The following is a 44,745-nucleotide window of genomic DNA, read 5'->3' as shown; positions in this document are numbered from 1 at the left end:
CGGCGACCGGCTCGAACAATCTGGCGTCGCGTTCCGGATCTGCCATCGCCACATACAGTTCCGGGCAGCGGGCCTGCGACTCGCGTCGGCGCAGGCCTCGTCGCACTCCCTCCGCGCGGGCCGTCGCCGAACATGCGATCACCCGATTACCCGAGGTGACCGCGACAGGATGCGTGGCAGGAAGATCGGCAAGCGCTGCCGCTGCCACCGCCGGCCAGTCCGGGCACCACAACGCCAGAACTCTGCTCACAGTGACACCACCCGCGACGACACCACCCGCGACGACACCACCCGCTCCGACACCACCTGTTCCGACACGGCCTCGACCGGCCGGGAAGGTACCCACTCGACCCGCCCGGCTGCACTACAGATGTCCAGACGCGTGGTCCGGGGCTGGAACGAGCGCCCCCGAGCACGAACCGCGAGGCTCAGGGAACTGAGCCGACCACGCCCCAACTCACGGCCCTGACCGAACCCACCGTAACCATGAACCCGAGCGTCCAACCGAACTTCGGCCCCGTCCCAGTGACCTTCGGTGACAACAAGAGTCGAGCCCTTGCTCCGGGCGCGCGCCACCACCGCTCGCGCACGCGACGGGGATACCGACGCACCCGCCAATCCCAGAATCACCAGATCCATACCGTCGAGCAGCACAGCAGCGATCTCGACCGGATCCGGCCCAGGCGCCGGAATGAGCGCCAGACGTTCCAGTTGCGCACCCATCTCGTACGCCGCCAGCAATCCCAGTCGAGGTTGCCCGATGACTGCCACATGCCCCCCGGACGCCGTCACGGACGCGACCAATCCCAAAAGCAAGGAAGCAGCGCCCTCGACGGACACCACGGTTCCGCGCACCAAACCGCCCTGCGGTAGCAATGCCCCGATACCTTCCGGCACTGGGAGAACACCAGCCTTGTGCGCGCGGTCCACGACCGGTATTTCCCGGTCGGCAACACTCTCGAAGGCTGCTGCACTTGTCCCGGAAACACCAGCCACGGAAACACTCGGTCCCGAAAACGACGTATCGCCGCGAGAGGGAATGGACGCGATCTGTCGGCGGAGCTGTGCCAGCCGATCCTGACGGGACAACCCCGCCGCATCTGCCGACAGCTCCACCAACTCGGTCACCTCGGTCATCCCCATCCTCCGGAACACCGGAAAAACTCACTCGGCAGCAATCCATAACCAGCCGGCAAACCGCGGGGAAGTCGGGTCTGACATGCATCCAACGAACAGCAATTTCGAACATATTTTCGAACTGTTTTCAGTAAACCGTGTCACCCCCGACACGTCAAGCAGAGCAAAAAACCCAGTTCACAGGAGCCTCGAGCGTCACAGTGGCATCAATCCATTAACCTTGAGATGTGACAGCTCAGGAGCAGACCGGGAGGGGCATCGGGCCCGAATACCTGCTGGCGGGGCGGTACCGACTCCGCTCCAAGATCGGCGACGGAGGCATGGGCGCCGTCTGGCTGGCCCGCGACACCCTCCTCAGCCGTGACGTCGCGGTGAAACAGGTCACAAGCACGGAAGGCCTCGACAGCGAAACGGCCGAAGAGGTCCGTGAACGTACATTGCGCGAAGGCAGGAACGCCGCAAAGCTCACCCACCCCCACTCCATCGCCATGTACGACGTCGCGATCGAGTCCGGTGAACCGTGGTTGGTCATGGAGTACTTCCCCGCCCGCAGCCTCGCCCAGGCGATGAACCTGGCCGACACGTTGCCACCGCTGGAGGTCGCGCAGATCGGCGCGCAGATCGCTGCGGCACTCACCGAGGCGCACGCCGCCGGCATCGTCCACCGCGACATCAAGCCCGGCAACATCCTGATCGCCGACCGAGGCAAGTCTCTCGGCACCGTCAAGATCAGTGACTTCGGCATCGCCCGCGCAAAGAGCGACGTATCCGACACCCAGGACGAGGTCATCACCGGCACTCCCGCGTACTTTGCACCCGAAGTTGCCCGCGGCGACGATCCCACCGAGGCCAGTGACGTCTTCTCACTCGGGTCGACGCTCTACACGGTGATCGAGGGTCAACCGCCCTTCGGCATCGACTCGGACGCCATCGCTCTACTGCATCGTGTCGCCAAGGCCGAGATCTACCGACCCACCAAGTCCGGACCGCTCACCGACGTTCTCCTTCAGCTCCTCGAGCCGGACCCCACCCGTCGGCCGACGATGGCTCAGGCACGCGACGCGCTCGCTGCAGCCGCGACGGGCGGTGGCACGATCGAGCAGTTGATCGACGCTCCCGTCTACTCGTCCGAAGGCGCCGTGCCGGCGTGGGCTCACCGCACCACACAACTAGCCGACCCACACCGCCGCAATCGCCTGACCGGCTCCACGATCACCGGACTGCCTGCAGTGCAACAGAACACACCACTGCGGAACGTCCCCAGCCCCATGGACATGTTCTCCTGGCCGCCGCGGATACCGACCGGCCCCGCCGATGCCAGCACCCGCGACAAGGTAGTGGCTTGGGCTCCCCTCGCCATGACAGGCATGGTTGCCGTCATCATCTTGGCCGCACTGATCGTCGTCATCCTGGTATTCACGGCCTGACCGGACGCTCTACGCGGGCAGAATGTTTGCGTTGAGGTGAAACACGTTGTCCGGGTCGTACTTCGCTTTGACGGCGGACAATCGCGCGTACTTCGCCGCACCGTAGGACGCTCGCACTCGGTCCTCGTCGACATCGGTCATGAAGTTGACGTACCCGCCTTGATTGGACGAGAACGGACGCAAGGCTTCCCAGGTCTCACGCACCCACGATCGATCCAATTCCAGTGTCCCGGCATCGGTGGCCGTAGCCGTCATGTTGCACACGTAATGTGGTGTGCGAGAACCACCGAACGCAGTGTCGTCCTCGCCGACGGAGGTGAAAGCTCCCTGCAGCGGAAAGATCGGCATGAAGGACATCGGCGACGATTTCTTGCCCGCTTGCTCGGTCAGAACATCGATCACGTCGTCGGAGAAATCCACCAGGTCCAAGGCCTTCTCATAGGCGTATGCACCCCATGGTTCCGATTCGTCGAGCATCGACTGTAAACCGATGTACGGGAGCGGGGTGACGAACTCGAACAGCGTCGGCACGCCCTCTCGAATCGGCGCAATCGCGTTCGAGTGTTCCTCTTCCGATCCGAAACCGGCTACCAGCAACGCGTATCCGGGCAGCAGGTGAAACTGATCCGGAACAAACGGTGCCGGAGGCGCGGACAAACCGACGGCAACCATCGCTCCGGCATTTCTCGGCAGGGCAGGCACCACTTCGCGGCACAGACGAAGCGCTGCGGGTCCGTCCTCCATCCCCCAGAAGAACAGTCCCAGATGCACTTCCGGACCGATCTCGCTCAGACGGTACTCGAACTCGGTGACCACTCCGAAGTTTCCGCCGCCGCCGCGCAGCGCCCAGAACAAGTCGCTGTGATCGTTCTCGGAGGCCCGCACGATCGAACCGTCGGCGAGCACCACCTCTGCCGACACCAGATTGTCGATCGCCAGGCCGAGCGTGCGCGTCAACCACCCCATGCCGCCGCCGAGGGTCAGGCCACCGACGCCGGTATCACTGATCACTCCACCGGTCACTGCCAATCCGTGTTCCTGCGTCGCGGCGTCGAGGTCGGCAATCGTCGCACCACCACCGACCCTGGCTCGCTTCGCGGACGGGGCGACACTGACTACGTTGATCGCACTGAGATCGATCATCACACCGCCTTCACACACCGAGGTACCTCGGTAGGAATGCCCACCACCTCTGACCGAAACCTCCAACGAATGGGCTCTGGCAAATGCAAGTGCCACAGATACATCCGACGCCGACCGGCACCTGGCGATCACCGCCGGACGATGATCGATCTGCCCGTTCCAGATCGACCTGGCGTCGTCGTACTCCGGATCTCGGGGGCTGAACACAGAACCCGTGATCGCCGATTTCAGTGGCGCGAACTCGACCGTCGTCATCATGCACCGCCCTCGTCGGGTGTCGCGGTGAGAAGCAGGTATTCCCACTCCATCACGAACGGCTCGCTTCCGCTGCCGTACTTCTTTGCCAACTCGAGCAGATCGCGATCGAGCGCCTGTGTGCGGTCAGGATCGCCGGCGATGTTCCGGTACACCGCGATGGTCGGGCCGTAATTCTTCTTGAAGAAATCGCGGAAATCTTCCGGCCCGCTGAATGTGTCCACACGAAGTACGTCTTTCCTTGCGGCAACATCGCCGAGCAGATCACGAACATGGTTCTCGTCGCCCCACAAAGGCGCCGGCTGCGAACCAGGAGGCGGGGGCGGTGCATACGGCTTCATCGTTTTGAACATCTCGCCGATGAACCCCGTCGGAGTCCAACTCAGCACTCCGATCTTTCCGCCGGGTCGGCATACTCGCAAAAGTTCGTCCGCGGCGCGCCGATGATGCGGGGCAAACATCACACCGACGCACGAGAGCACTACGTCGAACTCGTTGTCGCCGAACGGAAGAGCCTCGGCGTCGGCCTCCTGCCAATCGAGTTCGACACCCGCGAGTGCCGCGGCCTCCCGTCCTGCCACGAACAGTTCGGGAGCCAGGTCGGTGGCGATCACCTGCGCACCCAGCGCAGCCGCCGGAATGGCGGCGTTGCCGGACCCCGCCGCGACGTCGAGCACCCGATCTCCTTTCTGCACGCCGCATTCACGCACCAATACAGGTCCGAGTTCCGCGATGACCTGCGTCGCCACCGCCGGATAGTTACCGAGCCCCCACATTGCCCGGTGCTTGGCCTTCAGCTCCCGGTCCAACCCGAGAGTCCCCGTTGATTCACTCATTACCGTTCTCCTTCAATAATTTTCGTACTCGGAGCCCGACAGCGTTCATGCCGTTACTCCGACGCTACGACGACGGTTCACTCCTCTCCAGTACGAAATCTGTACCGGAGCACCCCGGAGGCCTACGATCGAGAGATGGGGTCCTCGTACCACCAGTTCTGCCCCGTCGCCAAGGCGATGGAGCTACTCGACGAGCGGTGGACACTGCTTCTCCTCCGCGAACTGATCATGGGAAGCGAACATTTCAACGATCTCCGCCGCGGGCTCCCGCGAATGTCACCGACTCTGCTCTCGACCCGGCTTCACCAACTCGCGGTCGCCGGCATCGTGGAGCGAGAAGAAACCGACTGTGTCGTCAGCTATCGTCTGACCGACGCCGGCCGTGAACTGCGCCCTGTGGTCGAAGCTCTCGGCATCTGGGGTACCAGGTGGATCGGTGAACTGGGCGACGAAGATCTGGATCCGAAACTGCTGCTGTGGGACATGCATCGCCGCGTGGATCATTCCGTGGTGCCTGAAGGCAAGACCGTGGTGCACTTCGCATTCTCCGGAGTACGTGGACATTCGCGGAACTGGTGGCTCGTCATCAATTCCGGTGAGGTGGACATGTGCGATATCGATCCGGGTTTCGACGTTGCAGTGTCGGTCTCTGCGGGCTTGCGACAGATGACCGAGATCTGGCGAGGTAACCTGACCTGGTCGGACGCCATACGGTCCGGTGACGTCACCATTTCTGGGCCTACTGCGTTGCGTCGTAGCCTGCCTTCGTGGTTCGAGCTGTCGACTTTCGCGTCGATCCCGCGCCCCGCGTAGCGCGCGCTCACCAGCCCCGTTCCGTCCTGTTACAGAGCTGTTGCAGACCGTGACACCGTCGACGAACGGTGACCACCTGCCGGTGACACTGACCGAGAAGTCTCTGTTGTATGCCCAGCCACCGCGGAATCATCCGCTTCGTCGCACTCGGTGCAGTCGTGCTCGGTGCGGTCGCGCTCAGCTCCTGCTCGTACACAGAAGAAGCACAACCGAAGAGCGGTAACTACCTTGCCACTCAGCCTGATTCAGGACCTTCAGGCGGCGAGATCGAGGACGGCATCAGCTTGCAGGACACTCATGTGCCAGCGCTTGCCCGTCTCGATTCCGCACTGCTCGCGGCGCTCCAGTCGGCAGCGGCCGACGCACAGGCATCCGGCGTGGACATGCACGTCACGTCGGGTTGGCGGTCCGCGGCATACCAACAGCGACTGTTCGACGAAGCCGTCGTCAAGTACGGCAGCGTGGACGAAGCGTCCAAGTGGGTGCACTCGCCGAGCCTGTCCAAGCATGTCAGTGGACAGGCCGTCGACATCGGACCGACCGACGCCGACGACTGGCTCATTCAGCACGGCAGCGATTACGGCCTCTGCCAGACCTACGCCAACGAGATGTGGCATTTCGAATTGGCAACCACTCCAGGCGGGGAATGCCCGCCACAACTGAGCAACCCCTCGGACGAGAGAGCGGAAGGCTGATCATGACACGAGTCAAACCAGCGAGACTGATTGCCGCACTGGCACTCTTGATCCTCGGAGTCGTCGAATTCGAATTGGCGGTCAACACCACCGGTGGTCAGATCGTCGACCAACAACTCATGGTGGGCGCGGCCACCTCCGAACGCCTCAGCGTGTTCTCCGCCGAGTTCATCGGCCTCGTCACCCCGATACTGATAGTGGGAGGAGTGCTCGTGGCGCTCATGATCACATTGCGCAACAACCCGATTGCGCTAGCTTTACGCGTCGTCGTCGTGACCCTCGGTCCCATCACGACAGCCTGGGTTCTTAAACAATCGCTGGATCGACCGGACCTGAACGGTCTGGTGATGCACAATTCCTTCCCCAGCGGCACTTTGACGGCCATAGCTGCTCTGGTCTGCGCGATCGTGATCGTCACGCCCTCGAGGTGGCGGGCGGTCGTCGCGGTCAACGGTGCGCTGATCACCATCGGAACCGCGATCTCGGTAGTCGTGCTGCAATGGCACCGCCCGAGCGACGTGATCGGTGCACTACTGCTCGTCGGCTGCTACACCCTCGCTGTGTCGGCATTTCCGTTGAACACCAGCGTCGCCCGGCATGCGGTGCCGGCAGACTCAGGCAACGAGCGACTCTCGCGAGTGTGACCCCTGTACCCTTGGCTGACCGAGATTTCTCCGACCGCAGAAGGCCCCTGATCATGGCGAGTCCAAGGTGAGCTCATGGTGAGCATTCTTTTCATAGAAGACGATCCAGCCGTGGCCGAGGCAATCACGTTGGGACTGAACCGACTCGGGCACGACGTCAGCCATCGCCCCGACGGTAACGGTGATTTCGACGACGCCCTGGGTGCCACGGACCTCGTCCTACTCGACCTCGGGCTGCCGGGTGCCGACGGTTACGAGATCTGCCGACGTATCCGCACCCGAAGTTCGATCCCGATCATCATTCTGACCGCCCGATCCGACGACATCGACACCGTCGCCGGCCTGGAAGCCGGTGCCGACGACTACGTCGTCAAACCGGCCAGTCCGCGCGTCCTCGACGCTCGTATCAAAGCCGTCGTGCGGCGCTCGGCACCGGCAACGACGCGCCCGGATGCGACGCCGGGTGCAGAGACGTTCGGCGACCTGGAATTGGATCGGTCGTCGCTGCAGGTCCGCAAGGCCGGGATGCTGCTGACCCTCACCCCGACCGAACTCCGACTGATCCTGGCGCTGACCGAGAACCCCGGACAGGTCCTGAGCCGCCGACAGTTGTTGTCCGCAGCCTGGGACCAGGAGTATCTGGGTGATTCCAGAATCGTCGATGCAGCAGTGCAGCGGCTGCGCGGAAAGATCGAGGACGACCCGGCCGCACCGACCGTCATCGAAACGGTGCGCGGGTTCGGGTATCGCTTCAACACCAGCCCAGCCCGATGAAACCGACCTGGCTTCAGGTCGACGGTCTGCGAACCAGGCTCGTGCTCGTGTTCATCGCAATCGTCGTGATCATCGCCGGGGCAACCGCGGGTGTCGTCTCGTTCATGGCACGGTCGTGGATCTATTCCAACGCTCAGGATGTCGCGACCGCACAATTTCGCGACGAACTGCAATACGTCAACGGAACACCGGTAGACGAGTTGACGCCTGCCAACCTCCAACAGATCTTCCAGTCCGACATGACGCTGATCGTCGACGGCGAAGTCATCCGTCAAGGATCCGTGGATGCGGCGACCATTCCGCCCAGCTTCGACGAAGGTTTGGACAGTCCGAAGCTGATCCGTTTCGAGAGGCTCGACTCCCAGCGCATCATGTTGGGAATGTCCGTCAATGTCGTGGACATGAGCACGGACGACAGCTACGACAACGAGACATTGGTCAAAGCCGTCACCATCCGGCCGCTGGTAGGAGTGCAGGACAAGTTCGACGACCTGCTTCGAGCTGTCGGCCTCACCCTCGCCGCCGGTGTGTTGGTGAGCGGACTACTCGGGCTGTGGATCGCGTCGACGCTTGTCCGTCCGCTCAAACGCCTGGACAATGCGGCCGCCCGCGCTGCCGACGGCGACCTCAGCGTCCGACTCCCCGAAGACGGAGTAGCCGAACTCGCCCAGGTCACAACAACGTTCAACAACATGGTCGCTCGCAACGAAGCGGTCATCCGAGGTCTGGAAGAATCGGAAGAGCAGTCGAGAAGGTTTGTCGCAGACGTCTCCCACGAGCTCCGGACGCCGCTCGCAGCACTGGTGCCGGTCAGTGAGATCCTCCGTGAAGAGATCCCCAATCTTCCGCCCGACGCCGCCGCTGCCGCGCGCATCGTGAGCAGTGAGATCGGCAAGCTCACTCGACTTGTCGAAGACCTCATCGAAATGTCTCGCCACGACTCTCAGCAAGCGCACCTCGTCCTCGACGACGTCGACCTCGTCGAATTGACCGAGCGCACACTCGAGAGCCGCGGATGGACAGATACCGTCGAACTGCGCGCACCCGAAAGTGTCAGCGCCAGAGTCGATTCGCGTCGGATCGACATTGTCGTCGCCAACCTCGTCGGCAATGCACTGCGCCACGGAGCGCCCCCGGTTCGCGTCGAGTTGAGCGTCGAATCCGGTTTCTCCGTCATCACCGTCGTCGACCACGGCCCCGGCATCTCACCCGAAGACCGGCAGGCGATCTTTCGGCGGTTCTACAAGGTCGACACCGCGCGCGGACGCAGCGAGGGCAGCGGACTCGGACTCTCGCTCGCCGTCGAGAACGTGCACTTGCACGGCGGCACCATCGGCGTGGACCAGGTGGATGGTCGCACGGTCTTCACGGTTCGCCTGCCCCGTCGCTGACCCCTTCCCGAGCGAACGTACCTTTCGGCGCACCCAAGGCGATCGTCGTACCGTTCGCTCGAAAAGGGGTGGGCACTTCGCACCCTGAACCGTCCGCGTACTGAACCGTCCGCGCATGACCAAATAGTGGGATTCTGGTTTCAACATGTGAAACCACGCGAGTAGCGTCGGCATCGTCGAACAGCGTAGAGATCGGAGGGCACCATGACGCAGGCGTCGCGGCTGGAAAAGACGGCCGTCTCCCCGAAGGCGTGGACGATGCTCGGAATCGGCGTCGCAGCCCAGGCCGCAGGCACCGTCTTCGTCAGCACCCCCGCCTTTTTGATCCCGCTGCTGCATTCCGAACACGGCCTCTCGTTGACGCAGGCCGGAACTCTGGCCGCTGCACCCACTTTCGGCATGGTTCTCACGCTGGTGGCGTGGGGAGCGATGGCTGACAGATTCGGCGAGAAATGGGTCATCTCCATCGGGCTCGGCCTGACGGCGATCGCCGCGCTGGCCGCGACCACCACCGACAACTACACCCTCCTCGGGATCGCATTTCTGCTGGGCGGAATGGCTGCGGCGAGCACCAACGCTGCCAGTGGACGTGTTGTGGTCGGCTGGTTTCCCAAGGATCGGCGCGGCCTCGCGATGGGAATCCGGCAGATGTCACAGCCCCTGGGCGTGACCATCGCGTCGCTGACCATCCCGACTCTCGCTGCGAACGTAGGAATCGGTTCGGCCGTCGGACTGTCGGTAGCTCTCAACGGCGTTCTCACCCTGATCTGCGCCGTCGCATTGATCAATCCCCCGCGGCCGGCAGCCCAGCCCACAGATAGCCCGGTCGAGACGATCAACCCTTATCGCTCGAACTGGTTCCTGTGGCGCATTCACGTCGTCTCGGCACTGCTGGTGTTTCCGCAGTTCACCCTCTCGACATTCGGTATGGTCTGGCTGATCAGCGAGCAAGGATGGGACGCTGCGCCCGCTGGGCTCCTGATCGGGATCTCCCAGTTCGTGGGTGCACTCGGACGCATCGTTGTCGGCATCTGGAGTGATCGCGCCGGAAGCAGAGTAGGCCCGCTGCGGTTGGTTGCCGTCTCCGCGTCTGCGGTCATGTTGGCAATGGCGGCAGCCGGCGCAGCGCCTTGGGGCGTTCCCGCCTTGATCCTGCTGCTGGCAACCACTATCAGCGTCGCCGACAACGGTTTGGCATTCACTTCCGTGGCCGAAGCTGCCGGGCCGAAATGGCAAGGAAAAGCATTGGGCGCACAGAACACCGGGCAGTTCATTGCCGCGTCAGCAGTGGGCCCGGTGGTCGGTGCGCTGATCGGCGCGGTCGGCTACCCGCTCGCCTTCGCGATAGTCGCGGCATTTCCCGCCGCAGCAATTCCCTTGGTGCCCAGCCGCGATCGCGACATCAGCGTCTAGTCCCTCATCGGATTCGGTTGCACTGCAGGTCCCGTCAGATCACAATGCGGCTTGCAGGCAACCGAATCCGCTTCCTGAACAGGCTCTACTGTCGGAGTTCGGATCAGCGTCGCGGCGATCGCTGCACCGACCAACAGCAGTGCCACACAGATGTACATCGCGTACCGGAACCCGTCGGAGAAACTCGTCGGATCGACCAGACTTTCGGCGTCGATACCCACGAGGGCAGGCAAGGCCGCGACGGCAAGAAGTTGGCTCGTGCGAGCAACGGCATTGTTCACACCGGATGCGATTCCGGACTGCTCCACCGGTACCGAACCAAGCACCGCGGCGGTCAACGGCGCGACCATCACCGCCAGGCCGAGCCCGAACACCAGAACTCCCGGCAGCACGACGGTCAGGTACGACGCATCCGAGCCGATCCGCGTCATCAACACCAACCCCACCGCGGCAACGGCGGGCCCGACCGTCATCGGCAACCGCGGTCCGTGCGTCTGCGCGTAACTGCCCGCGCGCGAAGACAACAGCAGCAATGCCAAGGTGATCGGTACCGTTGCGACGCCGGCAGCCACCGGCGAGTACCCGGCAACCAATTGCAGTTGCAGCACGAGCAGGAAGAACACACCGCCCAGCGCCGCATAGACCGCAAGGGTCACCAGATTGGCCGCGACGAACATCCGCGAGCGGAACAGGGACGGCGGCACAAGGGCACTCGGTGAGCGTCGTTCCACCACAACGAACAGGCAGAGCGCAATCACTCCGATCAGCCCGACTATCGGGTTGACCTCGATCAGCCCGTACGTCAGTGCGCCGAGACCGACTACTGCGCAGGCAGATCCGACCACGTCCAGGTGCTCGGGCGGATGCGGGTCGCGGCTCTCCGGTACATGGCGCACCGCTGCCCACACCACGACGATCGCCAGCGGGATATTGAGCAGGAATACCGATCGCCATCCCGCCACTTCCACCAGCCAACCACCGAAAAGCGGTCCGATGGCGCCGGCAACACCACCTAAACCCGACCACAATCCGATGGCCGCGCCGCGGTCCTCCTCACGAAGTGACGCGGAGATGATGGCAAGGCTGCCAGGTGTCAAGAGCGCAGCTCCCACTCCCTGCAGGATTCGTGCAATCACCAGAAACGTGATGTCCGGTGCAATTCCGCAGAGCAACGACGCGACCGCGAACCAGACCGTCCCCCACACGAATACCCGTCGCCGACCCCAACGATCACCGAGGGCTCCCCCGAGCAGAATCAGCGACGCCAAGGCCAAGGTGTAACCGCTGAGCGTCCACTGCAGTCCGGCGACACCGGAACCCAGTTCTTCACCGATGTGAGGAAGAGCAATGTTGACGACGGTGCCGTCGAGGAGAGCCATGCTCGAGCCGAGAACGGTGGCGGCGACAACCCAACGCCCACGCTTCGACACGAGCGCCAGTGGTTCCGTCATCGGTCCATGGTGCGCCTTCGCACGCAATCGCGAAAGAGCGCGCGGGAATTCAGTCGATCTGGCGGCGATGTGCCCAACGCGTCAACGCATTGCGATTGGACTGCTGAGTCTTTCGCAGGACGTTCGATGCGTGAGTCTCGACCGTCTTCACGGAAATCACCAGGTCCTCGGCGATTTCACGGTAGGTGTACCCACGTGCCAGCAATCTGAGCACTTCGAGTTCTCGCGGAGTCAGCGAGTCGAGTTCCGGATCGAGTTGCGGCTCGGGTGCGTTGGAACGCCCGGTGAAGGAGTCCAGTACGAAGCCTGCCAGGCGAGGCCCGAACACTGCGTCACCACCGGCAACGCGTCGTACACCCTCGGCCAGCTCGGATCCCGAGATCGTCTTGGTTACGTACCCGCGCGCACCGCCGCGGATCACCGCGATCACGTCCTCGGCCGCATCGGAAACGCTGAGCGCCAAGCACACCGGGCCGGAATCGATTCCGCGCAGAACTGCCACTCCACCACCGTCAGGCATGTGGACATCGAGCAGAACGACATGCGGTTTCGTCGAGTTGATACCCGCGATCGCCTCAGCGACGCCACCGGCTTCACCGACTACGTCCATGTCTGCCTCGCGCGAGAGTTCCGCCCTCACCCCGGAGCGGAACACTGCATGATCGTCGACAAGAAATACGCGGTACGGGGGCGGCGCAAGCGAAGTCACTGGGGCTGTTCCTCGGGGTTGTCGACACGGTCAGCAGTCTGGTCCCACTTTAGAGCAGAGTCACCGAGCGGCATGTGCACGCGGATCTCGGTGCCCTTTCCGATGTCGGATCGAACCACGACGCGGCCACCCCGTCGCTCGATGCGACCACGAATCGACTTGGCCAAACCCTGACGGTCCTCCGGCACCGCATTGACGTCGAATCCAACTCCGCGATCACGAACGAACACACTGACCTGGTCGCCCTCGACCTCGGCGAAAAGATTGATTTCCTTCTCCCCCGAGTGCTTTGCCGAGTTCACGAGAGCTTCACGCGTCGCACCGAGGAGCGCGGTGAACGCTTCCTTGGGCAGACCGTTCTCGACGCCTTCGCCTTCGAGTTGTACGTCGCCGACCGTGACGGGGCGGACCGTGACGCCATGCTGGTCCTCCACTTCACCGGCGATGATCTTCAGACCTTCGGTCAGGCTCGTGTGGTCGATATCCCCGCCGCTGAACAACCACTTGCGCAGCTCGCGTTCCTGACCACGGGCCAGGCGCGCCACCTCTTGCGGATTGTCGGACTGCTTCTGAATCAGCGCCAACGTCTGAAGTACGGAGTCGTGCAGATGCGAGGCGATCTCTTCACGTTCGTCGTTGCGAATTCGGGCCGCACGCTCGGCGCCGAGAGCCCGCCACATCCGCAGCCACAGCGGCACCGTCAACAAACCGACACCGATCAGCGTCACCACCACGGCCAGCAGGGACGAGCGCAGTGCTTCGAGGTCGACCTGAGCGAGGACGACGACGCCGAGACCCAAGATGATCAAGGTCGCTCCCCCGACCACCCGCGCCCACGTGAGAACGGTAGGCCGCTGCGGCAAGCCGATGACGGTCCGGGGACCGTCGGAGTCGAACTCGCGCCACACCAAAGCGGCACCGATCGCGACGACGAAGAACGGTGCGAGCACCGAACCCGCCGTGCCGCTGAACAGCCAGGACAACGCGGCTGCGCCGCCCAATCCGAGTGCGATCAAGCCGTACGCCCGCTGCCGCTCGGCCGCGGACGGCTTCTGGGTGTCCGTGCCGGCTGAGGTGAAGATCCAGAGGGCGCCGTAAATCACGATGCCGGATCCGGCCATCGCCGCCAGAATCGCGAAGGCGACTCGAACCTTCAGGACGTCGATCCCGAGATGATCGGCGATACCGCCTGCAACACCGGCGACGATGCGACCGCCGGAGCGCCGCTCCAGCTTTCGCAATGGAACACCGCCCGGGATGGGCACACCCTTCTTCATGGGTACGGCATGCACCGGTACCCCGTTGACGGGCGGGCCTCCCGTGAACCCGGGAGCGGGACCGCTCACGAACGGCGGATCTGACAGATATTGCACATAGTCGATACTGGCACGAACCACTCGCACTCACATCAGGGTCCAACCCTGAATCAGGGCGGCGCCCCTGGCCCCGATCGTCACAAAGATCAGGGTTGGCCCTGATGCGCGGAGGCCGCCCCGGAAGCCAGGATTGATTCATGAACAATCCGACTTTCCAAGAACAGATCCAGGATCTGTGGCGGACCCGCCCCGTGCGTCTGCCGGCACAAGGTCACGTGGCCGGGGTATGCGCCGGAATCGGATACCGGTACGGCATCGACCCCATTCTGGTACGTGTCGCGTTTGTGGCCTCCACTATTTTCGGCGGCTCAGGCATCCTTCTCTACCTCGCCGGGTGGTTGGTGCTCGCCCGCGCCGGTGACGGATCGTCCCCCGCACAGTCGTTGATGGGCCGCGGACACAGCTCCGATTCCAGTACCAAGACCATCGTCTTGTTGGTGGCTCTCGCCATCGCGGCTACGACCGTCGGGCCTGTCGGCGTCGGCCTGGGTGGTTCCGGTCTGATCGGGCTGATTCTGATGGTCGGAGGCCTGTGGCTGCTCTACCAACGAGCGCCGGTCCCGCCTGCACTGCCACAGAGCACGTCACCGTACGTCGGCGCGGGTACCGCGTATCCAGGCACGGGATTCACGCCCGGGCCGTTCACTCCCGGATACTTCGCACCCAATCAGCCGCCCGTGTACACGCCGTACACAAAACTCCCCGACAGCTACGTGCCCGAGGAACGGCCGGCCGAACAGTCACCGCAATCTCAGGCCGATCATCCGACGATCAACCTGTCGAAGGACCCGAGCGCTTCAGCCGCCGCCAATCCGACCGAGGTGATCGGCGAGGCCGCCATCACACCGCCCTCCTGGGATCCGCTCGGTGTCGCTCCGTTCGCCTGGGATCTCCCGGACCCGGCAGTCAAAGCCACGCCGCTGCTGCCTTTGCCACCACGTAAGCGTCGCTCGCGATGGACGCTGACAGTGCTCGGACTCGCGATCATCGTCGCCGCCGTCACCGGGGCAGCGGGCGCGGCAACCGGCAACGAGTGGTTCACTCCCGGCCGAGTCGGTGCTGTCGGACTCGCCGTCATCGCGCTCGGCCTGATCCTCGGGGCATTCTTCCGCAAGGGGTACGGCCTGCTGGTCGTCACCGGACCGCTCGTGGGTTTCGTGCTTCTCGCCTCGTTGGTCTACCCGATCGATTTCGACGCCTCGGGTGAGCAAAGATGGACTCCGGCAACCGCTTCCGAGTTGGAGCCGTCGTACTCGGGAGCCTTCGGAAGCTTCACTCTCGACCTCAACGGGGTCAAGTTCACCGAGGACAAGACCATCGACGTCGCGGCGTCGTTCGGTGAGTTCGTCGTCATGGTGCCACCAACCGTCAACGTCAAGAACAGCTGCACCGTCGTCATGGGTGACGGATCCGGTTGCCTCGACGGCGGAATACACCCGGGCCGTGATGTGACACCGGATTCGCCCACACTGACCATCAACGCCAAAGCAACGTTCGGCAGTCTGAAGGTGACGCAATCATGAGCGACTACGACGAGACCACAGAGCACGACGAGACCCGAGAATCCAAGCGCCCCTCGGCACTTCTGCTGATCGCCGGACTGGCCGCACTACTGGTCAGCGTGTGGGCGTTGGTCGGGCCGTTCTCCCTGGCGCCGGCAGCGAACATTCAATTCCGTTGGCTGTTCGTCGGTGCCGCCGTCGTGGCAGGACTACTGCTGGTGATTCTGCCGAATCGGCGCAACCGCAAGTAACTGCTGTGCGCCTTTATTAACCGCGGGGGGTTAATAAAGGCGCACAGTTGTTTTTACTCCCACTCGATAGTTCCCGGTGGCTTGCTCGTCACGTCGAGGACTACGCGGTTCACGTCCGCAACCTCGTTGGTGATTCGAGTCGAGATGCGCTCGAGGGTCTCGTACGGCAGACGCGTCCAGTCCGCGGTCATCGCGTCTTCACTCGAGACCGGACGCAGCACGATCGGATGACCGTACGTCCGGCCGTCACCCTGCACGCCCACGCTTCGGACGTCGGCGAGGAGAACGACCGGGCACTGCCAAATGGTTCCGTCCAAGCCTGCAGACGTAAGCTCTTCGCGCGCAATGGAATCTGCCTGACGCAGGATCTCGAGGCGATCGCGGGTGACCTCACCGATGATGCGGATACCGAGTCCGGGACCGGGGAACGGCTGGCGTCCGACGATCTCTTCGGGCAGGCCGAGTTCGCGGCCCACTGCACGGACCTCGTCCTTGAACAGCAGACGCAACGGTTCGACCAACTTGAACTGCAGGTCTTCCGGCAGCCCGCCGACATTGTGGTGGCTCTTGATGTTTGCAGTTCCCGTGCCGCCGCCCGACTCCACGACGTCCGGGTAGAGCGTGCCCTGGACGAGGAAGTCGACGGTCGCACCATGAGATGCGTTCTCGCCCAGAACATCACTGACTGCGCCTTCGAAGCTGCGGATGAACTCGCGGCCGATGATCTTGCGCTTGGTCTCGGGATCGGTGACGCCTGCCAGCTCACCGATGAAGGTGTCCGCGGCATCCACGGTGATCAGACGAGCGCCGGTTGCCGCGACAAAATCCTGCTCGACCTGCGTGCGCTCACCGGCTCGCATCAAACCGTGATCGACGAAGACGCATGTCAACCGGTCGCCGATTGCGCGCTGAACCAAAGCCGCAGCAACAGCGGAGTCGACGCCACCGGACAGACCGCAGATGGCGTGTCCGTCTCCGACCTGCTCGCGAACCTGCTCGATAAGCGCATCGGCGATGTTCGACGCCGTCCACGCTGCCGGAATACCGGCAATCTCGTGCAGGAAGCGGCTCAGGACCTGCTGACCGTGCGGGGAATGCAGAACCTCAGGGTGGTACTGCACACCGGCGAGCTTGCGGGCGCGGTCCTCGAACGCCGCGACGGGAGCACCGTCGCTGGTCGCGGTCACCTCGAAGCCGGAAGGCGCTTCGGTGACGGCGTCACCGTGGCTCATCCATACCGGCTGCGTCGAGGGAAGACCGTCGTGGAGCAATCCGCCGGATACCGCGATGTCGGTTCGGCCGTATTCGCGGGTACCGGTCTCGGCGACGGTGCCGCCCAGGGCGCCTGCCATTGCCTGGAATCCGTAGCAGATTCCGAAAACCGGAATGTCGTGATCGAACAGTGCGGGATCAAGCTTGGGAGCACCGTCTGCGTAGACACTCGAGGGCCCACCCGAGAGCACAACAGCCAAGGGGTTCTTGGCCACGATCTCCTCGACGGTCGTGGTGTGCGGAATCACCTCCGAGTAGACCTTGGCTTCGCGAACTCGCCGTGCGATCAACTGCGCGTACTGCGCCCCGAAGTCGACGACAAGAACTGGTCTCTGCTGCTCGATATCTGCCACAGGTGCAGTCTAATCGCCGCAGCCAGCGCTTCTGCGCATGCATGGACTCAGCCCGCTACTCGACCGAGCGAGCGCGAGGTACGTCACTACAAAGGCCGCCCCTCAGAACTGCGCAGCGACCTCGCGCGGATCTAGACCACCGTCCAGGTCAACGGCGCCCCGATCACCCGCACCTTAGCTTCGGCAATCAATTCGGCAGCATCATCGCAGGCCAGAGCCCGAAATGGACGAAGGGTGAATTTTCTGGACGTTTGACCGATTCGCCTGAACCAAACGTCCAGTAAAGGTAATCTCGCCCGTCAAGTGATCAGGATCACGATCGCAAACGGCCGGCGCCGCCGAACGGCGCTCACCTCGAGGAGGACCTGTGCGTCGATTCATACGACGACTCGCCATACCTGTCGCGGCTGTGACGGCTGCCGCCGGACTTCTAGTCCTCGGCACGCCGGCCACTGCTGACGAAGCCCCGCCGACCACTTTCACCGGCACGACCGACAACCTGATCTTCACGAAGAGTGTCATCGGGAACGCGGCAGTTCACCCAGGCGACACCGTCACGTACAAGACCGAGATCAAGCACAACGAAAGCGGCATCGAACGGTCGATCGCAAAGATCCGTGACATCCCGCCCGCAGGATTCGTCCTCGTGCCGGGCAGCGCCAAGGCCACCTACCTGGGTGTGACCAACCGGGCCACGATCAGCAACGAATCAGATGGCGGAGTCTCCGCGAAGTGCTCGAGCGGCTGCACCTTCCTGGTCGGTGGATTCGTCGTCAAGAAGAACCAACCCGTCACGCTGGAAGCGACCTACACGGTCCCCGTCGGCACAGCATTCGGGACGTACGACAGCGGCATGCTCTTCGACGTCAACGCCTTCAGCACACAGCAGGGCCTCAACCCCATCAACGTCAACGTCCAGGTAGTCGACCCGTCTGTCGCCACCGGAACCACACTGGTTGCACCGGCAACGGCGAAGGTCGGCACGCCGGTCGACCTGACCGCGACAGTTGCGCCGTCCGACGCGAGCGGCACCGTCCAGTTCAAGGACGGCGGCAACGACATCGGCTCACCGGTCCCGGTCTCGGGCGGTAGCGCCACCCTCTCCCACACCTTCGACAGCGTCGGCGCCCACGACATCACCGCCGCGTACAACGCCGGTCCGGGATTCCACAGCTCGACCTCCGGAGTCCAGACCGTCGACGTCTCCGCGGACACCACCACCACGATCTCGGCCCCGAACGCCGCGCTGGTAGGTGACAGCATCACCGTGAGCGCTGTCGTCACACCGGCAAACGCCGTGGGCACGGTGCAGTTCAAAGACGGCGAGACCAACCTCGGCGCACCGGTGGCTGTAGTCAACGGAACGGCTTCCCTGACCCGCAGCTACGACGCTTCGGGTACCCACAGCTTCACCGCAGTGTTCACCGGCGAGGCCGGTTACGGCGATTCCGTCTCCACCGCAACCCAACTCGACGTCAGCGATCCCGACTGGGGAACCACGACCACCGTTGTCGAACCACTCACCGCTGTTGTCGGTGAACCGACCAACCTCTCGGCCACCGTCTCCCCCATCCCGAGCAGCGGAACCGTGACGTTCAAGGTCGACGGCGCCGAGGTCGGTACCGCACCGGTCGGCACGGGTGACGGCGTCGCGATCCTCCCGCACACCTTCGCATCAGCGGGCGCTGCAGCCGTGACGGCAGAGTTCTCCGGCGGAACCGGATTCATCGGCTCCACGTCCACGTCGTTCACTGTGAACGTCACCGATCCCGAACCCGCCCGCGCCGACACCACGACGTCTCTGACCGTCAGCGGCTCGGCTCAGGTCGGAAAGGCATTGCAGCTCAAGGCCACCGTCGCACCCGGAACAGCAAACGGAATGATCCAGTTCAAGTCCGGCACGACGCCCATCGGCGCACCCGTTGCCGTCGTCAACGGCGTCGCGACACTCACGCACACCTTCGACGACGAGGGAACGTTCGGCCTCACTGCCAACTTCGTCGGCGACGCCGGTTGGAAGAACTCCGTCTCCGGCCCGACGGTCGTGCAGGTCGGCACCGCACCGACCGACGGCGGCGGCACCGGAAGCGTGGACACCGGTTCGCTCAGCGGCCTCATCCCGCTCTTCGGAAGCTAGTCCCCCACATCAGCTTTGGACACCACTCCCGTACCCAGCTCAGGAGAATCCATGTTCGTGTACTCCAGACGTCGCATCGCGGCGCCGATCGCCGCCACGGCACTCGCCAGTGGCGTCATCCTCGCGGGAATCCCCGCATCAGCGGCCCCCGTGACAACAACCTTCGGCACGAGTTGCCTGGCAACCCCGTCCGCTGTCGCCGGTCCGACCACGCAGTCACAGTCCGGCTCGGTCATCGTCGACGCACCGGAATCCATCGGCGCCGGTGAAACCTTCGAGGTCACCATCCAACCCGGCCCCATCGCCTTTCCCGGCTCCGCTTCGGGGGCGACCGTCCAGAACGTCTCCCGCATCAAGGTCGACGTCGACGTTCCTGCGAACGCCACCCTGGTGGAAGCCACCATCGTCCCCGGCACTTCGGCGGGGCTCAGCGGTGTAGCGCCGAACATCCTGCGCGTCAACGAGAACGGCAACGTCGATCCCAACGGAACGATTCTGCGCCTCTCCGGAAACAACCAGGTCATCGGAAACAGCCCCAGCTCGAGCATCAACTCCGAGGGCGGCATCGTCGTCAAGGCGACCGGCAAGAACGTCGATGGTTCCAACAATGCCGACGGCTACACGCAGTTCCAGCTCCCCCAGGTCAAGGCAGTTCTCAAGGCCGGCGATTCAGGGGACGTCGCGATGAAGGTACGCACCGGCGGCAGCGCGGGAGCGTGGAACAACGATCGCAACTTCCTCACGTTCCTCCCCAAGGCCACCCTGGTCATCACCGCCTGGGCACCCACGCGATGCACCCCGCGTGACGCCGAGAACGGTCCGCTCAACAGCGGCGCAGGCCCCCTCGCCACGACGCGGATCATCGAGGCGGACAAGGCAACCACCACCACAGTCGTCGGACCGGCCAACGCCAAGAACGGAACTCCCGTCACCCTGTCAGCCAACGTGAGCGGCGGCGCAAACGGTGGAACCGTCCAGTTCTTCGACGGCGACAACCCACTCGAGGACGCCGTGCCGGTAACCGGAGGGTCGGCCAGCATCTCCCCGACCTTCACCGAGGACGGACCGCACTCCATCACCGCGAGCTACAGCGGAGCCCCTGGGTTCCTGGCGTCGACGTCGGCGTCGGCCAAGATCGTGACCGTCACGACCGATGCACCGCCGGACGCCGTGACCACTACCGCCACGGTGTCGCCGTCGACCGCGAAGGTCGGACAGGACGTCAACCTGACTGCCAAGGTCGATCCGCAGGGTACCGGCGGCACCGTCGATTTCATCGTCGACGGCACCGAAACGGTCAGTGCTCCGGTCGGAACCGACGGAGTTGCCGTCGCTCCGTACACCTTCACCTCGACCGGAACGCACAAGGTTGTCGCGAAGTTCACGGGCTCACCAGGATTCGCCCCGTCCGCTGCCCCGGCATTCCCGGTCAGTGTGACGACGCCGGCTCCGGCTGACGTCGAGACGACCACGGTTCTCGACGCTGTCGGAACTGTTCAGAAGAACACCCCGGTGACGCTCAAGGCAACGGTCGATCCGTCCGGCGCCACGGGCAAGGTCCAGTTCAAGGTCGGTGACACCCTCATCGGTGGACCGGTCGACGTGGTCAACGGTGTCGCAACGGTACCGGCGACGTTCTACAACTCCGGGACCTACAGTGTCACCGCCGAATTCGTGGGCGCTTCGGGCTACACGGCCTCCGCATCCGCGCCGCAGACCCTGACCGTCCCCGGCGATACGGACGGCGGGCCCGGAGGCGGGACCGGCAGCCTCGACCTCGGCACTCTGTTCGGGTCGCTAGGAGGCTCCAGCGCGGCCGGAGCCGACGCCGGCACCACAGGCGACTTGGGTGCAATCGGAGCCAAACGCTCGTAGCCGCTGCCCTGGGCGGGACGCAGGTCGGTCTCCCCCTTGTTCGGCCACAGCGAGGCCGAACGCTCGGCCTGAGCGGCAATGGTCAGCGACGGATTCACGCCGAGGTTGGCCGAGACCGCTGCGCCGTCGACGACGCTGAGCGTCGGGTAGCCGTACACGCGGTGGTACGGATCGATGACGCCGTGATCGGAATCCGACGCGATAGCGCAACCGCCGAGGAAGTGCGCCGTCAGTGGAACGTTGAAGATCTCGCCCCACGTGCCGCCCGCGACACCGTCGATCTTCTCGGCAACTCGACGCGTCGCCTCGTTGCCCTCCGGGATCCACGTCGGGTTCGGCTGACCGTGGCCCTGCTTACTGGTGACCTTGCGTCGACCGAACAGGCCCTTCTTCGTGTACGTGGTGATGGAGTTGTCGAGGTTCTGCATGACCAACGCGATGATCGTGCGCTCACTCCAGTCCTTGACCGTCAACATGCGCAACATCTGGTACGGATTCTTCGCAACCACACCGAGGAACTTGATCCATCGGGGCGTCTTGCCGCCGCCGTCCGTCATCAAGGTCTGCAACAGGCCCATCGCGTTCGATCCCTTGCCGTAGCGGACCGGCTCGATGTGGGTGTCGCTGCTCGGGTGGAACGACGAGGTGATCGCCACTCCGCGGGTCAGGTCGAGTGCGGGATCGACCTTGTACTTGCCTGCGCCGACAATGGATTCGGAGTTCGTTCGAGTCAGCTCGCCGAGCTTGTCGGAGAGCTTGGGCAGCGCTCCGGTGTCCTTCATGTCGAAGAGCAGATGCTGAGTGCCCCACGTTCCGGCCGCGAGAATGACGTTCGCAGCCGTGTAGGTGCGGCGGTTCTTTCGTCCGAATGCACCGGTTCGCTCGGTGAACACGTCCCACGAACCGTCGCGAGCCTCACGAAGCCCGGACACGGTGGTCATCGGAATGATCTCGGCGCCGGCTGTCTCGGCAAGGCCCAGATAGTTCTTGAGGAGCGTGTTCTTCGCTCCGTGACGGCAGCCCGTCATGCACTCGCCACACTCGATGCAACCTGTGCGCTCGGGTCCGACGCCGCCGAAGTACGGGTCCTTCGCCTTCTTGCCAGGTTCACCGAAGTAGACGCCGACGGGCGTCTGGATGAACGTGTCGCCGACACCCATGTCGTCGGCGACCGACTTCATGATCTCGTCGGCGGGCGTCATGTGCGGATTCTGGACGACGCCGAGCATCTTCTGAGCCTGCTCGTAGTACGGCGTGAGCTCGCTGCGCCAGTCGGTGATATGCGCCCACTGCTTGTCCTGGAAGAACGGCTCCGGCGGCTGGTACAGCGTGTTGGCGTAGTTCAACGACCCGCCGCCGACGCCTGCGCCCGCGAGAATGAGGCAGTCGCGCAACAGGTGCACGCGCTGAATGCCGAAGCACCCCAGCTTCGGAGCCCAGAGGAACTTCTTGAGATCCCAACTGGTCTTCGCGAAATCTTCGTCGGCATACCGTCGGCCGGCTTCGATGACGCCGACCTTGTAGCCCTTCTCCACGAGACGAAGCGCGCTCACGCTTCCGCCGAACCCGGATCCGACGATCAGTACGTCGTAGTCCGTTGCCCGTTGCTTGCCCATCAGGACACCTCCACCGTGAACCGTAGTTACCCGCCAGTATGCACCTATCCCTTGTGACTACCACCACAAGGGGCCCCATAAGCGTAACCGCAAGTATCAGGAACGGAAGAAAGTCCTGCACAACGAACTGTGGCCCCGGTTCACGAAGAACCGGGGCCACAGAAAGGTACAAACTACGCGCGGACTGTCAGCCCGACCTTCTGGAACTCCTTGAGATCGGAGTATCCGGCCTTCGCCATCGACCGACGGAGACCACCGACGAAGTTCAGCGAACCGTACGGATCGTCCGAAGGGCCGCTCAGAACCTGGTCCAGACTCGGACGCTCACCATAGGAAACCGGAAGAAGTGCTCCACGCGGAACCGAAGGATGAGCCGCAGCGGACGGCCAGTACCAGCCACCACCCGGCGCCTCGGCGGACACGGCCAGCGGCGTGCCCAGAACGGCAGCGTCGGCACCGCAGGCGATGGCCTTCGCCAAATCACCCGAAGTTGCGATGTCACCGTCGGCGATGACGTGGACGTAGCGTCCACCCGTCTCGTCGAGGTAGTCGCGCCTGGCTGCTGCAGCATCGGCAATGGCCGTGGCCATCGGAACGCCGATGCCCAGGACCTCACCGGTGGTGGTTGCGCCCTCGGTAGACCCGTACCCGACGATGACACCGGCAGCGCCGGTACGCATCAGGTGCAGCGCGGTGCGGTGGTCACTGACCCCACCCGCGACAACCGGAACGTCGAGTTCCGAGATGAACGTCTTGAGGTTGAGCGGTTCCTGCTCGGTGTGCACGACGTGCTCGGCCGAGATGATCGTGCCGTGGACGACCAGGAGGTCGATGCCCGCCTTGATCAGCTCCGGCGTCAGTGCGCGCGCATTCTGCGGGCTGACGCGAACGGCAGTGGTGACCCCCGAATCACGGACCTGCGCCACCGCAGCTGCCAGAAGACCGGCCTGCAGCGGAGCCGCGTGCAGCTCCTGCAGGTAGCGGATGGCCGCGTCGACGCCACCGTCCTTCTCGGCGATCTCGACGAGACGCCGGAGCTTCTCCTCGACATCGGGGTGACGGCCCCACAGGCCTTCACCGTTGATGACACCGAGGCCGCCGCGCTTACCCAACTCGATCGCGAAAGTCGGCGAGACCAACGCGTCGGTGGGATGTGCGAGGACAGGAATGTCGAACCTGTAAGCGTCGAGCTGCCAAGCAGTCGACACCTCCTTCGACGAACGAGTTCGCCGGGAGGGAACGATGTTCACATCGTCCAACTCGTAGGTACGTCGGGCCGTTCGACCCATGCCGATCTCAACGAGGTCGCGCACGCGCGCCCCTTTCTCGTGTACTGGTTGCTAACGAGCGGTGTAGTTGGGTGCTTCGACAGTCATCGTGATGTCGTGCGGATGGCTTTCCTTCAAACCGGCCGCCGTGATCTGGACGAACTGAGCGTTCTGCAGGTGCTCGATCGTCGCCGACCCCGTGTATCCCATGGCAGCGCGCAGACCACCGGTGAGCTGGTGCGTCACCTGCGAGAGCGGGCCACGGAACGGAACACGTCCTTCGATGCCTTCCGGAACCAACTTGTCCTCGGAAAGTACGTCGTCCTGGAAGTACCGGTCCTTGGAGTACGACTTGGCCTCGCCACGCGACTGCATCGCGCCGAGCGAACCCATTCCGCGGTAGCTCTTGAACTGCTTGCCGCCGACCAGAATCAGTTCGCCGGGCGATTCAGCGGTACCGGCCAGGAGTGAACCCAGCATGGCCGTCGACGCACCTGCGGCAAGAGCCTTCGCAATGTCACCGGAGAACTGGAGTCCACCGTCTGCGATGACGGGCACACCGAGAGGCTTGCACGCGGCAACCGCTTCCAGGATGGCCGTGACCTGAGGGGCACCGACACCGGCGATGACGCGGGTGGTGCAGATGGAACCAGGGCCGACTCCGACCTTGACGGCGTCGACGCCGGCTTCGACCAGTGCCAGAGCACCCGCGCGCGTAGCGACGTTGCCACCGATGATCTGAACCCGCTCGCCCAGTTCACGCTTGAGCTTGGCGATCATGTCGAGAACGTTGGACGAATGCCCGTGCGCACTGTCCACCACGAGTACGTCCACACCGGCATCGGTGAGCGCCATCGCGCGCTGGAAGGCGTCATCGCCGGCACCGACTGCAGCGCCGACGAGCAGTCGACCGTCACGGTCCTTGGTGGCGTCGGGATGCTGCTCGGTCTTGACGAAGTCCTTGACCGTGATCAGACCGGTGAGCTTGCCGTTGCCGTCGACGATCGGCAGCTTCTCGATCTTGTGCCGACGAAGAAGACCCAGTGCCACGTCAGCGGTGACGCCTTCCTGAGCGGTGATCAGGGGCATCTTGGTCATGATCTCCGCGACCGGGCGGTTCTGGTCGACCTCGAAACGCATGTCCCGGTTGGTGACGATGCCAACCAGCTGGCCGGCGTCGTCGGTGACAGGCAGACCCGAGATGCGGAAACGAGCGCACTTCGCATCGACCTCACCCATCGTGTCGGTCGGCTTACACGTGACGGGATCGGTCACCATGCCGGCCTCGGAACGCTTGACCGTCTCGACCTGTCCTGCCTGGACCTCAACCGACGAGTTGCGGTGCAGAACACCCATGCCGCCGGCGCGTGCCATCGCAATTGCCATGCGCGACTCGGTGACGGTGTCCATCGCAGAACTGACCAACGGAATCCGCAGACGGATGTCGCGGGTCAGTTGACTGGACGTGTCGACCTGGCTCGGGATGACGTCGGACGCAGCAGGCAACAGCAGCACGTCGTCGTATGTCAGTCCCAGCATCGCGACCTTGTTGGGGTCGTCTCCTCCGGTGTGTACATGTCCTGCAGAACTACTCATGCGGTCAGGACCCTCCATGGACCTAGATTCGCCCAGGGCGACCGCTGTAGCAGCCGCCTCGAAACGGATTACGAAAGCTGGATATCGGATAGAAGGCGCCTGCACGGAAAGAAATTCCTGGCACCTTTTCCCGGCGTTGCACACCATGGTATCGGCTCACTCAAAGGTCCGAACCATCCCACCCACGCTGCGTGTACGCGTAACAAGTGGCGCTGACCCCCCTGACCTGCGTACCGTGGTGCTGTGCGTGATCAACTGCCCCCCGGTCTGCCGCCAGATCCCTTCGCCGGCGACCCAGCTGACCCCTCCGCGGCTCTCGATGCCATCGAGCCGGGTCAACCACTCGACCCCCACGAACGCCAAGCGGTCGAGGAGGATCTCGCTGACCTCGCTGTTTACGAGGCACTCCTCGCTCACCGCGGTATCCGCGGTCTCGTAGTCTGCTGCGAGGACTGCCAACAGGATCACTACCACGACTGGGACATGCTGCGCGCAAACCTGCTGCAGCTGCTCGTGGACGGAACCGTCCGCCCTCACGAGCCTGCCTACGACCCGATGCCTGAGGCATATGTCACGTGGGACTACTGCCGTGGATACGCCGACGCGTCGATGAACGAGGCGATGCACGGCGACGGTTTCGACAGCTGAGCGAAACCTCACCCAAGCTCATACGAAAGTGGCCGACAAGCAATTGCTTGTCGGCCACTTTCGTATGAATTCAGATCGGAACGATGCCGATCAGAGCGGGTCTCAGGGCGGCGGTGACGAGAAATCACCGGACGGCGACGAGGCAGGCGCCAGAGACGTCGTCGTCGTGGTGGTGGTCGTTGTCGTCGTGGTTGTCGTCGGCAACGAGGTCGGAGGCGTCGAGGAAACCGACGTCGGCGGCAACTGCAGCTGCACTCCCGGATCTGGTTTGGTCGAACTTGTCGGTTCGCCAGGTCCCTGAGGATTGAACGGTTTGACCGAGGAGCCCGGAATTGCCGTGATCGAAGTGGTCGGGCCGGCCGGCTGACCACTCGTCGGCGGCGGCGCTACGGGTGACGTGGTCTCCTGGACCTGCGTCATCAACTTGCCCCAACGCTCGACGAGGTCGTTCTTGTCCTGCGAGTCCTTGACTGCATCGGCACGGTGAGCTGCGTTGTCCAGCACCATCTTTGCCGCAGGAATGTCTCCGGCAGCCAACAGCCGCTCGGCCTTTTCCAGCTCGGAAGTCGTGTCGATCTTCGCAACTGTCGAGTTGGCCTCGTCGGCGAAGACGACCTGCTTGACGCCCCACAGGGCATCGCCGGGCTGGGCGTCGTACGCCATCGCCGTGGCGCCACCGAAGACCACTGCTGCAACTGCTGCAGCGGCGGCGATCGGACGAACCACACGCAATCGAGAACGGGAACGTGAACGCTGACGATCGGAGAAGCCGGACGGCGTCGCTGTGATTGCAGCGATGACATCGTCCAACAACGGACCCTCGGGCATCGGAGTCGCAACGACATCGTCACGCCATTGCGAGAGGATCAACGCAAGTTCGTACTGTTCGGTGCTATCGGTTGCTACCGGCCCACCATTCGAAATGGATTCGATCAGCGCATCGTCACGCCGAACCGCAGCCAAATCCACTGGCGTACCGTCGTCGGCGAGATCACCGAGATTCGAAGCGTCATGCCCCTCGTCTCTAGCCAAAGCTCTCACCTGCTTTCGTCACTTCTTTTTTCAGTTTCGCGATCGCTCTGTGCTGAGCGACTCGTACAGCTCCGGCGGTACTACCGACGGCGACGGCCGTTTCCTCGGCCGACATCCCGACCACCAGGCGAAGTATCAAGATTTCTCGATGCTTCTCCGGAAGTGTGCCGAGAAGTTCGTGCATCTGTCTGCTGGACTCCGAATCGAGAGCTCGCTGTTCGGGACCATCATCCAGTGCTATTACATCCGGTACTTCGGAAACGGGCTCCGACTTGTTACGGGCGGAGCTTCGATGTGCGTCCGCAACCTTGTGCGCGGCAATTCCGTACACAAAGGCCATGAACGGGCGTCCCTGGTCCTGATATCGCGGCAGCGCGGTCATCACGGCCAGACAGACTTCCTGTGCGACGTCGTCAGCGGACAGGTGTCCTCTCTCGGCCGCACCCACTCGACCGCGGCAGTAGCGCACCACCATCGGTCGGATGTTCTCCAGAACCAAAGCTAGAGCTGTACGGTCGCCCTGCGCAGCAGCGGCGACCGCGGTGTCCAACTCATCGCTCGTATTTGTCATCGTCAGCGAAAATCCTGGCGTTACAGTGGCACCTCCCGAGCGGGTGTGCTCCCGCTCTCAGCGGAACCCTCTAAGAGTAACCATCCGGACCGACTGGTCTCCGCATACCTGCCCAGCAGTCGCGATATCGATACAGCTCCTTCTGGAATGTTCTCCGGAGACTTCGGTGGAGTGGTTACGACAAAGGTAGGAGTGATCCACCACGCATCGCAATCAGATCGCCGATCTCCCGGGCACTCGGTGAGGTTCTCTCACCGCTGACACCTTCGATCAACAGAGACGACGCCCAGGCCAGGGGCAGCAGGCCGTATTGCCGGCACCGCGCGAACACATCTGCTGCCATCTTCACGGCTGCGCTCGCGTCTGTTCCGGTCAGCGCGGCGCTACGCAGCAGATCCGACTTCACGCGGTGCCGCACAGACTCCGATTCCGCTGACAATTCGACGGCGCGTTCTGCGTGTCTGCGGGCACGAGCGAAGTCGCCTCCCGCCAACGCCAATTCTGCGGAGACCCATTCGATCCGAATTTCCTGCCGCCACAGCCCGCCCTCGGCATCCAGACGCGCCCGACATTGCGCCAGCAGGCGCCAGCCGAGCGGGAGCCTGCCACAGCCGAGGGCGTCTGCGGCCAGACCGGTCAGAGCGTCACAGGCAGCCTCTGGATCACCTGGCAGGCCGCCGACGATCGCCAGTGCGCGCCCGTCCCACGTGGACGCGAGTGCATGGCGTCCGCTCTGGCGAAGAAACGACGCCCTCGTGCTGGCAGACAGAGAGGCAAGAACTCGATCCGAGTGCGTCGAGAACCCGGCCGTGAGCCGATCGAGGACATCCAATGCAGCCCGCGCTCTTGCGTAGTGGCCCTGACCACCCAGCACTACTGCCGTTGTCCACCAATCTCGGGTAGAGCAAGGCGTCGGGAGGCGGACGAGATCCGGATCCGCACCGAACGCGGCAGACTCGAGGGACCCTGGAAGTGCAGTTGTTTCGTTGGGCACAGGTGATTGAGGGCGCGCAGGTGTCGACACAGGTTGATCATCGCAGCAGCACGAGCAGACATTCGCACGACCGGCGTCACACCAACGATGCCAAAAGTCGCACGAAACACGAAAAGGCAAGTTTGTCGGAGTTAATCAGATATTCAACTGAGATTTGCCAAATGTACTCGTAATGATATTTAACGGGCATATATCCGTGACGTTAACTGCGCATTACTTATTGGACGGATGTCCTAGTTGAAACTTGGGCACTAAGTCCCGAAATGGAGTGCAACCCCGCCCACGAAATATCGGACAAATGACGCAAACCGAGCCGAATGACTGAGTGATTTCGCCGGGCGATCAGCCTCGAACATATCCCTGATCTGTGGGTTTCGCATCTCGAGCAGCCAGGCTTGCCGGCCGCCACCTCGATCGACCCAATTTCGACATCGGCGCAGAACAACGCACGAGGGGCCCGAAATGTAAATATATACTTCGTTAACTCTCGCATTTCGATATATGCCGATCGCCACTGAACGAGCCTATTGACGCGATTTACTCAGCACCCTTACGGTTAGCAAGCGTGAACGATTCAGAAGGCCCGGATAACCTCCGGGCAACTTGGTCCGCTCGTTGATCAACGCGAGCTTGCAGTAAGGAGTCAACATGCCTGCACCGAATCACCTTCCAGGCCCCAACGCAGACATCTGGGACTGGCAGATGCACGGTCTGTGCCGCGGAGTCGACTCCTCCATGTTCTTCCATCCCGATGGCGAACGCGGTAGAGCACGTGCCCAGCGCGAAACCCGCGCAAAAGAGATGTGCCGTCAGTGCCCGGTCCTGATGCAGTGCCGCAGCCACGCGCTGACCGTCGCCGAGCCGTACGGCATCTGGGGAGGAATGTCGGAAACCGAACGTGAACTACACGCGCGCCACCGTCGCACCACCCGCATAGCTTCCTGATACACGTAGGTAGAGCGCACTAGGCCCCCGAGAGTTTTCGGGGGCTTTTGCGTGTGGACGGGACACCGTCGAAAATGCGTGTGGACGGGACACTGTCGAAAAGAATTTCCGACACGACCCATCCGACCGACGCCCGCCTCCGAATGCCTTCTGACAGTGCACCTCAGCACATCCCTTCAGGAAGGCAGACCCATGAACACCTCTACTCGAGTTCTGGCAGTCACCGCAGCAGCCTCTTTCGCCGTCTTCGGCGTGGTCGGTTGCTCCTCGGACGACAACGATTCGTCGACCGACACGTCCAGCGCCGCCATGACGTCTTCTGCCATGGGATCGAGCATGTCTCCCAGCAGCGCGATGGCGGAGCCTGCTTCTGATCTGGTCGGTGCAGGTTGTGCCGACTATGCAGCTGCAGTGCCGAGCGGCGCCGGATCGGTCAGCGGAATGGCCCAGGATCCGGTTGCCACAGCGGCGTCCAACAATCCGTTGCTCACCACCTTGACCGCGGCGGTCTCCGGCCAGCTCAACCCGGACGTCAACCTGGTCGACACTCTCAACGGTGGCGAGTTCACCGTCTTCGCACCGATCGACTCGGCATTCGCCAAGATCGACCCCGCCACGATCGACAGCCTCAAGACGGACAGCGCCACGCTGACCAAGATCCTCACCTACCACGTGGTTCCCGGCCAGATCGCCCCTGACGCGATCGACGGAACTCACCCCACCGCCGAGGGCGGAACGGTTACCGTCACCGGATCCGGTGACAACATCAAGGTCAACGACGCAACTGTCGTCTGCGGTGGAGTCAAGACCGCAAACGCCACCGTCTACCTCATCGATTCGGTGCTGATGCCGCAGTAGTCCCCACCTGCTGTGCGCCTTTATCAACCCCCAGCGGTTAATAAAGGCGCACAGCGGCCAACGGCGGGCCAAGAGAAAAGAACCGGACATGCACGCTACGGTTGTACGCGATGAAGCGAGACAACTCTTCGTGAGCGAGCCAGACCATGCGTCGGATGCGGCCGACGCATGCCCGACGGACAATTCTGCGGCCCGCACCGCGCGAATCGCGGAATCACGCGAGCTGGCAGTGATCCTCGCGAACGTCGCCGGTGGCGACCAGAGCGCCTTCGCCGAGTTCTACGACCGAACCAGCTCCCGTGTGTACGGCATGGTTCTTCGTGTACTCCGTGATCCAGGCTTCTCAGAGGAAGCGGTCCAAGAGGTCTACCTCCAAGCTTGGAAATCAGCCGACAGCTTCGACCCCGCCAAGGGGTCCGCGCTCTCCTGGCTCCTGACACTTGCCCACCGGCGCGCAGTGGATCGCGTGCGCTCCGAACAGTCGAGTTCGGATCGACAGGCTCTCTACGACACCACCAATGCCACTCCCGAATTCGACGTCGTCAGCGACGAAGTGACACGAAGAGACGAGCATCGTGCTGTCACCGACTGTCTCGAAACGCTGACGGACACTCAGCGCCAATCGGTGACTCTCGCCTATTACGGCGGCCGAACGTACCGCGAGGTGGCCGAAGATCTCGGCGTGGCGATTCCCACGATCAAGTCGCGAATTCGCGACGGACTACTGCGCCTACGTGGATGTTTGGGGGTGATGTGAGATGGACGAAGAGCTGATCGACTACGCGTACGCCTACGCGATCGATGCGTTGGACCTCGACGAGCGCCGTGAGGTCGACAAACGACTTGCCGCTTCGGACTCCGCGACCCGCGCCGAATTCGACGCCCAGGTCCGGCTCACCGCCGAAACCATGGCCGCGATGACCGTCGTCGACGCCGTCGAGCCCCCGCCGTCGCTGCGCAGAAGCGTCCTCGCCTCGATCGCAGAACAGACCGCGGCTCCCAACGCCCCGGTTTCGCTGGCCGAGCGTCGTAACCGTCGACGCCCGTGGACCATGGCTCTTGCGGCGGCCGCCGCAGTCGCAATCCTGGTCGGCGGCATCGGAATCGGACGCACGCTGTCCGACAACACGCCGCCGCAGAACGCCGCGTCCGAAATCATGGCAGCACCCGACGTTCATGCCACGACGCGTGACATCCCGGGCGGCGGTAGTGCCACGACGCTGTTCTCGCCCTCCGAAGACGCCGCAGTCCTCGTGATGAACGATGTGACTCCCCCGAGTCCGGATACCGTCTACCAGATGTGGCTGGTGCCGGGCGACACCGACGACACCACGATGATCCCGATGGGGACGATGGCTCCGGGCGACGTCAAACCCACTACTCAGGTGGTGCTCGACGGCATCGGTCCGAATACGAAGTTGGCGTTCACTGTCGAACCGCCCGGCGGATCGCAGCAGCCGACGAGCGAGCCGTTCGCAACGATCCCGCTCATCTGATCGCCAGACGAAAAAAGATCCCCCACCGGAATCCGGTGGGGGATCTCTTCTTTGTGGAAACTACGAGCAGCGAGTCAGTGGCTGTGACCGTGTCCGGTGTCGGCAACTTCCTCGGTCGGCTTCTCGACGACGGCGCTCTCGGTCGTGAGGATCATGCGCGCGACGGAAGCGGCGTTGACCACTGCCGAGCGAGTGACCTTGACCGGGTCGACGACGCCGTCGGCAAGCAGGTTGCCGTAGGTGAGGGTGGCAGCGTTGAAGCCTTCGCCCTTGGTCATCTCGGCGACCTTGCTGACAACGACGGAACCGTCGATGCCTGCGTTGCTGGAGATCCAGAACAACGGGGCGTTGAGGGCTTCGCGGACCACGGCAACGCCGGTGGCCTCGTCACCCGTCAAGCCGAGGTTCCCGATCAGAGCCGTACCGGCTTGAACGAGAGCCGATCCGCCACCGGGGACGATGCCCTCGGAAACTGCTGCCTTGGCTGCGTTGACCGCATCCTCGACGCGGAACTTGCGTTCCTTCAGATCGGTTTCGGTGGCTGCGCCGACCTTGATGACGGCCACGCCGCCGGACAGCTTCGCCAGACGCTCTTCGAGCTTCTCGCGGTCCCAATCCGAATCGGTGTTCTCGATCTCGCGACGCAGCTGCGCAACGCGGGTCGCGATGTCGTCAGCGGTGCCTGCACCGTCGACGATGACCGTCTCGTCCTTGGTGACGACAACGCGGCGAGCGCTGCCGAGCAGCTCGAGGCCGGCTTCCTTGAGCGAGAGGCCGACGTCGGTGTTGATGACGGTGCCTGCCGTGACGACTGCGAGATCGTCGAGGAATGCCTTGCGACGATCACCGAAGAACGGCGCCTTGACGGCGACGGCCTTGATGGTCTTGCGGATGGAGTTGACCACGAGGGTGGAGAGAACTTCACCCTCGACGTCCTCGGCGATGATCAAGAGCGGCTTGCCGGATTCGGCAACCTTCTCGAGCAGCGGAAGGAAGTCGGGAAGTGAGCTGATCTTCTCGCGGAAGAGCAGGATCAGCGCGTCTTCGTAGACGGCCTTCTGCGCATCGATGTCGGTGACGAAGTAGGGCGAGAGGTAGCCCTTGTCGAACTGAACACCTTCGGTGACAACGAGTTCGGTTGCAACGGTGGAGGATTCCTCGACCGTCACGACGCCGTCGGTTCCGACACGGGTGAGTGCCTCGCCGACGAGCTTGCCGATCTCTTCGTCACGCGAGGAGACGGTGGCGACCTGAGCGATCGACTTCTCGCCCTCGACGGGGGTGGCTGCGGCGAGCAGTTCCTCGACGACCTTGTCGGCTGCGGCGTTGATGCCGACGCCGAGAGCCATCGGGTTCGCGCCCGCTGCGATGTTCTTGAGTCCGCCGCGGACGATGGCCTGGGCCAGAACGGTCGCGGTGGTGGTGCCGTCGCCGGCAACATCGTTGGTCTTGGTGGCGACGCTCTTGACGAGCTGTGCGCCGAGGTTCTCGAAGGGATCTTCGAGCTCGATCTCACGGGCGATGCTCACACCGTCGTTGGTGACGGTGGGGCCGCCGAATGCCTTGGCGAGCACGACGTGGCGTCCACGCGGGCCCAAGGTCACCTTGACGGCGTCGGCAAGCTTGTCGACTCCGGCTTCGAGAGCGCGGCGTGCGGTCTCGTTGAACGCAATTTGCTTGGACATCTGTTCTGTCAGCTCCTGAATCTTCGGGGCGTGAACGCATTCCGCCCCGGGATCCTGTGTGGACTCCGGGGCGGATCACGTGTGTCTTACTTGGAGACGACAGCCAGCACGTCGCGTGCCGACAGGATCAGGTATTCCTGGCCGGCGTACTTGATCTCGGTTCCGCCGTACTTGGAGTAGATGACCGTGTCACCCTCCTTGACGTCGACCGGGATGCGGTTGCCCTGCTCGTTGACGCGGCCTTCGCCGACTGCAACGACGGTGCCCTCCTGGGGCTTTTCCTTGGCTGTGTCAGGAATGACCAGGCCGGAAGCCGTCGTCGTTTCAGCCTCGTTGGCCTGGACGAGGATCTTGTCCTCGAGCGGCTTGATGTTGACGCTCGCCACGATGAGCCCTCCACTTTGGGGTATGTGCGTCCGAGGCGATCCTCGGACAGCTGTTTGGGTATGCCGTTTACGGCGCGTCACTGCAGTCCCGTCGTCGCGGGTGCCGGAACTCGATCAGCGCCAATTGGCACTCTATACGTGAGAGTGCCAACCCTCAAGGACTGGGCGCATTTTTCTCTTCGTCCAGAGCGAAACAGGACAGCCGTCCACCACGTTCACCTATTGTTCACTTCGTGACGAACATCAATCGCCGTAGTTTTCTGACCTTCGCCGGACTCGGCGCCGTCGGCGCGGTCAGCCTTGGCAAGCCGTGGGGCCTGCAATATGCAGGCGCGTCGACCATTCCGACGTCAGGTCCTGGCACCACTCTCGAGTCCGTGTCCACCCCCGTCAGCAGCAGCGGCTACACCAAGCTCACCGCCGGACCCGGTTGGGCGAACATCGTGCGCAGCGAGTTGGCCGAGCCGAAGTCGGGACGCGAGGACCGACGCACCGCACTCGCCTCACTCGTGCAGCTGACCGACGTCCACATCGTCGACGCCCAGTCCCCCATGCGATTCGAGTACGTCCACCAGATCACCGGCTCGGCGTTCCGCCCCCAGGAGACCCTGACGGCGCACGGGCTGATTTCACTTGTCCGCCGGGTCAATTCGATCGGCAGTGGCCCGCACACGTCGCGCCCCTTCGATGCCGTCGTCACCACCGGCGACAACACGGACAACAAGGAATTCGCCGAACTCGACTGGTTCCTCACCTCACTCAACGGCGGAACCGTCGTCGCCAACACCGGTGCCAAGGACCGCTACGAGGGTGTACAGAACTCGGGTGCCGATCTCTACTGGAACCCCGAGTCACCGATGCTCGACATGTACAAGAAGGCCGGATTCCCGGAGATCCCCGATTTCTTCGGTGCCGCTTTCACGCCCGTGTCGAGCCCCGGCCTGAACACCCCTTGGTACTGCGTGTTCGGCAACCACGACGATTCGGTGTCCGGCACGGTGCCCAGCGGCATCCCGCCGCTCGAAGCGATGTACACGGGATCTCTCAAATTCGAGGTGCCTGGTTCACCGGAGCAGGCCAAGCAGATCGACGTCGCCACCAAGTTCGATCCCAGTGCGATACCCGGAATCCTGTCCGCCTTCACGACGCCGCCGCGCCAGGTCACCCCCGACCCGTCGCGCGCGCCGTTCACACCGCGACAGTTCATCGCCGCACATCTTGATCCCGCGCACACCGGTCCCGGCCCCGTCGGACACGGTTTCGCCCCCGACGCCGGCGAAACCGGTATCGGTTACTACTCGTTCGAGATCGCACCGGGCGTCGTCGGCATCAGCATGGACTCCACCAACCGCGCGGGCCTCGTCGACGGTTCGCTGGGCGCCGCTCAGTTCCAGTGGATCGAGAACACCCTGCGCGCCGGCAGCAGCACCTACTACGACGCCGCGGGCTCTCGCGTCACCGAGTCGCGAGGTGACACGTATTTCGTGCTGTTCAGTCACCACACGAGCGACACGATGGACAATCTCATTCCCGACCCCGAGAACGTCCTCGAGCCACGCCTGCGCGGTTCACAGCTTCTCGACTTGCTGCATCGTTTCCCGAACGTACTTGCCTGGGTCAACGGACACACCCACGAGAACAAGATCACCCCGTGGCCCGGCGCGACCCCCGAGCAGGGCTTCTGGGAGATCAACACCGCCTCGCACATCGACTACCCGCAACTCGGACGCATCATCGAGATCGCGGACAACCATGACGGAACGGTGTCGTTGCTTGCGACGCTCTTCGAGGCGGAGAGTCCCAATTCCGTCGACTACAGCGACAAGTCGGCAGCCGGGCTCGCCTCGCTGTACCGCGAACTGTCGTTCAACGACATCCACCGCGACCCGAAGCTGACGGGTACCGGCGTCGACCAGAACGTCGAATTGTTGGTCCACACCGGACGATGACTCCGATTGCCGCAGTGTCCTAGGTGATTTCAGGTCCGCTCGAAGGCGAGCGGTGCGCTTTCGCCCACGACACTGCGGCAACGACGAATCGAACGCCGAATCCGATCAACACCAGATTGCAGACGATCTGAAGGCTCACGAGCCCCCGGGCAAGGTCCGTCTGCGCGGCGATGTCACCGAATCCGACTGTCGAGAAGACGGACAACGAAAAGTACAGCGCCGCCATACGCGACAGCGGTTCGGTGAAACTGCCAGGGCTTGCATGCTCGACCGAAAAATAGGTGATGGACACCAACAACAAGTACGTCGGCATCACCACCGCCACAGCTTCGACCGCCTGCAGAGATGGCACATCGGAACGCAGAATTCGCCACACCTGCCAGGTGGTCACGGCAAGTACCGCGGCGCCTCCACCGATCAAGAGGAAGATTGCACTGGCGGTATGTACATCGATCCACGGCAGAAAGAAATACGCGCATCCGAAGGCGATCACCGTCAGCGTGGGTCGAAGCACTGCACCACGGATCAGCGCGCGTCGTCGTTCCCGGTCGATGTGGGGAGAATCGCCTTTTTTCCGCATGAATCAATGATCGACAATTTCGCAGGTAAAACCACCCTTTCGGTCCGAAAAGGACGTCACGGAGACGAAAAGCACTGAGCAATCCTCACGAACCTTCTGTAACGTTCATATAACGGCGGTCGATTGAACATTGACCGGTATTGACTGTGAGGAGGTGTGCGATGAGTTGTTCACTGGGAATTTCCACTGGATCTTCCGGTGTCTATTCAGCACTCGTCGACACCGATACCAGCACAAACGCGCCAGGCGCCGTGCCTGCCGAGACTCGCTTCGTCTCGGCGGATCAGGCCAATTCCAACGTCGGCGACCTTGTCAGAGCATCCATCAAGCTGATGACGACGCAGGTAACGGACGGATCTGAAGCGCCGCGCTCGATCGGTGTCAGCTATCGCACGGACGATCAACTCGCGAGCATCAGGTCATCTCTTTCGCGCTCGCCGAAGCAGGTCCGTGCAATCCCCGAGCCTGCCGCCGTACACGCGTATCTCGCCGAGACAGGGAAAACCGAGCGGTACGACACGACAGCTCAGGTGGACGTCGGTGATCAAGGTCTGACGGTGTCCGTCGTCGACCACACCGGTGAAGTTCTGCACTCCGACCGTATCGACGCCCTCGCAGGGGCCGGAATCGACCGGGCATTGGTCGACTTCGTGACGGAGAAGGCGCCAGGGCACTTGCGCCGGTACACCGACGCGGAACTTCTTGCCGCCCGGTGCCATGTCGCCAAAGAGCAACTGTCCACGTCCACCAAGGTGACCATCGACCTTCCGATCGACGCGATGGCGATCACGCGCGACGAGTTCGAGGCCATCATCGCCCCGGATATCGAGCGCGCCGTCACCTTCATCCGTGAAGTCGTGAAGGGCTCACCGCGGCCCGTCGGTGCCGTTGTACTCATCGGCGGTGGCGCACATATTCCGGCCGTGCGGTCCGCCGTCGCCGCTGCCGTCGACGTCCCCATGGTCGAGATCGTCGAGCCCGAGACTGCGGCAACCAAAGGTGCTGCACTCCTGGCAGATTCGATCACCGCAATTCGTTTCCCGCTGCTGGGCTCCGGAAGTGACCAGCGCTCCGGATCCACCGCCAAGGTCTCGGGAGCGTTGATCGGTGCGCTCGTGGTCGGCGGACTGGTACTCGGTTACGGCGCAAAGGAATTGGTGCCGACCGACGACACCGCGGTCTCGCCCGTCGGAACCGGGTCGACCACGACGACGGTGAGCCCCGAAGCGACACCGAGCACCGGATCGACGATCATTCCGTCTCATGATCCTCTGCCTTCGGTAGCCGGCAGCACGTATCCTCGGTACGGGTATCCCACCACCCCGTTCGACTCGCAGCCTTACGACACGCACTCGTACACAACGCATCAGTACACACTTCCGCCTGCGCCGATCCCGGACACCTCGACGACAACCACGCCGCCGACCACGACAACGACCACTCCGAATTGGCCGACCATTCCCGGAATCACGCTGCCCGATCCACCGGCGTGGTGGCCGACGCTACCGGACACCGAGGCGACGCCCCCGGTCGATCCGACCGAGGCAAACCCCGGCGGCGGTCTCGGCCCGGGTGAGAGCGGCGGCGAGAACCCGACGACGCCGGAGACTCCTGGATCCGGTTCCACCGAAACCGAAATCACTACCCCTGGTGGCGGTGATCCGACGACGAAGCCCGGTGAACCGAATACCTCGATGCCCGAAAACGGTCCCGCGACCACACCGGATCGGGAACCGGCCCCGGTCGGCTGATTCTCAGTCGGCCGATTTTCAGTGCATCAACTGGCTGACGGAGACCGACAGACCCGGGTCCGTCGCAACACTCAATTCCGAAGGGCCTGCGCCGTTTCCGATCAGGTGAGCGGCCAACGATGCGATCATCACGCCGTTGTCCGTGCACAGTCGAGGTTTCGGAATGCGCAACGTGATGCCCGCTTCGGCGCAGCGCTGCTCGGCGAGTGAGCGGATACGCGAATTGGCCGTGGCGCCGCCGCCGAGAACCAACGTGTCGACCCCGACGTCCTTGGCTGCACGCACTGCCTTCATCGTCAGGACGTCTGCAACCGCTTCCTGGAACGAGGCAGCGATGTCCGGGATCGAAAAGGTCTCGCCTGCGCGCTCTTTCGATTCGACATAGCGCGCGACGGACGTCTTGAGTCCCGAGAACGAGAAGTCGTGCCGCGAATCGCGCGGCCCCGTCATGCCGCGAGGGAAGGCGATTGCGTTCCGATCTCCCTCTTGCGCAGCAGCATCGAGTGCCGGTCCACCGGGAAAGCCGAGTCCGAGCAGTCTGGCCACCTTGTCGAAGGCCTCACCGGCGGCGTCGTCGACAGTCGTGCCCAGTTCGACAATGGGCTTTCCCAGATCTTCGACGTGAAGCAGGTGTGTGTGACCGCCGGAGACCAACAATGCGACGCACGAGGGCAACGGACCGTGCTCGAGAGTGTCCACCGAGACGTGACCGCCGAGATGATTGACCGCATAGAACGGGATGTTCCATGCTGCCGCATAGGCTTTCGCTGCGGCTACACCGACCAGCAGCGCGCCGGCCAGGCCGGGTCCGATGGTGACGGCCAGCGCGTCGGGCTTCTCGATACCGGCGGCAGCAAGGGCACGGCGCATCGTCGGCACGATCGCCTCGAGGTGAGCCCGCGAGGCCACTTCGGGAACCACTCCCCCGTACCTGGCGTGCTGATCCACGCTCGATGCCACCTCGTCGGCCAACAATTCGCAGGTTCCGTCACCGTTCCAGCGGACGATACCGACACCTGTTTCGTCGCAAGAACTTTCGACACCCATGACGATCATGCTTGCTGCTCCTCAATTTCGCGGACACCGAGCACGGCAGGCCGTCTCATCGTGTACGCATCTGCCCCACTGGGCTGGTAGTACTTCTTTCGTGTTCCGACGATCTCGAATCCTTCGCGCCGGTACAGCGCGATGGCAGGTTCGTTGTCGGTGCGCACTTCCAGGAACACCGGGCACTGCCGTGAATCCGCCAGAGTCAGAAGCGCATCGAGCAACGCGCCGCCGATTCCGAGTCGCTGAGCCGAGGGATCTGTACCGATGGTGTGAACCTCGGCCTCCATGTTCGGCGACGCCCCCAACAATGCGACTCCGGCGTAGCCGAGGACGTGACCGTCAGGCTCCCGGGCAACGAAGTAATGATTATGTGCGCCTGCAAGTTCCGAGACGAACGCTTGTGCGCTCCAGGGTCCGTCGCCCGCGAACAACGCGCGCTCCAACTCCGCGCACCGTTCGGTGTCATCGACGTTCATCGGCTCGATGCTGTACTTCATCTGCTCTGCCTCACTTGCCGCGTTCTGCAAGGGTCTTCGCGTCCGGGCGTCGGAGGTACAGCGGCTCCAGCGGGGCCGGAACCGAACCGGCCAGGATCTCGCGAGCAGCGACTGTCACCAACCCGGCCGGTGAAGGTGTCTCCGCCGGGTCGACGGGTAGATCGAAGAAGTCCACGTGCGAAGCGGATCCGGCAATCAGCGTCGAAGGCGAAGGATCGACGTCGCCGGCGGAATTCACAGCCGGTCCTTCGACGCGCACTCCGCCGTCATAGCGCGCCCAGTAAATCTCGCGACGCCTCGCGTCAGTCACGACGAGCAGGCTCTGTGTGGTCGGTACCGCAGCCGCGATCGCATCGAGACTGCACACGCCATACACGGGAACACCGAGTGCGTCACCGAAGGCAGCGCCCGTCGCCATGCCGACACGCAGTCCGGTGTACGGCCCTGGCCCGACACCCACGACGACGGCGTTCAAGTCGGCCGGTGTGAGCCCTGCCTCGGCGAGGCATTCGAGGACGTGAGGGGTCAAGACCTCGGCGTGCGCACGAGGATTGACCGTGACACGCACGGCAAGCGTCTCCACTGTGTCCGGTGCCACTGGGTCCGGCGACGAAGCCGACAGGGAGACGACTCCGGCAGTGACTGCCGGAGTGGAGGTGTCAATTGCGAGAACAAGCACGATTTCTCAGGGTACCCGCACGTGAAGAACTACTTCCGGCCCGGGAGGGTCACGACGTCTGTGACACGAAACGCCGTTTCACGACGTCTGTGACACCAAACTCCCTTTCACGACGTCCAGGACCAACTCGCAGTCCGCACATCCGATTCGGGTTCCCGATGAAGCTGCACTCGCAGGTGCCGTTCGACGAGCCTTTCCACGACGTCACCACCCCATTCGACCACCACCACTGCATCGGTGAGGTCGGTGTCGAGGTCGAGGGCATCGAGTTCGTCGAGCGCATGCGGTCCGCTGTCTCCCAGCCGGTATGCGTCGACGTGGATCATGCCGACGGGAACTCCGCCGCCGGGGCGGGTGCCCGGACGATGCTCACGAGCGATGACGAACGTCGGGGACGTCACCCGGCCCTGCACCCCGAGCCCGGCGCCGATTCCGCGCGTCAACGCGGTCTTGCCTGCCCCGAGTGGACCGTCCAGCACCACCAGGTCGCCGGCAACAAGTCCCGCCGCCAAGCGTCGGCCGAAAGCCTCGGTATCCTCGGCCGTTTCCAACGTGATCTGTCCGGACACGGGAAGTCCCGTGGAGTTCTCAGCCGACATCGGACCGCTCTTCTACCTGCGCTCGCTGCACCAACTTGTCGATTGCGTCCGTCACGATCGCCGGGAACTCGAGCTGCACCAGATGGCCGGCCCCGTGAACTCGCACGAGTTCGGATTCGGGGAGATCGGCAGCGAGACGCTTGGAGCTGATGAACGGAATCATCATGTCTTGATCGCCGCAGATCACGACTGCCGGTGTGTGCGCGAGGACCTCGAGAGAAGCGGACTCGTCGTGCAGTTCCAACGTCCGCAGGAAATTGACGATGGTCACAACCGAGGTGCGGTCGAGCATGCCGTCCGAGAGTTCATGCAGCCGTGGGCTGACATCGGTGCCGTACGAGGCCGCACGCAGGATCGGCGTGATCAATACTCGCGCAGCGCCCCGGGCATGCTGAACTACTCCTGGTGAGGTGCGCACTGCCAACCGGAATCCGTCGATGATCGGATTCTGCAGATTGCGGGTCAGGCCGGTCTCCGCCAGGCCTGCCGCCGTCGTCGCGACCAGCCCCACGCCGATGACTCGGCCCTCGAACCATTCGGGTCGCTGACCGGCGAGCGCGAGTACCGTCATGCCGCCCATCGAGTGACCGACCAGAACTATCGGACCCTTGGGTACCTTGGCCTCGACGACGGTCGCGAGGTCGCGGCCGAGCTGAGAAACCGTACAACTCTTCGAACGCGGCATGCCCGAGTCTCCGTGTCCGCGCTGGTCGTAGAACACCATGCGAACCTTGTTGCCCCATCGCTCTTCGAGCTGGCGGCGCTGGAAATGCCAGGACAGCGCACTCAGGCAGTATCCGTGCACGAAAACGACTGTCAGCGGAGCGTCGTCCGGTCCCACTTCGCGAACTGCCAGCTCGACACCGTCCTCGGTGCGCACCGTGCTCTTGCGGTCGCGCGTCATGAGGTCGAAGTCCTCGTCCGCGTAGATTTCCCGGCCCGGACGCGTCGCGGTCTTGAATGCGTTCACGCCGGCCATCGAGCCGAGCGCCGCGGCGCTGAGCAGGCCACCGAGAATGCTCATCTTTCCTGCAGTCTTCATGACGTCTCTCCCCCGATGTACGTACGCACAGTGCGTCCACGTATCCCGGTCACGACCTCGTAGTGAATGGTGTCGAGTACGTCGGCCCAGGCCTGCGCGTTGGGTTCGCCGTGATCGCCGTTGCCGAAGAAGATCGCGGTGTCGCCTTCGCGAACTCCGTCACCGTCCGGACCCAGGTCCACCAATACCTGGTCCATGCAGATTCGCCCGACAGCCTGGCGACGCTTACCGCCCAACTGCACTTCGAACTTGCCACTCAGTGAGCGAGACAAACCGTCGGCGTAGCCGACGGGAAGCAGCGCAAGAGTGGTGTCGTGCGGTGCGACCCACTGATGCCCGTAGGAGACGCCCTCTCCGGCGGCTACCTTCTTCACCAGAATCACCTTCGCTCGCAGCGTCATCGCCGGTCGTAAACCGAAATCTCCGAGTTCGGGCACCGGAGACAATCCATATATCGCGATTCCGGGCCGAACCATGTCAAACCGCAGGTCAGGACGGGTGACTGTAGCAGCGGAGTTGGAAAGATGAACGACTTCGGGGTCGAATCCGCGAGCGCGGACGTCGGCAACCGCGTCGATCAAACGCTGCTTCTGCATGTCGATGACGTCGTGATGCGGTTCGTCCGAGTGCGCGAGGTGAGAGAACACTCCGCGCAGCCTGATCGTGCCCTCGTCCCGCGCAGTGGCGAGGTCGTCGAGCATCTGCGGCCACTCGGTTCTCGATACGCCGTTGCGATTGAGACCGGTGTCCACCTTGAGCGTCACCATCGCCTTTTGTCCCAGAACCCGTGCCGCGTCGACGACAGCGGCCAGGTGTCGCGGGGAGGACACGCCGATCTCGACGTCCGATCGGATCGCCGAGGCGAAATCGGCGTCGACGCCGTGCAGCCAGGCAAGAACGGGAGCGGTGATGCCTGCCTCGCGAAGGACCAGTGCCTCCGCGATGGTGGTGACGCCGAGTTCCCGGGCTCCCGCCGAGAGCGCCGTCCGCGCCACCGCAACTGCGCCGTGGTTGTATCCGTCCGCCTTGATGACCGCCATCAACGCTGCATCCCCGGCAAATTCACGCAGAACACGCACGTTGTGCGCGATCGCGTCCAGATCGACGACTGCCTCCGTCTGCGGCCCTACTGCGTCGTCGAGTCGGCTCGCCTTCCCCTCCGCAGGCTCCTTCGGTGCTCTTCCCTGGGCAAGCGTCATGGCGACAATCCTGCCACCCACGCAGAATCGGACACGTGTTCGGGTTTGAACACCCTCAATCGAGGGCAAAAGAGCGAAGCACACGCACTGATTCCCGCAGACCTCCCAGCAGGGGTGAAGCCGAAATCGGTGCTCCGGCGACATCGCTCTGACCGCCGGCAGCGGCGATGTTCGCAGCCAACGCGTGAGCCCGCGCCCCGACGGCCCCGGCTTCGAGAGGGCTCAGACCCGCCGCCAGCAACGCTCCGATCACACCGGAGAGGATGTCACCCGAACCTGCCGTCGATGCCCAGGAGCCGCCGGCGTCGTTGACCAGCACCTCACCGCCGGGATCCGAGATCACCGTCGTATGGCCCTTCAGCAGGACCGTGACTCCGAGGCGTGCGGCAAGAGCACGCGTGGCCGCGATCCTGTCGTCGCCAAGAGTTGTGAATCGAGCGAACTCGCCGGCGTGGGGCGTCAACAGTGTCGGCGCGGTCCGGGCTGCGACAAGTTCGGGACGCTGAGCGAGGAGGGTTAGTCCGTCCGCATCGACAACAACGGGTACATCAGTAGCCAGCACCGACGCCAGAAGTCGCGCGGCGTCGTCGTCGGTACCCATACCGGGGCCGACCACCCACGCCTGAACTCGCCCGGCGGCTTGGAAGGTCTCACTCGCAATCACCTCCGGGAACCGGGCGAGCACCTCGGTGGCGCCGTGCCCGGCGTAGCGGACCAGGCCGGCGGTCGCGGTCACCGCGGCACCGGTACAGAGCACGCCCGCGCCGGGATACTGCTCACTTCCCGCAACGATGCCCACCACACCCTGCGAATACTTGTCGTCCTCCGGACCGGGCACCGGCCACAGCGC

At 63.5% G+C, this 44,745-nt stretch carries 40 protein-coding genes and 2 pseudogenes; 18 read left to right on the top strand and 24 right to left on the bottom strand.

Features of this window, described 5'->3' with window-relative positions:
- Together YH3_RS11615 and YH3_RS11610 are read right to left on the bottom strand one after the other, a co-directional pair.
- A pseudogene (locus tag YH3_RS11615) lies at nt 1–250 on the bottom strand (DNA polymerase Y family protein); the annotation flags it as partial.
- Entirely contained in the window at nt 247–1,137 is an 891-nt protein-coding gene (locus YH3_RS11610) for a hypothetical protein (protein ID WP_064443373.1), read from the bottom strand. The gene YH3_RS11610 and the pseudogene YH3_RS11615, both read right to left, overlap by 4 nt.
- Nucleotides 1,138–1,364: 227 nt before the next feature.
- On the opposite strand from YH3_RS11610, the gene YH3_RS11605 reads away from it, so the two are divergent.
- Nucleotides 1,365–2,564, top strand: a complete 1,200-nt coding sequence (locus YH3_RS11605; protein ID WP_064443372.1) for a serine/threonine-protein kinase — start codon at nt 1,365–1,367, stop codon at nt 2,562–2,564.
- Between the two features lie 9 nt (nt 2,565–2,573).
- Here YH3_RS11605 and YH3_RS11600 read toward each other — a convergent pair whose 3' ends face one another.
- Nucleotides 2,574–3,965 (bottom strand): FAD-binding oxidoreductase, encoded by a 1,392-nt coding sequence (locus tag YH3_RS11600; protein WP_003940869.1) that lies wholly within the window; start codon nt 3,963–3,965, stop codon nt 2,574–2,576.
- A complete protein-coding gene (locus YH3_RS11595) occupies nt 3,962–4,798 on the bottom strand; it encodes a class I SAM-dependent methyltransferase (RefSeq protein ID WP_047270192.1) in 837 nt (278 codons plus the stop codon). The genes YH3_RS11600 and YH3_RS11595 overlap by 4 nt, the downstream gene beginning before the upstream one ends.
- Nucleotides 4,799–4,933: 135 nt before the next feature.
- Here YH3_RS11595 and YH3_RS11590 point away from each other — a divergent pair, with 135 nt between their 5' ends.
- The 6 genes from YH3_RS11590 to YH3_RS11565 all read left to right on the top strand — a co-directional run bounded on the left by YH3_RS11590 (nt 4,934) and on the right by YH3_RS11565 (nt 10,528).
- Complete coding sequence (locus tag YH3_RS11590) at nt 4,934–5,611, top strand: helix-turn-helix domain-containing protein (protein ID WP_003940889.1); 678 nt, start codon at nt 4,934–4,936, stop codon at nt 5,609–5,611.
- 110 nt (nt 5,612–5,721) lie between these two features.
- On the top strand, nt 5,722–6,306 hold the full coding sequence (locus tag YH3_RS11585; protein ID WP_003940687.1) for a M15 family metallopeptidase: 585 nt from the start codon (nt 5,722–5,724) through the stop codon (nt 6,304–6,306).
- Between the two features lie 2 nt (nt 6,307–6,308).
- The gene (locus YH3_RS11580; protein ID WP_064443371.1) at nt 6,309–6,950 is read left to right on the top strand and encodes a phosphatase PAP2 family protein; all 642 of its coding nucleotides are present in this window, start codon (nt 6,309–6,311) and stop codon (nt 6,948–6,950) included.
- A 75-nt stretch (nt 6,951–7,025) separates the two neighbouring features.
- A complete protein-coding gene (locus YH3_RS11575) occupies nt 7,026–7,724 on the top strand; it encodes a response regulator transcription factor (protein ID WP_058039028.1) in 699 nt (232 codons plus the stop codon).
- Nucleotides 7,721–9,115 (top strand): cell wall metabolism sensor histidine kinase WalK, encoded by a 1,395-nt coding sequence (locus YH3_RS11570; RefSeq protein ID WP_064443370.1) that lies wholly within the window; start codon nt 7,721–7,723, stop codon nt 9,113–9,115. The genes YH3_RS11575 and YH3_RS11570 overlap by 4 nt, the downstream gene beginning before the upstream one ends.
- Before the next feature lie 204 nt (nt 9,116–9,319).
- Nucleotides 9,320–10,528, top strand: coding sequence for an MFS transporter (locus YH3_RS11565; RefSeq protein ID WP_064443369.1), 1,209 nt, complete (start codon nt 9,320–9,322; stop codon nt 10,526–10,528).
- Here YH3_RS11565 and YH3_RS11560 read toward each other — a convergent pair.
- Genes YH3_RS11560 through YH3_RS11550 form a run of 3 tightly spaced genes read right to left on the bottom strand, consistent with a single transcriptional unit; the run spans nt 10,525 to nt 13,965 of the window.
- Nucleotides 10,525–11,979 carry an MFS transporter gene (locus tag YH3_RS11560; RefSeq protein WP_064443368.1) on the bottom strand — a complete coding sequence of 485 codons (1,455 nt, stop codon included), beginning with the start codon at nt 11,977–11,979 and terminating at the stop codon, nt 10,525–10,527. The two genes, YH3_RS11565 and YH3_RS11560, sit on opposite strands and share 4 nt — an antisense overlap.
- Nucleotides 11,980–12,028: 49 nt before the next feature.
- Nucleotides 12,029–12,688 carry a response regulator transcription factor gene (locus tag YH3_RS11555; protein WP_003940972.1) on the bottom strand — a complete coding sequence of 220 codons (660 nt, stop codon included), beginning with the start codon at nt 12,686–12,688 and terminating at the stop codon, nt 12,029–12,031.
- Nucleotides 12,685–13,965 carry an ATP-binding protein gene (locus YH3_RS11550; RefSeq protein ID WP_037125680.1) on the bottom strand — a complete coding sequence of 427 codons (1,281 nt, stop codon included), beginning with the start codon at nt 13,963–13,965 and terminating at the stop codon, nt 12,685–12,687. The genes YH3_RS11555 and YH3_RS11550 overlap by 4 nt, the downstream gene beginning before the upstream one ends.
- A gap of 236 nt (nt 13,966–14,201) precedes the next feature.
- On the opposite strand from YH3_RS11550, the gene YH3_RS11545 reads away from it, so the two are divergent.
- Both YH3_RS11545 and YH3_RS11540 read left to right on the top strand, forming a co-directional pair.
- Nucleotides 14,202–15,587: a PspC domain-containing protein gene (locus YH3_RS11545; protein ID WP_007727507.1), complete on the top strand. Its 1,386-nt coding sequence runs from the start codon at nt 14,202–14,204 to the stop codon at nt 15,585–15,587.
- Complete coding sequence (locus YH3_RS11540; protein ID WP_042926362.1) at nt 15,584–15,817, top strand: hypothetical protein; 234 nt, start codon at nt 15,584–15,586, stop codon at nt 15,815–15,817. The genes YH3_RS11545 and YH3_RS11540 overlap by 4 nt, the downstream gene beginning before the upstream one ends.
- Before the next feature lie 53 nt (nt 15,818–15,870).
- Here YH3_RS11540 and guaA read toward each other — a convergent pair whose 3' ends face one another.
- Nucleotides 15,871–17,442 carry a glutamine-hydrolyzing GMP synthase gene (gene guaA, locus YH3_RS11535; RefSeq protein WP_007727510.1) on the bottom strand — a complete coding sequence of 524 codons (1,572 nt, stop codon included), beginning with the start codon at nt 17,440–17,442 and terminating at the stop codon, nt 15,871–15,873.
- Nucleotides 17,443–17,809: 367 nt separating this feature from the next.
- On the opposite strand from guaA, the gene YH3_RS11530 reads away from it, so the two are divergent.
- Together YH3_RS11530 and YH3_RS37305 are read left to right on the top strand one after the other, a co-directional pair.
- Nucleotides 17,810–19,579, top strand: coding sequence for an Ig-like domain-containing protein (locus tag YH3_RS11530; protein ID WP_003940887.1), 1,770 nt, complete (start codon nt 17,810–17,812; stop codon nt 19,577–19,579).
- Between the two features lie 51 nt (nt 19,580–19,630).
- A pseudogene (locus YH3_RS37305) lies at nt 19,631–21,247 on the top strand (Ig-like domain-containing protein); the annotation flags it as partial.
- Between the two features lie 20 nt (nt 21,248–21,267).
- Here the strand turns inward: YH3_RS37305 and YH3_RS11520 are convergent.
- The 3 genes from YH3_RS11520 to guaB all read right to left on the bottom strand — a co-directional run bounded on the left by YH3_RS11520 (nt 21,268) and on the right by guaB (nt 25,934).
- A complete protein-coding gene (locus YH3_RS11520) occupies nt 21,268–23,070 on the bottom strand; it encodes a GMC oxidoreductase (protein WP_238592557.1) in 1,803 nt (600 codons plus the stop codon).
- 173 nt (nt 23,071–23,243) lie between these two features.
- Nucleotides 23,244–24,383 (bottom strand): GuaB3 family IMP dehydrogenase-related protein, encoded by a 1,140-nt coding sequence (locus YH3_RS11515; RefSeq protein WP_003940976.1) that lies wholly within the window; start codon nt 24,381–24,383, stop codon nt 23,244–23,246.
- A 27-nt stretch (nt 24,384–24,410) separates the two neighbouring features.
- Nucleotides 24,411–25,934 carry an IMP dehydrogenase gene (guaB, locus tag YH3_RS11510; RefSeq protein ID WP_003940903.1) on the bottom strand — a complete coding sequence of 508 codons (1,524 nt, stop codon included), beginning with the start codon at nt 25,932–25,934 and terminating at the stop codon, nt 24,411–24,413.
- Nucleotides 25,935–26,177: 243 nt separating this feature from the next.
- Between guaB and YH3_RS11505 the strand changes: the two genes are divergently transcribed.
- Nucleotides 26,178–26,582 carry a DUF5319 domain-containing protein gene (locus YH3_RS11505; protein ID WP_003940777.1) on the top strand — a complete coding sequence of 135 codons (405 nt, stop codon included), beginning with the start codon at nt 26,178–26,180 and terminating at the stop codon, nt 26,580–26,582.
- 102 nt (nt 26,583–26,684) lie between these two features.
- Here YH3_RS11505 and YH3_RS11500 read toward each other — a convergent pair whose 3' ends face one another.
- The 3 genes from YH3_RS11500 to YH3_RS11490 all read right to left on the bottom strand — a co-directional run bounded on the left by YH3_RS11500 (nt 26,685) and on the right by YH3_RS11490 (nt 29,059).
- A complete protein-coding gene (locus tag YH3_RS11500) occupies nt 26,685–27,623 on the bottom strand; it encodes an anti-sigma-D factor RsdA (RefSeq protein WP_238592556.1) in 939 nt (312 codons plus the stop codon).
- A complete protein-coding gene (locus tag YH3_RS11495) occupies nt 27,607–28,185 on the bottom strand; it encodes a sigma-70 family RNA polymerase sigma factor (protein ID WP_003940953.1) in 579 nt (192 codons plus the stop codon). The genes YH3_RS11500 and YH3_RS11495 overlap by 17 nt, the downstream gene beginning before the upstream one ends.
- Nucleotides 28,186–28,360: 175 nt before the next feature.
- Nucleotides 28,361–29,059 (bottom strand): hypothetical protein, encoded by a 699-nt coding sequence (locus YH3_RS11490; protein ID WP_003940892.1) that lies wholly within the window; start codon nt 29,057–29,059, stop codon nt 28,361–28,363.
- Nucleotides 29,060–29,827: 768 nt separating this feature from the next.
- Here YH3_RS11490 and YH3_RS11485 point away from each other — a divergent pair.
- From YH3_RS11485 to YH3_RS11470, 4 genes are all read left to right on the top strand, one after another.
- Nucleotides 29,828–30,124: a WhiB family transcriptional regulator gene (locus YH3_RS11485; protein ID WP_003940939.1), complete on the top strand. Its 297-nt coding sequence runs from the start codon at nt 29,828–29,830 to the stop codon at nt 30,122–30,124.
- Between the two features lie 192 nt (nt 30,125–30,316).
- On the top strand, nt 30,317–30,982 hold the full coding sequence (locus YH3_RS11480) for a fasciclin domain-containing protein (RefSeq protein ID WP_007728616.1): 666 nt from the start codon (nt 30,317–30,319) through the stop codon (nt 30,980–30,982).
- Nucleotides 30,983–31,070: 88 nt separating this feature from the next.
- Nucleotides 31,071–31,739 carry a sigma-70 family RNA polymerase sigma factor gene (locus YH3_RS11475; RefSeq protein ID WP_007728615.1) on the top strand — a complete coding sequence of 223 codons (669 nt, stop codon included), beginning with the start codon at nt 31,071–31,073 and terminating at the stop codon, nt 31,737–31,739.
- Between the two features lies 1 nt (nt 31,740).
- Entirely contained in the window at nt 31,741–32,478 is a 738-nt protein-coding gene (locus tag YH3_RS11470) for an anti-sigma factor domain-containing protein (protein ID WP_064443365.1), read from the top strand.
- Nucleotides 32,479–32,552: 74 nt separating this feature from the next.
- Here the strand turns inward: YH3_RS11470 and groL are convergent, their stop codons facing one another.
- Both groL and groES read right to left on the bottom strand, forming a co-directional pair.
- Nucleotides 32,553–34,163 (bottom strand): chaperonin GroEL, encoded by a 1,611-nt coding sequence (gene groL / locus YH3_RS11465; RefSeq protein WP_003940715.1) that lies wholly within the window; start codon nt 34,161–34,163, stop codon nt 32,553–32,555.
- Between the two features lie 86 nt (nt 34,164–34,249).
- Nucleotides 34,250–34,549, bottom strand: coding sequence for a co-chaperone GroES (groES, locus tag YH3_RS11460; protein WP_003940763.1), 300 nt, complete (start codon nt 34,547–34,549; stop codon nt 34,250–34,252).
- A gap of 233 nt (nt 34,550–34,782) precedes the next feature.
- Between groES and YH3_RS11455 the strand changes: the two genes are divergently transcribed.
- Entirely contained in the window at nt 34,783–36,498 is a 1,716-nt protein-coding gene (locus YH3_RS11455) for a TIGR03767 family metallophosphoesterase (protein WP_007728613.1), read from the top strand.
- 19 nt (nt 36,499–36,517) lie between these two features.
- Here the strand turns inward: YH3_RS11455 and YH3_RS11450 are convergent, their stop codons facing one another.
- A complete protein-coding gene (locus YH3_RS11450) occupies nt 36,518–37,078 on the bottom strand; it encodes a potassium channel family protein (protein WP_007728612.1) in 561 nt (186 codons plus the stop codon).
- 161 nt (nt 37,079–37,239) lie between these two features.
- On the opposite strand from YH3_RS11450, the gene YH3_RS11445 reads away from it, so the two are divergent.
- On the top strand, nt 37,240–38,829 hold the full coding sequence (locus YH3_RS11445; protein WP_042922496.1) for an Hsp70 family protein: 1,590 nt from the start codon (nt 37,240–37,242) through the stop codon (nt 38,827–38,829).
- An 18-nt stretch (nt 38,830–38,847) separates the two neighbouring features.
- Here the strand turns inward: YH3_RS11445 and tsaD are convergent, their stop codons facing one another.
- From tsaD to YH3_RS36660, 7 genes are all read right to left on the bottom strand, one after another.
- Nucleotides 38,848–39,885: a tRNA (adenosine(37)-N6)-threonylcarbamoyltransferase complex transferase subunit TsaD gene (gene tsaD, locus YH3_RS11440; protein WP_007728610.1), complete on the bottom strand. Its 1,038-nt coding sequence runs from the start codon at nt 39,883–39,885 to the stop codon at nt 38,848–38,850.
- Complete coding sequence (gene rimI / locus YH3_RS11435; protein ID WP_050655860.1) at nt 39,882–40,376, bottom strand: ribosomal protein S18-alanine N-acetyltransferase; 495 nt, start codon at nt 40,374–40,376, stop codon at nt 39,882–39,884. The genes tsaD and rimI overlap by 4 nt, the downstream gene beginning before the upstream one ends.
- Nucleotides 40,377–40,386: 10 nt before the next feature.
- Nucleotides 40,387–41,055, bottom strand: a complete 669-nt coding sequence (tsaB, locus tag YH3_RS11430) for a tRNA (adenosine(37)-N6)-threonylcarbamoyltransferase complex dimerization subunit type 1 TsaB (protein WP_064443364.1) — start codon at nt 41,053–41,055, stop codon at nt 40,387–40,389.
- Between the two features lie 107 nt (nt 41,056–41,162).
- Nucleotides 41,163–41,654 carry a tRNA (adenosine(37)-N6)-threonylcarbamoyltransferase complex ATPase subunit type 1 TsaE gene (tsaE, locus tag YH3_RS11425; protein ID WP_003940673.1) on the bottom strand — a complete coding sequence of 164 codons (492 nt, stop codon included), beginning with the start codon at nt 41,652–41,654 and terminating at the stop codon, nt 41,163–41,165.
- Nucleotides 41,644–42,696 (bottom strand): alpha/beta fold hydrolase, encoded by a 1,053-nt coding sequence (locus tag YH3_RS11420; protein ID WP_007728607.1) that lies wholly within the window; start codon nt 42,694–42,696, stop codon nt 41,644–41,646. Before YH3_RS11420 ends, tsaE begins: the two co-directional genes overlap by 11 nt.
- Nucleotides 42,693–43,895 carry an alanine racemase gene (alr, locus tag YH3_RS11415; RefSeq protein ID WP_007728606.1) on the bottom strand — a complete coding sequence of 401 codons (1,203 nt, stop codon included), beginning with the start codon at nt 43,893–43,895 and terminating at the stop codon, nt 42,693–42,695. Before alr ends, YH3_RS11420 begins: the two co-directional genes overlap by 4 nt.
- 55 nt (nt 43,896–43,950) lie before the next feature.
- On the bottom strand, nt 43,951–44,745 hold a 795-nt coding region (locus YH3_RS36660; RefSeq protein WP_238592555.1), incomplete at its 5' end, for an NAD(P)H-hydrate dehydratase.

Source organism: Rhodococcus sp. YH3-3 (genome assembly GCF_001653035.1).
Classification (GTDB): domain Bacteria; phylum Actinomycetota; class Actinomycetes; order Mycobacteriales; family Mycobacteriaceae; genus Rhodococcus_F; species Rhodococcus_F qingshengii.
Note: the sequence above shows the minus strand (reverse complement) of the source record. Positions and strands in the feature narration are given on the sequence as shown.

Coding starts and splice junctions, on each gene's coding strand:
- YH3_RS11545 (WP_007727507.1), top strand. CDS start 14,202: ATGAACAATCCGACTTTCCAAGAACAGATCCAGGATCTGTGGCGGACC.
- YH3_RS11475 (WP_007728615.1), top strand. CDS start 31,071: ATGCACGCTACGGTTGTACGCGATGAAGCGAGACAACTCTTCGTGAGC.
- YH3_RS11590 (WP_003940889.1), top strand. CDS start 4,934: ATGGGGTCCTCGTACCACCAGTTCTGCCCCGTCGCCAAGGCGATGGAG.
- YH3_RS11550 (WP_037125680.1), bottom strand. CDS start 13,965: ATGAAGAAGGGTGTGCCCATCCCGGGCGGTGTTCCATTGCGAAAGCTG.
- YH3_RS11560 (WP_064443368.1), bottom strand. CDS start 11,979: ATGACGGAACCACTGGCGCTCGTGTCGAAGCGTGGGCGTTGGGTTGTC.
- YH3_RS11585 (WP_003940687.1), top strand. CDS start 5,722: ATGCCCAGCCACCGCGGAATCATCCGCTTCGTCGCACTCGGTGCAGTC.
- YH3_RS11485 (WP_003940939.1), top strand. CDS start 29,828: ATGCCTGCACCGAATCACCTTCCAGGCCCCAACGCAGACATCTGGGAC.
- YH3_RS11595 (WP_047270192.1), bottom strand. CDS start 4,798: ATGAGTGAATCAACGGGGACTCTCGGGTTGGACCGGGAGCTGAAGGCC.
- YH3_RS11445 (WP_042922496.1), top strand. CDS start 37,240: ATGAGTTGTTCACTGGGAATTTCCACTGGATCTTCCGGTGTCTATTCA.
- alr (WP_007728606.1), bottom strand. CDS start 43,895: ATGACGCTTGCCCAGGGAAGAGCACCGAAGGAGCCTGCGGAGGGGAAG.
- YH3_RS11480 (WP_007728616.1), top strand. CDS start 30,317: ATGAACACCTCTACTCGAGTTCTGGCAGTCACCGCAGCAGCCTCTTTC.
- YH3_RS11610 (WP_064443373.1), bottom strand. CDS start 1,137: ATGACCGAGGTGACCGAGTTGGTGGAGCTGTCGGCAGATGCGGCGGGG.
- YH3_RS11570 (WP_064443370.1), top strand. CDS start 7,721: ATGAAACCGACCTGGCTTCAGGTCGACGGTCTGCGAACCAGGCTCGTG.
- groL (WP_003940715.1), bottom strand. CDS start 34,163: ATGTCCAAGCAAATTGCGTTCAACGAGACCGCACGCCGCGCTCTCGAA.
- YH3_RS11450 (WP_007728612.1), bottom strand. CDS start 37,078: ATGCGGAAAAAAGGCGATTCTCCCCACATCGACCGGGAACGACGACGC.
- YH3_RS11575 (WP_058039028.1), top strand. CDS start 7,026: ATGGTGAGCATTCTTTTCATAGAAGACGATCCAGCCGTGGCCGAGGCA.
- tsaD (WP_007728610.1), bottom strand. CDS start 39,885: ATGATCGTCATGGGTGTCGAAAGTTCTTGCGACGAAACAGGTGTCGGT.
- YH3_RS11420 (WP_007728607.1), bottom strand. CDS start 42,696: ATGAAGACTGCAGGAAAGATGAGCATTCTCGGTGGCCTGCTCAGCGCC.
- YH3_RS11580 (WP_064443371.1), top strand. CDS start 6,309: ATGACACGAGTCAAACCAGCGAGACTGATTGCCGCACTGGCACTCTTG.
- guaB (WP_003940903.1), bottom strand. CDS start 25,934: ATGAGTAGTTCTGCAGGACATGTACACACCGGAGGAGACGACCCCAAC.
- YH3_RS11470 (WP_064443365.1), top strand. CDS start 31,741: ATGGACGAAGAGCTGATCGACTACGCGTACGCCTACGCGATCGATGCG.
- YH3_RS11600 (WP_003940869.1), bottom strand. CDS start 3,965: ATGATGACGACGGTCGAGTTCGCGCCACTGAAATCGGCGATCACGGGT.
- tsaE (WP_003940673.1), bottom strand. CDS start 41,654: ATGTCGGCTGAGAACTCCACGGGACTTCCCGTGTCCGGACAGATCACG.
- YH3_RS11520 (WP_238592557.1), bottom strand. CDS start 23,070: ATGGGCAAGCAACGGGCAACGGACTACGACGTACTGATCGTCGGATCC.
- YH3_RS11540 (WP_042926362.1), top strand. CDS start 15,584: ATGAGCGACTACGACGAGACCACAGAGCACGACGAGACCCGAGAATCC.
- rimI (WP_050655860.1), bottom strand. CDS start 40,376: ATGAAGTACAGCATCGAGCCGATGAACGTCGATGACACCGAACGGTGC.
- YH3_RS11565 (WP_064443369.1), top strand. CDS start 9,320: ATGACGCAGGCGTCGCGGCTGGAAAAGACGGCCGTCTCCCCGAAGGCG.
- YH3_RS11495 (WP_003940953.1), bottom strand. CDS start 28,185: ATGACAAATACGAGCGATGAGTTGGACACCGCGGTCGCCGCTGCTGCG.